This is a genomic window from Pseudomonas sp. NFR02 (genome assembly GCF_900119375.1).
In the GTDB taxonomy this organism is placed as follows: Bacteria; Pseudomonadota; Gammaproteobacteria; order Pseudomonadales; family Pseudomonadaceae; genus Aquipseudomonas; species Aquipseudomonas paracarnis.
On the sequence record NZ_FPJJ01000009.1, the window covers coordinates 1 to 56,585 of the forward strand.

A 56,585-nucleotide genomic window follows, 5' to 3' on the forward strand; every position below is an offset into this window, starting at 1 on the left:
GAGAACTGCGTAACTCATTGTTTACCAAGGAGTTTTCCGTTTCGACTGCGCCGGAAGTGGGGCGAATTATAGGCTTCCAGAATCTGCCGTCAACCCAATTATTCGGTTTTTCTATCAAAACCCTCAAAAACCCGATACTTCCACTATATAGATAGCTATGAGTCAGTATTTGAGCAATATATTGCTCATTCATTGACAGTTAAGCATCATAGCGCCACATATTTATCGATCATGACTTCGGAAGAACTCCCGCAATGACCACCCCTCCTCGCAGCCTGGCATCCGCATTGTTTCCGATCGGCCTGCTATTGATCGCCATGGCGTCCATCCAATCCGGTGCGTCATTGGCCAAAAGCATGTTTCCTATTGTTGGCGCACAAGGCACCACTGCTCTGCGTTTGATTTTCGCCAGTGTGATCATGCTGGTGCTATTACGCCCATGGCGCGCCACGCTGACGGCCAAGTCCTTGCGCACGGTGATCATTTACGGGATGGCGCTGGGCGGCATGAACTTCCTCTTCTATATGTCCCTTCGTACCGTACCGCTGGGGATTGCAGTAGCACTCGAATTCACAGGCCCGCTTGCCGTCGCTATCTATGCCTCGCGCAGAGCTGTCGACTTCCTGTGGATTGCCCTGGCGATCATCGGCCTGCTGCTGTTAGTTCCGATGGGCGAGGCCAGTAGCGGTATCGACTGGGTCGGCGCGGCTTACGCACTGGGCGCAGGCGGATGCTGGGCCCTCTATATTTTGTTCGGCCAAAAGGCTGGGAACGACAACGGTGTTCAGACCGCTGCACTCGGCGTGATGATTGCGGCCCTGTTCGTCGCACCGATCGGCATCGTGCATGCGGGCGCCGCGCTGCTGACGCCCGCCCTGATCCCTATCGCCATTGGCGTCGCAATTCTGTCCACCGCCTTGCCCTACACCTTGGAGATGGTCGCACTGACTCGCCTTCCCGCTCGCACATTCGGCACGTTGATGAGTATCGAACCGGCGTTCGGCGCCCTCTCCGGCCTGTTCTTTCTGCATGAGCATTTATCCCTGGCCCAATGGCTGGCCATCACCTGCATTATCCTGGCTAGCGTAGGCGCGACGTTGACGATGCGCAACGAATCCAAACCACTGGTGCCTGCCGACTGATCATCTTTAAAGCCAGCTCTGGTATTTGCCGCTCATTTAGGCCATGTTTAGGCCGTAACCGAATGTCATTCATGGAGAATTTCGACACGGACAGCATGAACGCTTCGCTCGAGAGCGAGTAAAGCGGCTCTGTTCTTTTGCAGGGCGGCTATTAAGGATGGGAATGAAACGAATTTTGATACTGTTGCTGGTTGTGGGCATCGCTGGCTGTGCTGCAACCACAAAAACAGAAGTGAAACGGGGTAAAAAAGGGCTGCATATCAACTGTTCAGGCCTGTCCTCCTCCTGGGACCAGTGCTACACCAGTGCAGCCAACTCATGCGGTGCCAAGGGCTACCGGGTGATAGCCAAATCCGGCGACAACTCCGAGGAGCCTGGGGACTATCCTTTCGGCCTCAACCCTGCCGGCTATACCAGCCGCAGTATGATCGTCATCTGCAAATAGCTGCCCGAGCAGTCTTTCCTGACTGCTCATCTTAAATTCAGGCCAGTTGCGGCACGAAGGCTAAACTCCTGCTCGACCATCGAGCCAATGGAGTTCCCATGCCGCACAACAAGAAAATCGTATTAGTAGTGGGTGCCGGTGACGCGACCGGCGGCGCCATAGCCAAACGCTTTGCCCGCGAAGGCTACATCGCCTGCGTCACCCGTCGCAGCGCCGACAAACTGCAGCCCCTGGTAGACAGCATTCAGTTGGCGGGCGGTGAAGCCCATGGTTTTGCCTGTGATGCACGTAAAGAAGAGGACGTGATCGCACTGGTCGAGCAAATCGAAACCGAGCTGGGACCTATTGAAGCGTTCGTCTTCAACATCGGCGCCAATGTGCCTTGCAGCATTCTGGAAGAAACCGCACGCAAGTACTTCAAGATATGGGAGATGGCGTGCTTCTCCGGCTTCCTGAACGCACGGGAAGTCGCCAAGCGCATGGTCACGCGTAACCGCGGCACTATCCTGTTCACCGGAGCCACCGCCGGCTTGCGCGGAAGCGCGGGGTTTGCCGCCTTCGCCGGCGCCAAGCATGGGATACGCGCCCTGGCACAAAGCATGGCGCGGGAGTTAGGCCCGATGAACATCCATGTCGCCCATGTGGTGGTGGACGGTGCCATCGATACCGACTTCATTCGCGAGAACTTCCCGCAAAAATACGCACTCAAGGATCAGGACGCCCTCCTCAACCCTGACCATATTGCCGACAACTACTGGTTCCTGCATCGCCAGCCACGGGACGCCTGGACGTTCGAACTGGACCTGCGCCCCTGGAATGAAACCTGGTGACTCCCTCTATAACAATAAGCAGTGAGTACAGACCATGAGTAAAACCCTGGAGTTCTTCTTTGATCTCGGCAGCCCCGCCACTTACCTGGCCTATACCCAGTTGCCGGCGCTGTGCGCTAAAACCGGCGCACAGGTGGTGTATCAACCGATGCTGTTGGGCGGTGTATTCAAGGCCACGGGCAATGCCTCGCCGATCATGGTGCCCGCCAAGGGGCGCTATATGCTCGATGACCTGGCGCGTTACGCCAAACGCTACAACGTGCCGCTCAGGTTCAACCCGCACTTTCCCATCAATACCTTGGTGCTGATGCGCGCCGTCACCGGCATTCAAATCCACCAGCCTGAGCGCTTCCTCGACTTCATCGACTGCCTGTTCCGCGCACTCTGGGTGGAAGGCCGTCACCTGGGCGACCCAGAGGTCGTGGCCAATGTGCTCACCGAACAGGGGTTCGATCCCGAGCAGGTACTGGCCCTGTCCAATGATGCAGCCGTCAAGGACGCTCTCAAAGACAAAACCGAACAAGCCATTAAGCGCGGCGTGTTCGGCGCTCCCAGTTTCTTTGTAGGAAACCAGCTGTTCTTCGGCCAGGACCGCCTGGACTTTGTGCGTGAAGCCCTCAGCTAGGTGTTGATTGCAGCCGGCAATGCCTTGGCTGCAACCGATCAAATCGCCGCAGTGCGCACCTGCAACCATTCAAGCGCTGCACCATTGAGCAGCGGGCTCAAACGCTCACGCACCTGGGCGTGATACGCGTTGAACCATTCACGCTCATCCGCCGTGAGCAACGACGGCACCAGGCAGCGGGTATCAATTGGGCACAGGGTCAGGGTTTCGAACTTGAGGAATTCGCCAAACTCGGTCTTGCCCGCTTCACGGTTCAACACCAGGTTCTCAATGCGCACGCCCCAACGGCCAGGGCGATAAGTACCCGGTTCAATTGAAGTAATCATCCCTGGCTGCATCGCCGTTTGTGGCGCCGCAGCAGCCTGATAGGCAATGACCTGCGGACCTTCATGTACGTTGAGGAAATAACCCACGCCGTGGCCTGTGCCGTGACCGTAGTCCACGCCTTCTGCCCATATCGGCGCACGGGCAATGGCATCCAGCAACGGTGAAAGAATGCCCTTGGGGAACTGCGCACGGGACAGAGCAATCACACCCTTGAGCACCCGCGTGCAATCGCGTTTCTGCTCCTCACTCGGTGTACCGATAGGCACCATCCGCGTGATGTCCGTGGTTCCGCCCAGGTATTGGCCGCCCGAGTCGATCAACAGCAAGCCATCACCTTCGATCAGCGCATGCTCTTCTTCGGTGGCGTGGTAATGCGGCATCGCGCCGTTGGCGTTGAAGGCGGCAATGGTGTTGAAACTCAGCGATACATAGCCTGGGCGGCGGGTACGTGCAGCGGTCAGGTGTTCGTCAATCGTCAGTTCGGTAATGCGCTCGCGACCCAGGGCGCTGTCGAGCCAGGCAAAGAATTCGCACAGCGCCGCACCATCCTGCTCCATGGCTTGGCGGATATGTTCCGCATCCGCCAGGCTCTTGCGGGATTTAGCCAGTGTGGTGGGGTTGAGGCCTTCAACCAGCTTGACGCCCGCGTCGAGGTTTTCCAGCAAGCCGGCGGTGACGCGGGCAGGGTCTACTTGCAAACTTGCGCCCGCCGGTACCGCTCGCAGCGCTTGCGCCACCTCGCTGTAATCACGCAGGGTCACGCCATCCTGCTCAAGCACCGCCCGCAGTTGCGCATCGACCTTGCCCAACGCCACAAACAAAGTGGCCTGTTGCTGATTGATCAAGGCAAAGGACACAAACACCGGATTGAACGACACATCAGCGCCGCGCAGGTTGAATAGCCAGGCGATGTCATCCAGCGTCGCGATGAAATGCCAATCGGCGCCCTTGTCTTTCAAACTGGCACGCAAGGCGGCCAGTTTCTCGCCACGACTGACGGTGGCTTGGGGCGGCAGATGCTGATAGATCGGCTGGTTCGGCAACGCTGGGCGGTCTTGCCAGACTTCATCGAGCACATCGATATCGGTACGCAGACGCGCGCCACGCTCGGCCAATTTGCCACCCAGGGTACGTGCCGAGGCCACGGCCATGACCGCACCGTCCACCGCCACCACGCCACCCTCAGGGGTTTGCTCGGCCAGCCACTCCAGCGGCCCGGGCTGACCCGGTTGCAGCTTCACCAGCTCGATACCGCTGCCCTTGAGCTCCTTGGTCGCCTGTTCCCAATAACGGCTATCCGCCCAGACCCCGGCGAACTCCGCCGTGACGATCAGAGTGCCCACCGAGCCATGAAAACCGGACAACCACTGGCGCCCTTGCCAGTAACCCGGCAAATATTCGGACAAATGCGGGTCCGCCGATGGCACCAGCAAGGCATGAATGCCTTCGCGGCGCATCAGTTCACGGGTGTGCGCCAGGCGCTGGGGAACCGTTCCATGGGTCAAAGGCTGCGTACTCATTGTGTCTCCTGCTAACCACTAATAATTGTTATGTATTGCGATGATAAATCAGACTGCCCAGAACGCTGGCGCACTCGCCAATGCGGCCTTGATCAACTGCGCGGCCTGGTCGATATCCTGTTCGGTGGTAAACCTGCCCAGGCTCAAGCGAATAGTGCGAGCGGCACTGCGAGCGTCATGCCCCAAGGCCAGAAGCACATGGGACGGCGCATTGCTGGCCGAATTGCACGCTGAAGTCGCGGAAAAGGCAATGCCTGAACTCAATGCGGCTGAATTGAATTCGCCTTCGCTGAAGGTAAGGCTCAATGTGTGTGGAATACGCTGGGTTGGGCTGCCATTAAGACGCAAGCCGGCAACCGACGCCAACTGATCCAGCAAGCGCTGGCGCAGCGCGACAATCGTGGCCTTCTCATCCTCGAAAGACGCCGCCGCCAGAGCAAACGCCGCGCCCATGCCGGCAATCTGATGAGTCGCCAGGGTGCCGGAGCGCAAACCGCCTTCGTGGCCCCCCCCGTGAATCTGCGCCAGTACCTTCTGCTGCGCCCGAGGCCCGACATATAACGCGCCAATACCCTTGGGCCCATACAGCTTGTGAGCAGAGAACGACATCAAGTCCACCGGCCACCGGGCCAGGTCGATAGCCACTTTGCCTGCCCCTTGCGCCGCGTCCACATGGAACAACGCGCCGTGCTCACGTACCCGCGCGCCAATGGCCGGGATATCGTTGAGGGTGCCCAGTTCGTTGTTGACCAGCATCAGCGAGACAAGAAAGGTATCCTCGCGCAAGGCTTCGCTGACCGCTTCGACGCTGATCAAGCCGTCTGCATCCGGTACCAGGTAAGTCACTGCCACTCCGGCTTCCTGCAATTGCCGCGCGGTGTCCAGCGTGGCCTTGTGTTCGATCTGGCTGGTGATGATATGCCCACCCGCCACACCACGGGCCTGGGCCACGCCCTTGAGCGCAAGGTTGTTGGATTCCGTGGCACCGGAGGTCCAGACTATCTGCTCGGGCTCGGCCACCACCAACTCGGCCACCTGGCGACGCGCCTGTTCAACCTTCTGCCGGGCCGCTTGGCCGAATGCATGGGAACTGGACGCAGGGTTGCCGAAGTGGGCGTTGAAACCCAGACACTCGACCATCACCTGGATAACTCGCTCATCCACCGGAGTGGTGGCGGCGTAGTCGAAATACAGCGGACGTTTATTCATGAGGTTAAAACTCGCAGAGCGTATTCCCAAGAACAGCGTCTCGGGGGGCATCGACCAGAACAGAGGTCGTCAGGTTTAACCGATCGAATGCCATTAAAGAAGGTAACTTTATTTAAATGTGCGTAGGAACGCTCCTGGAATTGAGCTTAACAGGCTGAAGTAGCCCCATGGCAAACAAAAAGCCCGAGGTTCCTTGTGGGAAACCTCGGGCTTTTTGCTGCATGAAGCGCGCTCAACTGGGCCGACCATGCAAAACCACGCTGCGCTCGGCGTTCATTTCACCCTGGTGATCAAAGCCGAAGGGCTTTGGCTGGCCAAGCAACGCGGCGCGTTGGCGTTGATAGTCGTCAAACGACAAGCCGCGACGGCCCAGGGCCTCCAAAGCCAACTGCTTGGTTTCCTCGGCCGTATAAGGGCGCATTTCCGGGGATGGCTGGGTCGCACACCCCGCAAGGACAGAGGTGACAAGTAAAAGGGAAACAGCGAGGAAACGGTTCATGGCGATGGCCCTGCGAAGATGGTTTCGAGTCAATGAACAGAGGCTACTCCCGCCCCTTCTCGCTGAAAAATCATCGTCCGTGATAGTCGCTATCACGCGTATCGGCGTCCACAGGGGGAACGCCTTTATATTCATTTAAGTTCTATAAATATATAAACACCTTCATTTACGAATTAAGACGATACCTCTATAAAGACCTTGCGCGCAGCCCACTGTCCACCCGGCAACAGCCCTTCAACAAAGCTTGAATTCCCATGAGAGGTCACCATGCAGCTGTTCACCCTGCCGCCCTCGCCTGCCCTCGCGACCTCGATCCGCGCCACAGCCCAGGTCTTCGAAGACCCAAAGTCCCAGGCCCTGCTCGACCATATCCAGCAAGTGGCCCCCAGCGAGGCCAGCGTGCTGATCATCGGCGAAACCGGCACCGGCAAAGAGCTTGTTGCGCGGCATATCCACCACCTCAGTACGCGGCGAAATCGGCCCTTCGTGGCAGTGAACTGCGGGGCTTTTTCGCAAGCACTAGTGGAAGCCGAGTTGTTCGGCCATGAGAAAGGCGCCTTTACCGGTGCCCTCAGCGCCAAGGCCGGCTGGTTCGAAGAGGCTGACGGCGGCACCTTGTTTCTGGATGAGATCGGCGATTTGCCGATGGCCATCCAGGTCAAACTGCTGCGGGTGCTACAGGAACGTGAGGTGGTGCGCCTGGGTTCGCGCAAAAGCATTGCAATCGATGTGCGAGTCCTGGCCGCCACCAATGTACAACTGGAACAGGCCATCAACGCCGGGCATTTCCGTGAAGACCTCTACTACCGCCTCAATGTAGTCAGCCTGGAACTGAGCCCGCTGCGCGAACGTACCGGCGATATCCTGCCGCTGACCCGGCACTTCATCCAAACCTACAGCCAGCGCCTGGGCTACGGTCCGATCAGCGTGAGCCACGAGGCCGAGCACAAGCTCAAGCGCTACAGCTGGCCGGGTAATATCCGTGAGCTGGAAAACGTGATTCATCACACCCTGCTGGTCTGCCGCAACGCTGTGATCGAACCCGACGACCTGCGCCTGTCGAACCTGCGCATCGAACGCCAGAACGACAGCGACACCGATACCTGTGCAGAAGCCCTGCTGGCGCGGGCGTTTCAAAGGCTCTTCGAGGAACAGTCCGGCGCCCTGCATGAAAAGGTCGAGGACGCCTTATTGCGCGCTGCTTATCACTTCAGCCACTACAACCAAGTACACACCGCCACCTTGCTGGGACTGAGCCGCAACGTCGCTCGCGCTCGCCTGATCAAGATCGGCGAACTGGCGGTCAACAAGCGCAGGCCCGGGAAAAATGCGCAAGGCGAACGGATGCTGCACCTATCCATTTAGTCGGCAGTGCAAGGCATCGTCCTGACTGCGCTCAAAACTGCGCAGTACCTGGAATGCGCCAAAGGTCACGGCCGTGGCCCGGTGGGCGCGGATCAGCGTCCAGAAATCTTCGCCGCCCTGCTCAAAACATTTGAAGGCCGCCTCACCCTCTTCCCGCGATTGCCATTGCAAGTAATTGAGCACCCTGCGTCCGTCATCGCTGACCTGTACGCTGGCACTCAAGAAGCCGCCATGGCGCACGGCCAGACGCTCGCTCTGGGTGGTCAAGGCGGCCACCAGGGCGGATTGCTGACGGGGTTCGATGTGAAATTCGATCAGCTGAGTGAAGCTGCGACTCTTCTCTGATACCTGCATGAAAACCCCCTCTCTCTGTAGGAAGAATCTTGCGATTCGATGCCACGCAGGGTAAAACCTCTAGTTAAGTCGAGGTCAAGCACTGTTTGGGAGCCTTACATGCTCAGCAACGAACTCAGCGTCGGTCAGTTGGCCGCTCGCAGCGGCGTGGCGGTCACCGCGCTGCACTTCTACGAATCCAAAGGGCTGATCAAGAGCAATCGCAATGCCGGCAATCAACGACGATATCCACGGGATGTACTGCGCCGGGTGGTGCTGATCAAAATCGCCCAACGTCTGGGCATTCCGCTGGCGACCATTGGCGAGGCCTTGCGGGCCCTGCCCGATGGGCGCACACCGAACGCTCACGACTGGGAACGGCTGTCGGCGTTGTGGCGTGAAGATCTGGATGAGCGCATCAACAAACTGATGCTGCTGCGCGACAAGCTCAATGGTTGCATCGGGTGCGGGTGCCTGTCGATGGAGGCGTGCCCGCTGCGCAATCACGATGACCAGCTGGGTGAGCGTGGCCCTGGTGCGCAGTTGCTGGAGCCCACGCCTGATGCTGATCGGTAAAGCCAGTTGCGCAATGCAACGTGACCTATAGTGAAAAGGCTGTAACCCCATAACCACAATCAAAGGAGAACGTTATGAGCGTTAAACCTATTCCCGAGGGTTATCACGGCATTACCCCCTATCTGGGCATCAACGAGGCCGCAAAGGCGATCGAGTTCTACAAGAAGGCCTTTGGCGCCTCAGTGTTCATGCGCCTGGACATGCCCGACGGCAGGGTCGGCCATGCGGAGCTGCGTATTGGCGAAGCGGTGATCATGCTGGGCACGCCCTGCGATGAAACGGCCCTGCGCAATCCGGACGCGCATCCCAGTGTCGGTTTGCACCTGTATGTGAATGATGTGGACGCACAATTCAAACAAGCGGTTGATGCCGGCGCCAGCGCAGTGTCCGAGCCGCAGGATCAGTTCTATGGGGATCGCTCGGCGAGTGTGACGGATCCGTTCGGGCACCTGTGGTTCCTGGCCACCCATAAGGAGGACCTGACCGAGGAGCAAATCCGCCAGCGTGCCATGGAGATGTTCAAGCAACATTAACCCTGTGGGCGTGAGCTTGCTCGCGCCTGCAACACGCCACGCCTTGCCCCAGGTTCCAACCGGCCTGCTCCGGCAAAGTAAAGGCCTGCGTGGCGTTTGGAACACTTCAAGGGTTTGTCGATCTGACACCCCGGTAGGCATTGCGCCCCAGCCATATCGTCATGACCAACAAGGCGGTCAATGGCAGCCCATGGAACAACACGATCACCTGGGCCGGCGTCCACGTCACATAGAACGGCCCGACCACCAGCATGCCCACGCCAAAACCGGCCATCTGGATCAGGGTCAAGAGGCTGAACAGCGGCAAGCGCAAGCTATCGGGCTCGCTTTGCGCACGGGAGATCAACGCCACCTCGGACAATCCATCGCCCAGCCCCGCCCACACCACCAGCAACAGCGCCAGCCACAGTTCGGTCTGCTGGAATGTCAGGATAAAGCCGCTGGACATCAACGCCACACCGAGCATGAACAAGCGCTCCATGCCTTGGGTGCCACGACCTTTCAACACTGCACTGGCGATGCGCGCGCCAACAAACTTGCCACAGGCCCACACGGCCAGCAGATAGCCCATGACCGTTTTGGTCGTGTCCGGTGAAATGTACTGCGACAGCACTGGCCAACCGACGTTATGGGCCGCGCTGCCGAGGGTGTCTAACATGCTGATCAGCAACATCGCAGCCAGCACCGGCGCACCGCGCAACCCCTTGGTCAGCTCATGCCATTCGGCGGCGAGTCCGCGATGCGCGGCAACAGCAACGCTAAACAACGCGCGCAAGGGCAAGACCAGGCAAGCGGCAATCACATAGGTGCCGATGTTGACCGCAAACACCGCTTCAAATCCGCCCGTGGCGATCAGCAAGCCGGAGAGCAAACTGCCGAAGACCGCGCCGGTGGCGGCCGCCGAGGTGATCCATGCGTTGGTATTCACCCGCTGCTCAAGCGCGACCCAAGTGGGCAACTGACTGTTGAGGCCAATGGCAAACAGCGAATTGCACAGGCCGATACCGAAGGCGATAAAGGGAAGAAGGGTAAGTTGATGGGCCGGTAACAACACCAGCAGCGGCATCAGCAACAGCGCCCGGGCCAGGTCCAACCCCGCCAACGTCCCACGCCCGGCAAACCGCCGGAAAAACGGAATGCCAAACAGGCTCGCGACAATCCCGCCGGTGACCCGGCACGCCAGGAAGATGCTGACAAACACCACGCTCTGGCTGAGCCAGTACACATAAGTGGACAACGCCACCATGTTAAGGAATGCGCCAAAATCCGACACACCGCGGGCAAAGATGATCAGGCGAGCGTTGCGGGTCGACAGATTCAGTTGTTGATCGTGACTCATGCAGGCTGTGCCCCCTCGACACTGCGCAGGCTTACCAAGAGCACATCGCGCCAGGCCGGTGCCGTCTCTACCCGCGGTCGCACCTCCCCGGCCCGATGGTAGAACCCACGGTCGTTGATCACGATAGTCTCCAGAAATTTCTCCATCGGCAGTTTCAGTAGCCGGCTGTGCTCCGTTTCGTCGGCAAACACCTCCGACACCACCGGCACCGTGTTGCATTCGCCAATAAAGTGCATGAACACCCAATCCAGGCCGTCCTGGTGAATCCCCGATGTGGTCGGGCTGCTCGATGACACGTCCGCCCGCACCCGGAACTGATGGATATCGATCGTATAGGTCTGTTCGCCCAGGTGCGGGGCAATCACCGCGAGGTCCGTCGCCAGCAGCTTGTGCATGAGGGGATGCTCGATAAAGCCCTCCTCGCTATAGCTCAGGTGATTCACGCCCTGGCGATAGTTCACCGCGTAGGTGACCGGCGATTTGAACGCCGTATTCCTGTCGATCTGCAATTGCCGTGACGGTAACAGACGATAGCGCAAGATGCGCCGTTCGCGGTGGGTGTAAGTCCTGAACGCCTCGTCGCGCACCAGGTTATCCCAATACGCGCGAAAGCTTTGTTCCTCACCGGGTTCAACGTTGACCAGTTCGCGAAAGTCCGGGCGATGACAGAAGTGATGTTCGCGCAAAAGCGCCGAGATCTGAGGGATGTCCATATCGCTATCCTGCAACCGGTGGATCGATGAGGATGCGCAGATGTTGCTGCAACGCATCGTGCAAGGCATGGGCGTCGGCGGCATTGCCAACCTGGGCCCAGCATTTGAGCAAATAATGCTCCTCGATATCCGCGTCAATGTAGTGGCCGGGGTCCTGCGGGGCGTATTCCAGCACCGAGCGGTGTTGGTGGAGGAACTGCAGGCCGTCAATGCCCCTGAAAAGGCCACTGTGCTGCGGATAAATCGCCAGCATCGCGTAGTGTTGCCCCGCATCGGCAACCTTATGTGCGCCAGCCTCCAACTGTGCATTGATGCCCTTCTCGCCCAACAACAATCCCATGTACAGCTGATAAGGATCGATACCGGCCAGGTCGCGGAACGCCGAGTTCACATACAGTCCGCCCAGACGCGGGTTGATCTCGATGGCCACCGGCCCTGCGTCCGTCATACGAAACTCGAAATGCACCACAGCGTTGGTCAGGCCCACCGCGTGCAGGCAGTCCACCGCGTACTGGCGGATCTGCTCGCACTGGGCCTGGCTGAACGACGTCGGCGGGGAAATCAGCAGGTTCTCCAGGACCGTGCCGCTGCGCTCGGTCAGCAGCAGTTTTTCATTGATCAGCAGCGGATGGACACGCTCGCCGACAATCACACATTCCACACTGCCTTCGATGCCAGGAATATAACCTTCCAGCAGAATGCTGTGGCCTGGCAAGTATTCACGCCGCAGCCCATCCTCAAGCGGCAGGGCGTGCGCACAGCCGTAGAAGTCCGCATAAGCGGCGGCGCCATGATCACTTACGAAATGCCAATAGTGGCTGCGTAGCTCCTCCCAGCTCGAGCATTTTTTGATAAACGCCGAAGCCCCGCCAAAGGGCGGTTTGGCGATCAGTGGATAACCCACGCGCTCGGCGCCGTGCTGGAGTTCCTGTTCGTTGTTGCACAGCACGAACGGTACCGAACGCAATTCACGCTGTTTCAACACGCGGCGCATCAAGAACTTGTTATTGCACGCGGCAATCGCCTCCGGGTGGCTGTAGACCAAGCCCAACCGCTGACACGCCTGCGCGACGATACAGCCCACCTCCCCTTGTGCGGACGGGTGCCCGGCCTGGCAGAAAATCCCACGCACCTGATAACGCCCGTCCAACTGTCCGACCAACTCCAGGACAGACTGCTCACTGAGCGTTTCGAGCAGGAACACTTCGTCACTGTCGTCCCTGAGACGTTGCAGGTGCTTGCGCCCCGCCACGGCGGCCGTCAAACACGCCAAACCGTGGGCGCGGGCCACCGTGAAATGCGGTTCCCGGTAGCGGTAGCGAGCGCAAGCACTGTCATCTACATCAATAAACAGAATCGCATCCTGTTTCATACCGCATCCTGCCAACTGCACCATTGGCCCTCCCAGTTGCGAAAACGGTAAGTCCGCTGCCCATCGCGGACTTCAAAATGCGGTAAGTCTTCAGGCTTTTCAAAGTCCAACAATGGCACGGTGAACTTGCCTTGTGCATGCGGCAGTACATACTCGGGCAGGGCAATATTCGATACACGGCGTTTGAGCCGATCCATGATGGCGATGGCTTGGCTGATCGACGCCTTATACTCTGAAGCACCGGGTGAAAACGGCATGAAGTGATATAAGTAATATGGCTTTACGCCCAAACGATAAAGATCAATGAATAATTTATGCAACGTCGCTTCATCATCATTCACGCCACGCAACAGCGGCATGTTAGAGAATACAATCGGGACCACACCCTGAATCCGTTTAACCGCGACGGCAAAATCAGCACTGAGCTCAAGCGGGTGGCAGACATGCACACCAAATGCATTGACCTTGTACTTCTCCAGCATCGCCACCAACTCATCGGTCACGCGAAACGGGTTGAAACTCAAGGCCCGCGAATGAATGCGTATCAGCAGATCATCACGAATGCCGCGCAATGCGGCCAGCATCTCCTCAAGCTTGCGGTCGGCCAGCATCAGTGGGTCACCGCCGCTGAGAATCACCTCTTCAATCGCTGGGTTACCGCGGATGTACTCCACCGAATCCTTGAACGAGTCAGTGTTGGCGTTAGCTTTGTCGGTGCCCACCTGCAGCGTGCGCAGCGCCTCGAAACAGAACTGGCAATAGGCATTGCACGTGTTGGTGGTGCGCAGGATCACGCGGTTGTCGTACTTGTGCTGGCAGATGGGCGTCTTCATCTCATGATTGAGTTCCCAGTTTTCGGAACTGCCGTCGTAGTCGCCCTGCACCTGTTCGCTCCAATACGGTACTACCTGGCGCCACAGAGGGTGGTCCATCACCTCTGCGCTGGTGAGTGAACGCTTGATCAAATCAATGTAATAAGGCGTGATCTGCATCTTGCGATCTTGCAAGTTGTGCTCGATATGCGCCGTTGTGGCCTCGTCCCATCCACCGCAGGCATTGCGCAGTGCAGGTTCATCGCGGATGGCATTCTTCTGCTGCCAACGCCAGTCTTGCCATTGAACTGAACGATGCATGGCTTGATCAAAAATCGACATGAGTTTGAACTCTCTGTTAAGGCATAGGGACGCGTACTTTTCCAGCACAGGAAAAATATGATTCGCAGCAATGACAATCGACGGGCAGGCGACAGACCACAATCAAGTAACTAACTTGATCACCGGCACCAGAGAGATATAACAGTTCACCACGTGATGGCGCGAATAAACGACTAGCACGGTCATGCGATTAACTTCCTTTTTATACTATTGCGACTTCCAAGTCCGCACTCACTAAAGCCGATGCCCGCCAATGTGTCAATACAATAACCTTGTCACTCCTCTGGAATTAACCTGCACCCGCGCCAACACCCCGTAATGACAAGGGGCGCTTTCGTTCAAGCCCAGCTATTTGAAAAACAAATAATACTAAAAGCAACGCGCTCAGTGAGTATAGAGAGCGTTATTTCTACTTATATAACTACGTAGCCGCACTTCAGCTGAGCCAAGGGTTGGCCGCGAAGATGCGTGGCTGCTGACGACATCACACAGCGGCATGATCACGTCCTTGGAGGTCTGCCCCGGCCTAACGCAAGCCGCTGAACGCCTGCGGGCTGGCGTACTGCGTGTTCGATCAGCGCATAAATGCGGCCTGAATGTGAACCTGAAACATTTTCTTTCATATCCACCTTAGGGATTTCTCATGCTCATCCGTCTTAACTTAGATACAGCCTGTCGCGTCAGCAAAAGCTACGACTGGCCTTTTCCGGGCCTCTATTGCCCCCTCCGATCAAGACCCTCATTCATATGTCGAAGAAGTCACGCTCCAAACTCTGGTTTCTCGTCCATAGCTGGCTGGCGTTGCCCATCTGGTTCTTTGTACTGATCGTCTGCGTCACCGGCACCCTGGCCGTGGTGAGCCAGGAAATCGTGTGGCTGGCCAACCCGGATATCCGCGCCAGCAAGCCGTCGGATGACGCTCAGCCGCTGAGCTTTGACCAGGTGATCGCGGCCATCAAGCACGATGAGCCCAAGGCCATCGTCCAGTCCATCATCCGCCCGGATGAATCGCACTTCGCGCTAAGCGTCGGCCTCAGCTACCCGGACGGGCGCTCCGTGGAGGTGTATGCCAGTCCCTACACCGGCGCGATCCAGGGCATCAGCCCCTCGTTCAACTTCCAGCAATTCACCCGCGCCCTGCATGGTTGGTGGCTGGTGCCGTTCACCAATGGGTACAGCTGGGGCTGGTACCTGGTGTCTGCGTTGGGCTTGCCGCTGCTGGCTTCACTGGTCACCGGGCTGGTGGTGTACAAGCGCTTCTGGAAAGGCTTCCTGCGCCCTACCCTGCGCATCCGCCACGGTGCGCGGATCTTCTGGGGCGACTTTCACCGCCTGAGTGGCATCTGGTCGATCTGGTTTATCGCGGTCATTTCTATCACCGGCACCTGGTTCCTGATCGAGGCTGTCCTGGGCGACAACCAGATATCCATTTCCAGTGAACCCATCGTGCCAGTGATCGCACGGGATAAGGTGCCGCTGTCGGCGCCGGGCGTGCCGGCACCGATGATCCCTATCGACAAGGCGATCGACATCGCCGCCGAGCGGATCCCCGGCCTGGACGCCAGCTTTGTGTTCATGCCAAGCAACGCCTACAGCCACCTGCAGATCGGCGGGCGTGGCTGGTACCCGTTGATGTTCCAGACCGCACAGCTGAACCCCTATGACGGTGAAGTCGCGGTCTCGAACCTGTTGTCCGACCGTACCCCGCTGGAATTCGTCACCGAGTCGATGCGCCCACTGCACACCGGGGACTTTGGCGGTTTGTGGATCAAGCTGATCTGGGCATTCTTCGGCCTGGTGCTGAGCATGATGGTATTGAGCGGCTTGCTGATCTGGACCAAGCGCACCGCTCTGGCCACCCTCAACGCCCTCAAGCGCGAGGCCAAGACACAACGTCAGCACGCGCCCATCCCGACCATGCACGCCGACACCTCGGAGGCCCAGCGATGAGCAAGGTTGCAACCGTACCGCCGTCCCCGCTGCGCGCCTTTTGGCTGAAATGGCGTTTCCATATCAACATCCTGCTGTTGCTGGTGCCGCTGGGGTTCATGCCCAAATACTTTGCCGACGCCGCGTTGTTTCGCGGGGATACCGGTATCGGCGAGCGCGTGGCCGGGCAGGTGCAAGTCGGTCCCTGGAGCCTGACGCTGGCTGAGTTTCGCAACGAAGGCCCGAGCCCGAACCCGGCTGGCCCGATGAAGTTCTTCAACGCTGCCCTGTGCGATACCTGTGCCGAGCAGGTCAAGGCCACTTACCTGCGTATCGGCAAACCCCGCAGCCTGCGCGCCGCCGGAGTGATCTTCTTCGGCACGCCGTACCGCATGGGCGCCGCCCTGCCGATCCCAGAACGCACCCCGGCGGATGCCGAAATATGGGTGACCATGGAAGGGTGGGACGGCAGCATGCACCAGGGTTCCATCCCGCTGAGCCAGGCCTCGCCTGCCACCATTGCCTGGCTGAACAAGCAAGGAGTCAAACCATGACGTTCAAGCGCTTCACCCGCGCCGCGCTGTTGCTGTGCGCCGGCCTGAGCACCACCGCCTTCGCCCACAACCCGATGTGCGAATGCAAGGAAATCCCCGGCGAGCAGATCCAGTGCAAAGGCGGCTTCTCCGACGGCAGTGGCGCCCCCGGCGTAACCCTGGATGTGATCGGCTACGACGAAACCATCCTGGTGCCGGGCAAGCTCGGCGAAGATTCGACCCTGACCTTCAAGAAGCCCGCCGCCGAGTTCTACGTGCTGTTCGATGCCGGCCCCGGCCACGTGGTGGAAATCGACCAAGCGGATATCCCGTCGCAATGAGTACCACACAGGTTGTACGCCCCGCGGGCGCGGGCCATGAAACCCTTTATGTGTTGCTGTTGTGCCTGATCATCCTCGCGGTGGCGGGCACGGTCGTGGCGCTGCACGGGGAAACCCAGGAAGTCGCGGCAGTGCCCAGCCACCAGCTGGACGCCCGCCGCGACCTGAGCGCCGCCGAGCAAGGCATCTACGCCGACCTGCGGGTGACCCTGGATGAAATCCACCTGTTGCAGCAGGAACACAGCGCCCTGCCGACGCCTGAGCAACTGGCCGAAGAAGGCTTCGCGCCCTTTGCCCAGGATGCCAGTTCGGTCCGCCGTGGCGGCCATCGCTGGCAGCTGCTGGCACCCGCCGCCTACCTGGGCTTGAGCCAGGCGGCGGCTACCAGCGGTTCGCTGCTGATGCGCGTGCAAGGCAGTGAGCCGGATATCTGGCTCAACCGCAGCGCCAACCTTGCCGCCCCTTCCGACCTCACTGACCAGGCGCTGATCGCGGCCGGCTGGCAGCAGGTGGTCGCGCAATTCGATGCTGGCGTCACCCGCCAGCACCGTCACTGAACGAGAAGACCGATTGCCCATGTCCATGTCATCGCCCCTGTTGCGCCTTTTACTGGTTGGCCTGTTCAGCCTGATGCTCACCCCCCTTGCCAATGCCGAGGCGGCCAAGCGCCTGCGTATCGGCATTACCTTGCACCCCTATTACAGCTACGTGGCCAATATCGTGGGCGACAAGGCCGAGGTGGTGCCGCTGATTCCCGCCGGTTTCAACCCGCACGCCTACGAGCCGCGCGCCGAAGACATCAAGCGCATCGGCACCCTGGATGTGATCGTGCTCAACGGCGTCGGCCATGACGACTTCGCCGACCGCATGATCGCCACCAGCGAGCGCCCGGACATCCCGGTGATCGAAGCCAATGCCAACGTGCCGCTGCTCGCCGCTACAGGTAACGCGGCACGCGGTGCGGGCAAGGTGGTCAACCCGCACACCTTCCTGTCGATCAGCGCGTCGATTGCCCAGGTCAATAACATTGCCCGTGAGTTGGGCAAGCTCGACCCGGACAACGCCAAAACCTACACCCAGAACGCTCGCGCCTACGGCAAGCGCTTGCGCCAGATGCGCGCCGACGCCCTGGCCAAGCTGACCAGCGCGCCCAACCCCGACCTGCGTGTCGCCACCGTACACGCGGCCTACGACTACCTGTTGCGCGAGTTTGGCCTGGAAGTCACCGCCGTGGTCGAGCCGGCCCACGGTATCGAGCCAAGCCCCAGCCAGCTGAAAAAGACCATCGATGAACTGCGTGCTCTGGATGTGAAAGTGATCTTCTCGGAGATGGATTTCCCGTCCACCTACGTCGATACCATCCAGCGTGAATCCGGGGTCAAGCTGTACCCGCTGTCGCATATTTCCTACGGCGAATACAGCGCGGAGAAGTACGAAGTGGAGATGACCGGCAACCTCAACACCGTGGTACGGGCGATTCAGGAGTCGGGAGCATGACCGCCGCGCAGCAACTGAACGCCGTCAACGTCGGCCCCACCCTGAACTTCGACCAGGTCGCGCTGACCCTGGGGCGCACCGTAATCCTCGATGGCGTGAGTTTCCAGGTACAGCCGGGCAGCATCCATGCGCTGGTAGGTCCCAACGGCGGCGGTAAAAGCTCGCTGATCAAGACCCTGCTGGGGCAGACGCCGCACCAGGGGCGTTTGAGCCTGGAATGGCCAACCACACCCGGCACCATCGGTTACGTGCCCCAGGCGCTGGAATTTGACCGCGGCTTGCCGATGACCGTGGACGATTTCATGGCCGCCATGTGCCAGCGTCGCCCGGCGTTTCTGGGCCTTTCCAGGCATTACGCAGCGGCGATTGGCGATGCCCTTGAGCGCGTTGGCATGCAAGACAAGCGCAAGCGCCGCATGGGCGCGTTGTCCGGCGGTGAGCGCCAGCGCGTACTGCTGGCCCAGGGGCTGATTCCGGCGCCGCAGTTGCTGGTGCTGGATGAGCCGATGTCGGCCCTCGACGAGGCGGGTATCCAGGTGTTCGAACGGCTGTTGAACGACTGGCGCCTGGCCGGGATTACCGTGCTGTGGATCGAGCACGACCTGGAGGCCGTGGGCCGCCTGGCCGACCGCGTCACCGGTCTTAACCGCCGCGTGCTGTTCGACGCCACACCGAAAGAGGCGCTGACCCCGGACCGCCTGCTCACTCTGTTCTCCACCCACCCTCGGAGCCCGGCCCCATGAGTTATGAAGCCTTTCGCTTGATGGTCCAAGGCTGGGCCTCTGCCGGTTACCTGCCCGAAGCCCTGGCCTACGGGTTTGTGGTCAACGCCCTGCTCGCCGGCTTGTTGATCGGCCCGGTACTAGGCGGCCTGGGCACGCTGGTGGTGGTCAAGCGCTTTGCGTTTTTCTCCGAAGCGGTCGGCCATGCCGCGCTGACCGGCGTGGCCGTGGGCATCCTGCTGGGCGAACCCTATACCGGGCCTTATGGCAGCCTGTTTGGCTACTGCCTGCTGTTCGGCATCCTGCTCAATTACCTGCGTAACCGCACCGGCCTGGCGCCCGATACCTTGATCGGCGTGTTCCTGTCCGTGTCCCTGGCACTGGGGGCAAGCCTGCTGCTGATCCTGGCCGGCAAGATCAACGTGCACATTCTCGAGAACGTGCTGTTTGGCTCGGTGCTGACGGTCAACGGCAACGACCTGCTGGTACTGGCCATTGTCGGCTCGCTGGTGATGGCCCTGGCATTGCCGCTGTACAACCGCATCATGCTGGCCAGTTTCAACCCGCAATTGGCAGCAGTGCGCGGGGTGGCGGTGAAAAGCCTGGACTACCTGTTCGTGATCCTGGTGACCCTGATCACCGTGGCCGCGGTCAAGGTCATCGGCGCAATCCTGGTCGGTGCCTTGCTGGTGATTCCTGCCGCTGCGGCGCGCCTGTTGAGCCAGTCACTCAAAGGGTTTTTCTGGATCTCGGTGCTGATCGCCACCGTCAGCACCCTGTGCGGCATCCTGCTGCCGATCATCTTCGACCTGCCCATCCCATCCGGCGCCGCGATCATTCTGGTTGCCGGTATCGCCTTCGCCTTCGCGGCCATCGCCCGTGGCGTTGTGCCCAGCCTCAAAGGGAATCTTGGATAATGCGCCCTGTCTTTCGCCCACTGGCCCTGGCCATCGCTTGCTTGATGAGTACGTCGGCACTGGCCGTCGACGGTTTCGACGCCAAGGACTTCAAAGTCAACCAGGGCCTCGGTCACGCAGCCCTGACCAAGACCAAGCCGCCGGTCAAGGTGCTGGCGTCGCTGCCGATTACCTACGGCTTGGCCGAGGCGCTGCTCACAGGCACCAACGTAGCGCTTGAACGCGCCGCGCCGGCCAACCTACCGGGTTCGCGGCAGGTGTCCTACTTCACCGGCCGCGGTGCTGCGGCATTGAACAAGTTGGCGCTGGACGCCGACGCGGCCATCGGCCTGCGCTCGCTGTGGGCCGATGACCCGCTGTACCCCGTGGCGCGACGCAGCAATATCCGCATCGTCGAAGTCGATGCCGCACGCCCGGTGGACGGCGGCTTGCCGGGTATCGCAGTACAACCGGGGGTCACCGATGGCTTGAACAGCCAACCCTGGCAATCGAGCAACAATATGGGGCGCATGGCCGACGTGATGGCCGCCGACCTGAGCCGCCTGGCGCCGGCTGCCAAACCCAGGATCGACGCTAACCTGGCCGCGCTCAAACAGCGTTTACTCAAGCTCACCGCCGACAGCGAGGCGCGATTGGCCAAGGCCGACAACCTGAGTGTGCTCAGCTTGAGCGATCACTTCGCGTATCTGGTCAGCAGCCTGAACCTGGAAGTGCTCAGCACCGATGCACGGCCCGACGCCGAGTGGACGCCCGAGGCGCTGCAAAAACTTAGCAGCGCGTTGAAGGACAACGCTGTGGCGGTGGTGCTGCATCACCGTCAACCCAGCGATGCAGTCAAAACCGCCGTCACTGCCGGCGGCTCCAGACTGTTGGTGTTGAATGTGGACGGCGCCGACCCGGTGACGGAGTTGGAAACCAATGTAGACCAAGTGATCAAGGCACTTACACCCTAGGCAAGCCACCGATCCGTCAGAGATAAACTCGGTTCAATGTGGGAGCTGGCTTGCCTGCGATGCGGACGCCTCGGTTTATCAGGCGCACCGAGTCGATGCCATCGCAGGCAAGCCAGCTCCCACATGGGCTCGCGGTGCACCAGCCGCTACACCACATCCACACCCACATGAATCGCATCATGCCGCCAGAACTCCAGGTCGCAGTCGATCAGGCGTTGATGCTGGTCGTAATTGACCCGGGCGATGCGCAAGCCCGGGCTGCCTGCCGAGACGCGTAGCGCAGCGGCCGCTTCCACCGGTAGCGAGGTGGGCACAATCTCGAAACGCACCCGCCCGTAGTGCAAGTCATATTTGCTGGCATACAGCTCAGTCATCGACTGATTCAAATCACACGCCAGGATCCCCGGAAAATACTGCGGGTTCAGATAGTGCTCGACATACAACACCAGGCGCCCGTCAATCCTGCGCCCCCGGCAAATCTGGATCACGCTCGACAACGCCGGCAACTGCAACCACGCGCACACCGCCGCCGACGCCGGTTGCAAGCGTGCTGAGATGACCTGCGTGGAAGCCTCGCGCCCCTGGTCGCTGACCATGGCGTGAAAGTGGCTGCGCTGCATCAGGTTATAGGCCAGCCGTGGCGGCGAAACGAACCAGCCCCGACGCTCTTCGCGGTAAATCTGCCCTTGGGCCTCAAGCTGTAACAAGGCTTCCCGCACGGTAATCCGAGTGGTACCAAACAACTCGCTGAGCTTGCGTTCGGCGGGCAGTTTGCTGGCAGGCGGCAACAGGCCGTGGTCGATCTGCTCCTGCAGCGCCAGGCCGATGGAAGTTACCGCCTTGATTGCCTCATCACGCATCAACGTTACCTATCTGGACTAGACCAGCACCGTTCAGGTGCACAAAACGCGCTCTATCTGGGCTTTTGCTGCTGGGTGCCAGCCTAGGCACTCCAGATGACCGACAGATGACAAAGGCTGTCGACTGCGTCTTCCAAACCCTGCAATACATCGGCCAAGTCCAAGGCCTGCGGCCACTTGGGCATGGTCTACGCTAAGTCGGAGCTGAACGACATCAGCGCTTCAAAAACGACATCGACATGAAACTGTCATCCAGGGGGCCTAGATTGGCTCAGGTATTGCTGACCTAGACCAAACCACCGCTAACGTTCAGATAAAACGCCGCGTTGAAAACGCCCAAAGGAGCTTCGGATGAAACAGCTTTTCCTGGCATCACTGTTAGGCTCGACCATTGCCATGTGCACCGCTGCCATGGCTGCTGATACCGATCTAAAAACCTTGGAAGCCGCCGCCAAAGCGGAGGGCGCCGTCAACAGCGTCGGCATGCCCGATGACTGGGCCAACTGGAAAGGCACCTGGGAAGACCTGGCCAAAACCTACGGCCTCAAGCACATCGACACCGACATGAGCTCGGCCCAGGAAATCGCCAAGTTCAAAGCCGAAAAGGACAACGCCAGCGCCGATATCGGTGACGTGGGCGCGGCCTTCGGCCCGATCGCGGTAAAGCAAGAAGTGACCCAGCCGTACAAACCATCCACCTGGGCACAGGTGCCGGATTGGGCGAAAGACAAGGACGGTCACTGGGCCCTGGCTTACACCGGTACCATTGCCTTTATCGTCAACAAGAAGCTGCTGCACGGCTCCGAAGTGCCCACCACCTGGGCTGACCTGCAAACCGGTAAATACAAGGTATCGGTGGGTGACGTGAGCACCGCCGCCCAGGCTTCGAACGCAGTACTCGCCGCGGCCATCGCCAACAAAGGCGACGAGAAAAACATCGCGCCGGGCCTGCAATTTTTCACCAAGATCGCCCAGCAAGGTCGCCTCTCGCTGTCCAACCCGACCATCGCTACCATGGAAAAAGGCGAAGTCGAAGTGGGCCTCGTCTGGGACTTCAACGGCCTGAGCTATAAGGCCAAGATGGCCAACCCCGATGACTACGTGGTGCTGATCCCCTCGGATGGCTCGGTGAAATCCGGCTACACCACCCTCATCAACAAATACGCCAAGCACCCGAACGCCGCCAAGCTCACCCGCGAATACATCTTCAGCGATGCCGGCCAGCTCAACCTGGCGCGCGGCAATGCGCGTCCGATCCGGGCTGAAACCGACTTGAAACTGCCGGCAGACGTTGCCAAAAACCTGATCCCGGGCGAGCAGTACACCAAGGCCAACCCGCAGCCGATCAAGGATGCCGATGCCTGGGAAGCGACGTCCAAGAAGCTGCCACAGATGTGGAACGAGCAAGTCATCGTAGAAATGAAGTAATCGGTCTCTCTGATCCAAAGGCGGTCAGTGTGGGAGCTGGCTTGCCTGCGATAGCGGTCTGACATTCAACATTTGTGTCCACTGATACACCGCCATCGCAGGCAAGCCAGCTCCCACATTTGATCCCATTCCACGTTGATACTGAGCCATACCCTCTGTTGCGGAGCCCCAGCCCCCATGAAGCACACTGTCATCCTTGTGGTGCTCGACGGCCTCAACTTCGAGGTTGCCCGGCACGCCATGGGGCATTTGCAGGCCTATGTCGGCGCAGGACGCGCAGCTCTCTACACACTGGAATGTGAACTGCCTGCCCTGTCCCGCCCGTTGTACGAGTGCATCCTCACCGGCGTGCCGCCGATCCAAAGCGGTGTCGTGCACAACAACGTCTCGCGCCTGTCCACCCAGCGCAGCATTTTCCATTACGCCACCGACGCCGGCTTGAGCACCGCTGCGGCGGCTTACCACTGGGTCAGCGAGTTGTATAACCGCACGCCCTTTCTCGCCGCCCGCGATCGTCATACCGACGACAAGGCGCTGGCGATCCAGCATGGGCATTTCTACTGGAATGACCACTACCCCGATTCCCACCTGTTCGCCGACGCCGAAAGCCTGCGGCTCAAGCACGCGCCAAACTTTTTGCTGGTGCACCCGATGAACATCGACGACGCCGGTCACAAGCATGGCCTCGACACCGCGCAATACCGCAACAGCGCACGCTCGGCTGACATTATCCTGGCCGACTACCTGCAAGACTGGCTCGATGCCGGCTACCAGGTACTGGTCACCGCCGACCACGGCATGAACAACGACCGCTCCCACAACGGCCTGTTGCGCGAAGAACGGGAAGTGCCACTGTTTGTCATCGGTGACGCCTTCAGCCTGGACACCGACGCTGCGCCGAAACAAACCGACCTGTGCGGCACCATCTGCGAACTGCTGGGCGTGCCCCACAACAAGCCTGTGTGCCGGGAGCTGCTCAAGTGAATGCATTGACCCGCGGCAAATGGCTGGCCCTGCTATGCCTGCTGCCCTTCGCACTGTTCTTTATCGTGTTCGAGATCGCGCCGCTGGTGTGGGTGCTGATCAGCAGCCTGCAAACCGAAGAGGCCGGCTGGAGCCTGGAAAACTTCACCCGCATCTTCACCTCGAAGTTCTACCGGCAGGCCATCCAGTTCAGCCTGGAGATCAGTTTCTACTCCAGCATCTTCGGCATCATCATCGCCACCCTGGGCAGCTACTCACTGCGCCGAGTGGATTCGCCGCTGCGCAACTTCGTCACCGCATTCGCCAACATGACCAGCAACTTCGCCGGCGTACCCCTGGCCTTCGCGTTCATCATCCTGCTGGGGTTCAACGGCAGTATCACCCTCATGCTCAAGCAGGCCGGGATCATTGAGGACTTCAACCTGTACTCGAAAACCGGCTTGATCATCCTCTATACCTACTTCCAGATTCCCCTCGGCGTACTGCTGCTCTACCCGGCCTTCGACGCATTGCGCGAAGACTGGCGCGAGTCGGCCGCCCTGCTCGGTGCGAATGGCTGGCAGTTCTGGCGGCATATCGGCCTGCCGGTGCTCACCCCGGCGCTGCTCGGTACCTTTGTGATCCTGTTGGCCAACGCCCTCGGCGCCTATGCCACGGTCTATGCACTGACCACCGGCAACTTCAACGTACTGCCGATTCGCATTGCCGGCCTGGTCTCCGGCGATGTGTCGCTGGACCCGAACATGGCCAGCGCCCTGGCCGTGGTGCTGGTGGCGCTGATGACCGTGGTCACGGTGGTGCATCAACTGCTGCTCAAGAGGAGCTACCATGTCTCGCGCTGAAGCCGGCTCGGCCTCCCTCTACCATCAGGTGGTGGTGTACCTGTTGTTCCTGATCCTGGTGCTGCCTTTGGTAGGCACCTTTGTCTACTCGATTTCCAGCAGTTGGTCGGCAACCATCCTGCCCGCCGGCTTCAGCGTGAAATGGTATGTACAGCTGTGGAGCGACCCGCGCTTTCTGATGGCCTTCGGGCAATCGTTGCTGGTGTGCGTGGGCGCACTGATCCTTTCGGTGGTGTTGATTTTGCCGCTGCTGTTCGTGGTGCACTACCACTTTCCCAAGCTCGACGCGTTGATGAACATCCTGATCCTGCTGCCCTTTGCGGTGCCGCCAGTGGTGTCCTCGGTGGGTCTGCTGCAACTGTACGGGTCCGGGCCGCTGGCGATGGTGGGCACGCCGTGGATTTTGATCGGCTGCTACTTCACCGTCGCGCTGCCGTTCATGTACCGCGCGATCACCAACAACCTGCAAGCCATCAACCTGCGCGACCTGATGGACGCTTCGCAACTGCTCGGCGCCAGCACCTGGCAGGCCGCGATCCTGGTGGTGCTGCCCAACCTGCGCAAGGGCCTGATGGTGGCGCTGCTGCTGTCGTTCTCGTTCCTGTTCGGCGAGTTCGTGTTCGCCAACATCCTCGTCGGCACCCGGTACGAAACCCTGCAGGTGTACCTCAACAACATGCGCAACAGCAGTGGCCATTTCACCAGCGCCGTGGTGATCTCTTATTTCTTCTTTGTGCTGGTACTGACCTGGGCCGCCACTCTCTTGAACAAGGACAAAAGCCAATGAGCTTCGTCAGCGTCCAACACCTGCAAAAAAGCTACGCCGGCACCCCGGTGTTCAGCGATATCAATTGCGAGGTCGCCAAAGGCGAGTTCGTCACCCTGCTCGGCCCGTCCGGTTGCGGCAAATCCACTTTGCTGCGCTGCATCGCCGGGCTTACGCCGGTAGACAGTGGCCAGATCCTCCTGGATGGCCAGGACATCGTGCCCCTGAGCCCACAGAAACGCCAGATCGGCATGGTGTTCCAGAGCTACGCGCTGTTCCCCAACATGACCGTGGAACAGAACGTCGCCTTCGGCCTGCGCATGCAAAAGGTCAACGCCGACGAAAGCAACAAGCGCGTGCAAGAAGTGCTGCAACTGGTGGAGCTCAAGGACCTGGCCGGCCGTTATCCGCACCAGATGTCCGGTGGCCAGTGTCAGCGCGTCGCTCTTGCCCGCTCCCTGGTGACCCGCCCGCGCCTGCTGTTGCTGGATGAACCGCTGTCGGCATTGGATGCACGTATTCGCAAGCACTTGCGCGAGCAGATCCGCCAGATCCAGCGCGAGCTGGGGCTGACCACGATCTTCGTGACCCATGACCAGGAAGAAGCGCTGACCATGTCCGACCGCATCTTCTTGATGAACCAGGGCAAGATCGTGCAGAGCGGTGATGCCGAAACCCTCTATACCGCGCCGGTGGATGTGTTCGCTGCCGGGTTTATCGGCAACTACAACCTGCTCGATGCCGACAAGGCCAGCCAACTGCTGCAGCGGCCGATCAGCGGGCGCATCGCGATTCGCCCCGAGGCCATCGAGTTGAGCCGCAGCGGCGAGCTTGATGCGTTGGTGCGTAGCCACAGCCTGCTGGGTAACGTGATTCGCTACCGTATCGAAGCCCGTGGCGTCGAGCTGGTGGTGGACGTGCTCAATCGTTCGGCCGACGACCTGCACCCGGACGGCCAGCGCCTGGCACTTTCCATCGACCCCAGCGCACTGTGTGAAGTAGCCTGACAGGCAGCGACCTATTGAGAGAGAGCATCACCGATGGCATTGGTAATTTTTGATCTGGACGACACCCTGATCCACGGCGACTGCGCCACGCTGTGGAGCGAACAGATGGGCCGCCTTGGCTGGGTGGACCCTGAGTCGTTCATGCGCAGGAACAACGAGCTGATGGATGCCTACAGCCAGGGCAAGCTGCGGATGGAAGATTTCATGGATTTCAGCCTGGAGCCGATGATCGGCCGTACCCCGGAAGAAATCGAGCACTTGGTGGAGCCGTGGGTCGAGGACGTCATCGAGCCGCTGATCTACAGCGACGCCACCAAGACCATCGCCCGCCACCGCGCGAATGGCGACCGGATCCTGGTGATTTCCGCTTCGGGCACTCACCTGGTCACGCCGATTGCTGCGCGTATCGGTATCGAGGAAGTGCTGGGGATTAACCTGGAGGTCAGCCACGGCGTGTACAGCGGCCGTACCGTCGATGTACTGACTTACCGTGAGGGCAAGATCACGCGCTTGCTGGAATGGCTGGAGCAGGAAGGCGAAACCCTTGAAGGTGCCTATTTCTATTCGGACTCGCGCAATGATTTACCGCTGCTGCTCAAGGTGGATCACCCGCAGGTGGTGAACCCGGACCCGGTGTTGCGCGCCCATGCCGAACAGGCCGGCTGGCCGATCCACCACTGGACCTGAATCAATAGACATCAACCTGTGGGAGCTGGCTTGCCTGCGATAGCGGTGCGCCAGATGAAGAATTCTTCACTGTTGCACCGCTATCGCAGGCAAGCCAGCTCCCACACTGACTGCATTTCAATCTAGGATTCGGTCAGGCTATTGGCAATATGGACTACACCGGACGTAGGACGAGGTTGTTCTAGCCCCCCACATCACCGTCAACGCCTTGCAATGCTTTCACAGTGCCTCCATAGTGAGTCTGGACTGAGCCCGGTGCTGTAGCGCCGGGCTTTTTGCATTATGCGACCGGACCATATGGAACCGGCTCCCTCAAAGACGGCCTAATATGCGTTATCAATTGCCCCCGCGTCGAATCAGCATGAAGCATCTGTTCCCCAGCACCGCCCTCGCATTTTTCATTGGTCTCGGCTTCGCGTCGATGTCGACCAATACGTTCGCAGCCAATAGCTGGGACAACCTTCAGCCTGATCGCGATGAGGTGATTGCCAGCCTTAACGTCGTCGAGTTGCTCAAGCGCCATCACTACAGCAAGCCGCCGCTGGACGACGCTCGCTCAGTGATCATCTACGACAGCTACCTCAAGCTGCTGGACCCCTCGCGTAGCTACTTCCTGGCCAGCGATATCGCTGAGTTCGACAAGTGGAAGACCCAATTCGACGACTTCCTCAAGAGCGGCGACCTGCAGCCCGGCTTCATCATCTACAAGCGTTACCTGGACCGCGTCAAAGCGCGTCTGGATTTCGCGTTGGGTGAGCTGAACAAAGGTATCGACAAGCTCGATTTCACACAGAAAGAAACCCTTCTGGTGGACCGCAAGGACGCTCCTTGGCTGACCAGTACCGCGGCGCTGGACGACCTGTGGCGCAAACGCGTCAAGGACGAAGTGCTGCGCTTGAAGATCGCCGGCAAAGAGCCCAAGGCCATTCAAGAACTGCTGACCAAGCGCTACAAGAACCAGCTGGCACGCCTGGACCAGACTCGTGCCGAGGATATCTTCCAGGCCTACATCAACACCTTTGCGATGTCCTACGACCCGCACACCAATTATCTGTCGCCAGATAACGCGGAAAATTTCGATATCAATATGAGTCTGTCCCTGGAAGGCATCGGTGCCGTCCTGCAAAGCGACAATGACCAGGTGAAGATCGTACGTTTGGTGCCGGCAGGCCCTGCTGACAAAACCAAGCAAGTGGCACCGGCCGACAAGATCATCGGCGTGGCCCAGGCCGACAAAGAGATGGTCGATGTGGTCGGCTGGCGCCTGGACGAAGTGGTCAAGCTGATCCGTGGGCCTAAAGGCAGCGTGGTGCGCCTGGAAGTGATTCCGCACACCAATGCACCGAACGACCAGACCAGCAAGATCGTGTCCATCACCCGTGAAGCGGTGAAGCTCGAAGACCAGGCCGTGCAGAAGAAAGTCCTCAACCTCAAGCAGGATGGCAAGGACTACAAGTTGGGCGTGATTGAAATTCCGGCCTTCTACCTGGACTTCAAGGCGTTTCGTGCCGGGGATCCGGACTACAAGTCCACCACCCGCGACGTGAAGAAAATCCTGACAGAACTGCAGAAAGAGAAAGTCGACGGCGTGGTCATCGACCTGCGCAACAACGGCGGCGGCTCCCTGCAGGAAGCCACCGAGCTGACCAGCCTGTTTATCGACAAGGGGCCGACCGTGCTGGTACGCAACGCTGACGGCCGTGTCGACGTGCTCGAAGACGAGAACCCGGGGGCCTTCTACAAAGGGCCGATGGCGCTGCTGGTCAACCGCCTCTCGGCCTCGGCCTCGGAGATTTTCGCCGGCGCCATGCAGGACTACCACCGTGCATTGATCATCGGCGGCCAGACCTTCGGCAAGGGCACCGTGCAGACCATCCAGCCGCTGAATCATGGCGAGCTTAAACTGACACTGGCCAAGTTCTACCGGGTATCCGGGCAGAGCACCCAGCATCAAGGCGTACTGCCGGATATCGATTTCCCGTCGATCATCGACACCAAGGAAATCGGCGAAAGCGCCCTGCCTGAAGCCATGCCGTGGGACACCATCCGCCCTGCGATCAAGCCGGCGTCGGATCCGTTCAAGCCCTTCCTGGCGCAGTTGAAGGCTGATCATGACACCCGCTCCGCCAAGGATGCCGAGTTCGTGTTTATCCGCGACAAGCTGGCCCTGGCCAAGAAGCTGATGGAAGAGAAGACCGTCAGCCTCAACGAAGCGGATCGCCGTGCACAGCATTCCAGCATCGAGAATCAGCAACTGGTACTGGAAAACACCCGCCGCAAGGCCAAGGGTGAAGACCCGCTCAAAGAGCTGAAGAAAGAAGATGAAGACGCGCTGCCGACCGAGGCGGATAAAACCAAGCCGGAAGACGACGCTTACTTGGCCGAGACTGGCCGGATCCTGCTGGATTACCTGAAAATCACCAAGCAGGTGGCCAAGCAGTAAATGATGGCGATTTAATGTGATCGCTCCTCGGAGTGTCATCATATAGACATCATTCTGTCGTGAAATAAAAGGACCGCAGGTTTACGCCTGCGGTCCTTTTTTTTGATCGAGACCGCCATGACCATGACCGAACAGCTGAATGCATTGGGCTCAATCCTGGCTCAAGGCAGTTTGCACAGCCTGTTCCAACCGATCATCTGCCTGTCGGAGCGGCGCATCCTCGGTTATGAAGCCCTCAGTCGTGGCCCGTCCAACAGCCCGCTGCACTCCCCCGTTGCGCTGTTTTCGGTGGCCAGCCATGCCGGGCGCCTGAGCGAACTGGACATGGCGTGTCGAGAGAGTGCGTGCCGGCGCTTCAGCGAGCAGAAACTGCCCGGCAAGCTGTTCCTCAATATCTCGCCGGAATCCTTGATGGAGCACGCGCATCAGCCAGGGCGCACCCTGCAACTGTTGCGCGACTTCGGTATTTCTCCCAGCCAAGTGGTGATCGAGCTCACCGAGCAAGCGCCCACCGACGATTTCGCGCTGTTGCAAACTGCCTTGCACCACTACCGCGACATGGGTTTTGCCATCGCACTGGATGACTTAGGCGCTGGTTATTCCAGCTTGCGGTTGTGGTCGGAACTGCGCCCGGACTACGTGAAGATCGACCGGCACTTTATCGACGGCATTCACCAGGATGCCCTCAAGCGCGAGTTTGTCGGCTCGATCCTGCAGATCGCCAGGGCATCCCGCGCCCAAGTGATTGCCGAGGGCATCGAACTGCCAGAAGAACTGGCGGTGTTGACCGAGATGGGCGTCGACCTGGTCCAGGGCTACCTGCTCTGCCGCCCTCAGGAAAAGCCGCCGCAGGAAGCGCGCCTGATGCTGCCCAAGCCGGATAACGCCACGCTGGCCCTCAATGACGAAGGCAGTGACCTGAGCGCACTGCTCAATGAGCAACCCGCCGTGGATCAAGACACCGCCACCGCCCAAGTGCTGGAATCGTTCCGCCGCCAGGCCAACCTCAACTCGCTGGCGGTGTTAGACGGCCGTGGTTGCCCGGTCGGCATTGTGCACCGGCACTCGTTGTCGGACGCGTTGCTCAAGCCGTTCGCGACCGATCTGTTTGCACGTAAACCCATCAGTCGCTTGATGAGCGATGATTTTTTGGCGGTGGAACTGAGCCAGTCCTTGCAACAGGTCAGCCGCTTATTGACCAGCCGCGCGCGGCAACGCATCGAAGAGGATTTCATCATCACCCTGAACGGTGATTACCTGGGGCTGGGTCGGGTCATTGACGTGCTCAAGTTGATCACGGAGCTGAAAATCCAGCAGGCCCGCTACGCCAACCCGTTGACCTTGTTGCCTGGCAATGTGCCGATCCAGCAATGCCTCACCCGGCTGCTGCAGCAACAGCGCGAGTCGGTGATCTGCTATGTGGATATCGACAGTTTCAAACCGTTCAACGACATCTACGGCTACGGGCGCGGGGATGAAGTGCTGCTGTGCCTGGCGCAGTGCCTCAACGACCGGGTAGACCCCAGCCGTGACTTTGTCGGGCACATTGGCGGCGATGACTTTCTGCTGGTGCTGGGCCCGCAGGACTGGCGCAAGCGGCTCAACCAACTGCTGGACGATTTCCACACCCAATGCCGACGCTTCTACCGCGCTGAACACCTTGAGGCTGGGTGTTTCGTGGCCCTCAATCGCCAGGGCGCGCGCCAGGAGTTTGCGTTGCTGTCGCTGTCCATCGGTGTAGTGCATTTGTATCCTCAGGCCTGCGCACAACTCGATGCCAGCCAGTTGGCAGAGCTGGCTTCACAAGCCAAGCACCATGCCAAGGATGTTGCGGGCTACAGCATCCACGTGATCGACAGCATGGACACCTGCGCCCAGGCGCTTTAGGCCTCGGCGGATTCCGGGTACTCGTACTCGAACACCCGCACCACTTCGGATGCATGCCAGGACGCGGCGGCCACACCATCGGAAGGCCCGCTGAACCGCCCCAGGCGCTCAACACACTCAAAAAAACCGGTGCGCGGCAGGCGGCTGGCACCCTGGCTGATCACCAGGGAACTGCGCAGCGGTTGCTCCGCCTTGGCATCCAGTGCCGCCAGGTGCTCCAGGGCCGCAGCCAGGGTCTGCATGGCCGGCGTCGGGAATTGCAGGCGCTCAAGCAGCGCACGGTAGGTGAGCAAATGGCGCTGGCGCCGCGCCTGATCCAGTTCGTTGAGCAACCCATCCCAGTGTTGACGACTAATACGTAAGCTCAAGACTCATCCCTCCAACCTGCAACGCCCAATTCCCAGGCCAGGCTGCGGCGAATGGCGGCATCCGGCTGGCGTTCACCACTTTCTATCAATCCAAGATACGAAGGGCTGATGCCCACGGTACGCGCCAGGGCCTCGATTGCCAGGCCCTTGGCCTCACGCAGGCCGCGCAGGGCTGCAAGCGGACGCAGGTCCTGCTCGATAGCGGTGGGTGCAACAGAAGGAGAAGCGCGTGTTGGTTGCAATTGACCGGCAGCTTTTAGCAGCGCCTGGTACTGGTCCCATGGCAACACCGCGTATTCGGGTGCGCCATCGCGTGAAATGATCTGGATATCCATGACTGCCCCGTAGGATAAAAACACTTACTAAGTAAGTTATTTCCTTAGGAGTGTAATCCTAACAGCCACAAAGGTCGCAGGGGATACCGGGCAACATTAGTTTTTTTGCGGGTTTTCCCGGGCCAGCAGCTCAGGCGTCGCTGGCAGGCGCTCAACCACCGCAAGTTTTTCCGGGCGCTGCCCATCGCGCCAGGCACGAAACGCGCTCAGTTCGCCGCTCAGGGTCTTCATGACCCATGCCAGCACGGCGATGTCATCGAGCATGCCGAACATAGGGAGGAAGTCCGGAATGGCATCAATCGGGCTGAGAAAGTACATCAGCCCCGCTACCACCGAAATCAGCGCCTTGGGGCTGATAGCACGGTATTCGCCACGCCAGTAAGCCAGGCAAAGGGCCTGAAGCAATTTGAGATCGTCCTTGAGCTGGCCGAGCCGATTGCCTTGGCTTGAGCCTTTGGCTGCAACGGCAAACAACAAGGTTGGCAAACGCCCCCGACCGAGCAAGCGTGCGGCCATAGGCAGGAAACGGGTGAAATTGAACGGTGGTTTCATAGGGCACTCCAGTTCCAGGCGACATAAAAGGTTATCCACACAAATTGTGGATAACCTTGTGAACAGAGCCTGTTTTATCGGCTGAAAGCCACGGACTACAAGGCCTACAGTCAGATCGGGCGTTTTTTGCGCACATAAAAAAAACCCAAGAATTCATTGACTTGGCATGTATGTGCGGCTACCCGTGCTCGAGTCTTATATCAGACTGTGTCCGGTTGCGGACGTTCGTTTGGATTTGCAGAGGCTTCAACGTAGGGGCTGGCTGGCGTGCGATAGCCATAGACATCTACACGACCCGGTACGACGTGGCAGCCTGCCAGCCGATGCCTATCTCCCAGACACCCCCGGCTCCAAATGTGGGAGCTGGCTTGCCTGCGATTGCCTTAGGCATCAACACAACTTTACAGGCTGTAGCAGCCAACGCTAACCACGATGCGAAGCGAGCCGCTCTTGATCTTGATCTGCTTTTGATCTTAGGCGCCCCGTTAAACCACGCTGGCCGGAATTCGACAGGGATTTGGGGGGTAAACCGGCAGGGATGCCGGTTTAGCCGCCCCGCGCCATGGATGGCGCGTGGCGGCGGCCCCCCAAATCACTGGCGGATTACGGGCACACCGAGCCCAAGCGAGGTGCCGAGTGGTGGGGCAAGAGCGTTTTGCTTACTTTGCCGCTCTTGCAAAGTGAGCCGCCGTCAGGGCGGAACCCTATGTGGCCGTTACCGCAGCAATGGATATGTACACAATCCAACTGTGTTGACTGTCAGTCCGCCTTCGCGAGCAAGCCCGCTCCCACAGGTTGATCGTGGTGTGTCAGTTAGTAGGTGTAGGCTGGCAGGCCGTCATCGCAGGCAAGCCAGCTCCCACATTTGGAGTGCTGAGCGTCTGGCGGTCATCACAGCGATGCGGCAACCCGACAAGCCAGCGCCCACAGAAGATTTTTGCATCCTTTGATACAGACCCGAAAACAACAACGCCCCGTCGAGACGGGGCGTTGTGTGTTCAGGCGCCGATTACTTCTTGGCGGCTGGTGCAGCAGGTGCGTCAGCCGCTTCTGCCTTGGCTGGATCCTTGATGGCCAGCAGTTCCAGGTCGAATACCAGCACCGAGTTGGCCGGGATCGCCGGGCTCGGGCTCTGGGCGCCGTAGGCCAGGTCGGACGGGATGTACAGCTCGACCTTCTCGCCAACGTGCATCAGTTGCAGGCCTTCGACCCAACCCGGGATCACGCCGCTGACCGGCAGGTCGATCGGGCTACCGCGATCTACGGAGCTGTCAAAGGTAGTGCCGTTGGTGAGCTTGCCGGTGTAGTGAACAGTCACCACGTCGGTCGGCTTAGGCTGGGCGCCGTCGGCCTTCTTCACGATCTTGTACTGCAGGCCGGAAGCGGTGGTGACAACACCGTCTTTCTTGGCGTTGTCTTCGAGGAATTTCTTGCCAGCGGCTGCCGACTCTTCGCTCATTTTGGTCATGCGCTCTTCAGCACGCTTTTGCAGTGCGGCAAACGCTTCAACCAGCTCATCGTCTTTGAGCTTCTGCTCTTTCTTGCCGACGGCATCTTCGATGCCTTGGGCAACAGCTTTGGAGTCCAGGTCGTCCATGCCTTCTTGGGCAAGGCTCTTGCCCATGTTCAGGCCGATGCCGTAGGAAGCTTTCTGCGCCGGGGTTTTCAGCTCTACGCTGGTCTGCGAATCACAACCCGCAAGTACCAGGCTAACCAGGGCCACCGCCGCCGCCAACCGATGCTGTTTCATGCTATTTCCTTGTTCATGCGCCATAAGGGCATTTGAATAAAGTCGCGAGCTTATCAGGCGGCCACGACCAATGGCTACCGGCATGTGAGCAGGAAACTTCTGATAAGTTCACGTGTTTAAAAGCATTTCCATTTATCATGGGGGCCCGCGACGGATCGCGGAACCGCCTGATAGCAGGCTAATCGTCACTTGCCGCACCTGTGGCGCAGTGGCATAACAACGCGACAATTCGACAAGGATAGTTATCTTGCGCATTTTTTCCCGAGTTTTACTCCTGATACTGATCGCACTGGGCCTGATCCTGGCCGTGGTGTTCTATTACACCCTCAACCCCAAGCTGCCGGATTACGTGCCCGTGAAACAGGTGCACTATCAGGAGCAATGGAGTGCCGCCGACCGCCAGACCTACTACTTCACGCCCCAGGGCACTCAAGTAAAAGGCCTGCACTACGACTGGTTTACCGCCCTGGAGCTGCCGTTCTCCGAGCAACGCTTTGCCGCGCCGCAGTACCTGGCGCGCTTTGGCTTCCTGGTCGATCCCAAACAGGTGCCCACCGCGCAAAACCCTGGCAACCTGCCGGTAGGGTTCGCCCGGCACCAGAACGCCGACAGCAGGGCTCAGTACCTGGATATCACCTGTGCGGCCTGCCACACCGGCGAATTGCACTACAAGGGCCAGGCCCTGCGCATCGACGGTGGCTCGGCGCAACACGTACTGCCCTCCAGCGTTCCCACGTTGCGCGGTGGCAGTTTCGGCCAGGCCCTGGTCGCGAGCCTGGCCGCTACCTATTACAACCCATGGAAGTTTGAGCGTTTTGCTCACAAGGTGCTGGGGGATCAGTACGATGCCCGGCGCGATCAACTGCGCAAGGACTTCAAGCAATCGCTGAACCAGTTCCTCAAAGTCGCCTGGAATGACACCCACCGTGGCCTTTACCCCACCGAAGAAGGCCCGGGCCGTACTGACGCCTTTGGACGCATCGCCAACGCCAGTTTTGGCGACGCCATTTCCCCCGACAATTATCGCGTCGCCAATGCGCCGGTGGACTACCCGCAGTTGTGGGATATCTGGACCTTCGACTGGGTGCAGTGGAATGGCTCGGCACAGCAGCCCATGGCGCGCAACATCGGCGAAGCCCTTGGCGTAGGCGCGACTCTGGCGTTCTTCGACGCAGCCGGGCAACCGCTCAAGGGCGATGCCCGCTACCCATCCAGCGTACGGGTGCGCGACCTGCACCTGATCGAAGAAACCCTGCAACGGCTCAAGCCGCCGACCTGGCCGCAAGACTTGTTCGGTGCCATCGACAAACCCCTCGCCGCCCAGGGCCGCGCACTCTTTGCCGAGAACTGCGCCGGCTGCCACCTGCCCACCGTTACCGAAGAAAACGGCCGACCGGTGCAGCAGTTGAAAATGCTGCCGGTGGACTACATCGGCACCGACCCCGGCACAGCCAACAACATTGCCGACCAACGCTATGACCTCAGCGCGCTGCAATGGGACCCGGCCGAACTGGCCCGGCTCAATGTCGAACTGCACCCCACCCCCACCGCGCCGCTGGACCTGAAAAAAATGTCGGTGGCCCAAGGCCTGGCCTATGTCACCGCCTTCGTCGAAGAGCATGCCTACCGTGCGGCGGGCGTGACCCCGGCCGAGCGCCCGGGCCTGGACGGGTTCGGCCTGCCCATCGGCGTACGCGAGTTGCGTGCCTACAAGGCGCGGCCACTGGCAGGCGTATGGGCCACCCCACCGTTCCTGCACAACGGTTCGGTGCCGACGATCTACCAACTGCTCTCGCCCCAGGACGAACGCAGCACCACTTTCTATAAAGGCACCTTCAACTACGACCCGCGTCACCTGGGGTTTGAGACCACCGCCTTCAAGAACGCCTTCCTGTTCGATACCAGAGTCACCGGCAACCACAACAGCGGCCACGAATTCCGTGCCGGCGAACGTGGCAATGGCGTTATCGGCCGTGGCCTGCTGCCGCAGGAACGCTGGGCGCTGCTCGAATACCTCAAAGTGCTGGGCGGCCCGCTGGAGCAACAACTGCCATGATTATCCGATCGCAAAACAAGGACCGCTCCATGCTTGCTCGTCTCTGGCTGCGCCTTGGCGCCTTTGTGGGCAAAACCCTGCTGTGGCTGCTGGGCCTGGGCCTGCTGGGCTGGGTGTTGGCCACGGCCTGGTTCGCCTGGCAGCACAGGGGCCCGGTGTCGGTGAAGGAACAGATCCCGCCGGGTGAGGCGGCGATGACCCAAGGCATCATCCAGACCGCCGTGCGCATCGTTGACCAGCATCGCGAAGGCACTCGCTACCTGCGCGATGCCCATGCCAAGGCCCATGGGTGCGTGAAAGCCGAGGTCAGCGTTCTGGCGGATCTCGACCCGGCCTTGCGCCAGGGTGTGTTCGCCGAGCCGGGCAAGACCTGGCAGGCGACGATGCGCCTGTCCAACGGCAACGCCTACCCGCAATTCGACAGCATCCGCGATGCCCGCGGCTTGGCGATCAAGCTGTTGGATGTGCCGGGCAAGCAACTGATGGCCGACCAGCAAGCGCGCACCGAGCAGGATTTCGTGATGTTCAGCCATCCGAACTTCTTTGTCAGCGATGTCGCGGAATACGCGCAGAACATCGGTGCGCAAGCGGATGGCAAGAAGGTCCTGGCGTTCTTTCCCAAGCTCGACCCGCGCAGCTGGCAAGTGCGTCACTTGTTTATCGCCCTGGCAACCCTGGCGCCCGCCCCGGCCAGCCCGACGCAGACGACTTACTTTTCAGTGTCGCCTTATAAGTTTGGCGCGGCCAACGCCAAGTTTCGCGTGGCGCCCGACCCGCAAAGCTGCCCGGATTATGTGCTGCCCAAACAGAACCAGGACCTGCCCAACTTCCTGCGCAGCGCGCTCAACCAGCAACTGTCCACCGACCGCGTAGACGCGTGTTTTGTGCTGCAGATCCAGCGGCAAAACCCGCAGGCCTTCATGCCCATCGAAGACACCAGCATCGAGTGGAAGGAAAGCGACGCGCCGTATGAAACGGTGGCCAAGGTCAGGATTCCCGCCCAGGACTTCGACACGCCGGCGCAGAACCTGGCGTGCGATAACCAGTCGTTCAACCCCTGGTTCGGTTTGGAAGCGCACCGCCCCATCGGCGGGATCAACCGACTACGCAAAGCGGTGTACGAAGCCGTCAGCGATTACCGCCACAGCCGCAACGCGCCGTAAGGTGCGTTAAATCGCAGGCGAAAAAAAACCCGCTCAATGAGCGGGTTTCTTATGGCTACCTGGCGTTCAGCGTTCCAGGTGACCGAATATGGCGCAGCGGACGGGACTCGAACCCGCGACCCCCGGCGTGACAGGCCGGTATTCTAACCGACTGAACTACCGCTGCGCGTAACACTGAAGCGAATGGTGGGTGATGACGGGATCGAACCGCCGACCCTCTGCTTGTAAGGCAGATGCTCTCCCAGCTGAGCTAATCACCCTTCGTTTCGGTGTGGGCGCATCATACACCAAAAAATCGTAATGTCTTGATTTAAATGCAATTTATTTAAAAAAAGTTTAGCGCACGATTTTTTGCCATATTTCGGACAGAAAAAAGCCCGCTCGATGAGCGGGCTTTCTTTGGCTACCTGGCGTTCAGCGTTCCAGGTGACCGAATATGGCGCAGCGGACGGGACTCGAACCCGCGACCCCCGGCGTGACAGGCCGGTATTCTAACCGACTGAACTACCGCTGCGCGTAACACTGAAGCGAATGGTGGGTGATGACGGGATCGAACCGCCGACCCTCTGCTTGTAAGGCAGATGCTCTCCCAGCTGAGCTAATCACCCTTCGTTTCGGTGTGGCGCGCATTCTACGGAGCGACCCTAAGTCTGGCAAGCACTTTCTTAAATCTTTTTTTTCAGCCCTTCCAATGGCTTAGGCAGGGTTGGCCTGCGGCGTGATCAAGAGAATAATGCCCCCCTTTGTATAGAGGAGAGACTCACCCCATGTGGTTCAAGAACCTGCTTATCTATCGCCTGACCCAAGATCTGCCTGTTGATGCCGAGGCGTTGGAAGCGGCCATGGCCACCAAGCTGGCGCGCCCTTGTGCAAGCCAGGAGTTGACCACTTACGGTTTCGTCGCACCTTTCGGTAAAGGTGAAGATGCTCCCCTGGTTCACGTCAGTGGAGATTTCCTGCTGATCGCCGCCCGCAAGGAAGAACGCATCCTGCCGGGCAGCGTGGTGCGTGATGCACTTAAAGAGAAAGTCGAAGAGATCGAAGCCGAGCAGATGCGCAAGGTCTACAAGAAGGAGCGCGACCAGATAAAGGATGAAATCATCCAGGCCTTCCTGCCGCGTGCCTTTATTCGTCGCTCGTCGACCTTTGCTGCGATCGCGCCGAAACAGGGCCTGATCCTTGTCAATTCGGCCAGCCCAAAGCGCGCCGAAGACCTGCTGTCGACCTTGCGCGAGGTGATCGGCACCCTGCCCGTCCGTCCGCTGACGGTGAAGACTGCACCAACTGCCATCATGACCGACTGGGTCACCACCCAGAAACCGGCCGATGACTTCTTCGTCCTCGACGAATGCGAACTGCGCGACACCCACGAAGACGGCGGCATCGTGCGCTGCAAGCGCCAAGACCTGACCAGCGAAGAGATCCAACTGCACCTGACCACCGGCAAGGTCGTGACCCAACTGTCCCTGGCGTGGCAGGACAAGTTGTCTTTCATGCTCGACGACAAGATGACCGTCAAGCGTCTGAAGTTCGAAGACCTGCTGCAAGACCAGGCGGAACAGGACGGCGGCGATGAAGCCCTGGGCCAACTGGATGCCAGCTTTACCTTGATGATGCTGACTTTCGGCGATTTCCTGCCAGCGTTGGTTGAGGCACTGGGCGGCGAAGAGACACCACAGGGCATCTAAGCAACACCGATCCAATGTGGGCACGGTCAGTGTGGGAGCTGGCTTGCCTGCGATAGCAGAGTGTCAGCCAGAGTAGTGCCGACTCATACACCGCTATCGCAGGCAAGCCAGCTCCCACATTTGATTGCATCGACAACTCAGAAATCGAATAAAAAAGGACATCCCCATGCGCGCACTCGCCGCCTTGAGCCGCTTCGTCGGCAACACCTTTGCCTACTGGGTGTTGATCTTTGCCGTTGTCGCCTTTCTCCAACCCAGCTGGTTCATCGGCCTGAAAAACGCCATCGTCCCACTGCTGGGCCTGGTGATGTTCGGCATGGGGTTGACCTTGAAACTGGAAGACTTCGCCGAAGTCGCTCGCCACCCCTGGCGCGTGGCGTTGGGCGTGGTCGCGCATTTCGTGATCATGCCGGGCGTGGCATGGTTGCTGTGCCAGGCGTTCCATTTGCCGGCGGAAATTGCCGTTGGCGTGATCCTGGTCGGCTGTTGCCCAAGTGGCACGTCGTCCAACGTGATGACCTGGCTGGCCCGGGGTGACCTGGCGTTATCGGTGGCGATTGCCGCGGTCACCACCCTCCTCGCTCCGCTGCTCACACCGGCATTGATCTGGCTGCTGGCCTCGGCCTGGCTACCGGTGTCGTTCATGGAGCTGTTCTGGTCGATCCTGCAAGTGGTGCTGCTACCCATCGTATTGGGCGTGGTCGCGCAGCGCTTGCTCGGTGATCGGGTAAGGCATGCGGTGGACGTGCTGCCACTGGTGTCGGTGGTCAGCATTGTGATCATCGTCGCGGCCGTGGTTGCCGCAAGCCAAGGCAAGATTGCCGAGTCGGGCCTGCTGATCATGGCCGTGGTGATGCTGCATAACAGCTTCGGTTACCTGCTGGGCTACTTCACCGGGCGCCTGTTCAAGTTGCCCTTGGCGCAACGCAAGTCGTTGGCGCTGGAAGTCGGTATGCAGAACTCCGGGCTGGGTGCCGCGCTGGCCAGTGCACACTTTTCGCCGCTGGCGGCAGTACCCAGCGCGTTGTTCAGCGTCTGGCACAATATTTCCGGCGCATTGCTTTCTACCTACTTCCGTCGCATGAGCGAGAAGGAAGACCGCCGCGCATCAGACGCCGCGTAATTTCAGCTCTCCAGAGAACTTCGCGGGGATGACCTCGCGACGCACCAAGCGATTGCCCTACCTATAACGAACGTGGCGCAAGCAAGTGCAGGGCCTTGCTTGCACCTATGCTTCAACACCGCTGAGCGATGTATTAATGCCTTAGTCGAAGTATCTTTGACGTAGAGGCAAATTCAACTCCGCCAGCAGAGCGTTTTCGTTATACGGCCACGGGTTGTAGGTGGAGGCCGAAAAGTTACGACCGAGGAACTGAAAAGGCTGATGACTGGTAGGAAGTCCAACGGCCTGGCGTTCCAGGTTTCTCTCCCAGGCAAAATTCGGATCAGGATGGCCTACAAACGTATAGCCTGGTAGAAAGGTACCCTGACCGCCGTTGACCGCATGACTAAGCTCATGGTAGAGAATCACGGCAGGGGGGCGCCCGTGTCCGGGAGTGATGAAACTTCGCTCATGAATCAGCACGGGATTAGTCGCAGGCGCCCCTCGGACACCGTTTGATATAAAGCCGTACGCGGGGTCATTTTCGAGACGATTGGCGTCTTGAGGCGAGGGAGGGCTATCTGGATCGCGGTGATGGTATGAGCTTCCATCCAATCCCTCTCGAAGGGTTATCGGCGCGGCAAGGGAATCGATTTCTGCCAGCATCCCCTGCCCTGTGGGTGAGCTGCGCAGAAACTCCAGGTTGTCTTCCATGTTTTGGATGAAGTCTTCGCTCCCCTTGATCTTGATGCTGCTACCGTTACTCGAAGCGCCTAAATGACGAACGCTTGCAGGTGAACGCACACCATTAAAATTATCCACCCCGCGTTGCCCATATACGATATCGGATGGGTTATAAGTCGTGACGGTGTCCTGCCCTCGTCCCGTGTATATAACATTGCGGTCACCACCATAAATGATGTCGTCACCGCCCCCGCCATGCAATATATTGCGCCCTCTGCCGCCATAAATTAAATCGTTACCCTGTCCTCCGTCCAAGTAGCTGATTTTTGCATCCGGACCACCGCCCGCACGCAGCTCATCACTCCCCTTGCCACCATATATCACCGTATTGCCAGTACCGCCGGTGATGAAGTCATTGCCATCATTTCCCTCTGCATAGCTATCACCGCTGCCCAGGTTGATGATGTCAGAACCGTCTCCACCAAATACATTCGTCCGGCCTGCCCCGCCATAAAAGATATCGTTACCCGCGCCGAGATTGACAAAGGTTTGCTCACGCCCTCCATAGTCGAGACTGACGCCATCGCGCCCTTCCCCGGTATCAATGTAAAGACGCTGTTGATCAGCAGAGTTATTTTGGAAAGGCAGGTGGTACGACTGTCCATTAACGTGTGCAACAAGCCCTCCATCTCTGCCTCTTTCAACATGGACTCTGTCGTCGCCATCACCGGTAGATAACAGAACATGCTCACTTTGCTTTGAAGGGTCATCAGCGTCATTGGCGGAGCCGCGCTCAATGGTGACATTGTCATCTTTATAACGGTTAGTACTGATGCGAACAGGCTCTTGCCCGGCAAAATTTATTTGTCCTTGCTGACCACGGGCAGCAGCCTTGACTTCCTCTCGACTAGGACCAGACCGGTAGTACGGTTCGCCCTGCGGCGCAGCAGCTTGCCTCGCCTGCCGCTGAGACTCATTATCGCCGCTGGTGTTTTCACTATAGGTAATCGGTCCCGCCCGGGAAGAATTGAACTCTACCGGGGGAGCATCATTTGTGTTGTTAAACATCAGCTGCACATTCGCCGTGTTTGGAGCAGCGCGTGCTTCCTGCCTGGCAGGATCAGCCGCCTGGCGATGACTTTCGTTGTTATTTTCATTTTCGTAAGATCGTGAACCGGGTGATGCTGCAACAGAAGAAGTTTCCATTGTGTACCTCCAATTAACACTCGGGCTTACGAACCTTATGTGGTGTTACGGGTGGAGGCCGTTCCTTGCCATTGGGCGAAAACTTCCTGACTCCTGCGCTAAAACATAGAACTCAACCTGCACACCGACGATTTCTCCCAAACCCCTCGATTTAAAAATGGGCAGCCATTGACGTCGCATGAGCGAGCACAAAACAGCCGTGCGCTGGAAGCCGCGCCGTAAACTTGATCACCTGATTTAATTTCGGCACTCTAGCGAACTACGTGAGGACGACCTCGCGACGCTATCAAGCGCTTACCCGGGGACGACCCCACTTTGATAGAAGCGAGGTCATCATGTCCTGGATCATTCTGTTTTTTGCCGGGTTGTTTGAAGTGGGCTGGGCCGTTGGCCTGAAGTACACCGACGGTTTCAGCAAGCCACTGCCCACCGCCCTGACGATTGCCGCCATGGCTGTCAGCCTGGGGTTGCTGGGGCTGGCCATGAAGGAGTTGCCGCTGGGCACCGCCTATGCCATCTGGACCGGCGTGGGCGCCGTGGGCACCGTAATCGCCGGGATTATCCTGTTTGGGGAGTCCATGGCGTTGTTTCGGTTGGCAAGTGTGGCGTTGATTATTTGTGGGTTGATAGGCCTCAAGATCAGCGCCTGAGTCATTGGTCGCTCCCGGCATTGGGAGCGACTTCCTTTAATCAGCGAGCAAAGTACCGCTCACGCAACGAAGTTCCCAGCTCGTCAGCAAGGCCATTCTCAGTGGCCCATGCCGGGTTTGTATTCGTAGGTGGCGTTGAAGGATCGTTGTCGAAGTCGAAAGGTGGCGCATTAGTCGGCTGGCCTACTGCCTGCCGCTCCCTGTTTGACTCAAATTGCGGCCGGTCAGGATCAGCTTGATCAGCCCCTACAAAAGTTTCACCAGCCAATGCGGTGCCATTGACACCGTTATAGGCATGCCCCATCTCGTGAAACAGCGGAATAATGGGCGGCCGCTTATGCTCTTCCACCACAAATGAAGGGTCGAATAGAATCGTTGCGTCATCTGCCGGAGCGCCCGGGATACCGTCATTGATATAACCATGAGCCCAATCATTCGGTGGTTCTTGACGAGGGTCACCCGCGTCGACCCCTTTACGCCCATAGTTATAAAAAGCGCCCTCCCCTTCGGGCTGTTGCACAACCTTGATTCGCTCAGGCGTTTTATCCAATGCACCCAACATTTTCTGTCCCGTTGGAGAACTTTGCAAAAATTCAAGGTCGTCGTTAAAACGCTGCTTGAATTCCTCAGTCCCCTCGACATTAAAGGCCTTACTGCCGACTTCTGTTGGAGACACTATCTTCAACTGCGAACCGAACGTTCGCTTGATACCGTCGCCGTCTTTCGCATAGATAGAATCGACATCCGATACTGAGTTGATCGTGTCAAGCCCTCTACCGCTGTAAAAGATGTTACGCCCCTTCCCACCAATGAGAACATCATCATCCCTGCCACCGTGCATGACGTTATGTCCGGAGCCGCCCTCTAATAGATCATTTCCGCGCCCCCCATCCATGTAACTGCCGCCGCTCCCGCCACGTAGTTTGTCGTTGCCGTTACCCCCATACATGACGCTGTAACCTAGGCCTGCAGTAATGGAGTCATCACCGTCATCACCTTCGGCATAAGCAACCCCTGCGCCCAGCGTCAGCGTATCGTTACCTGCGCCGCCATATACATTGGTCCTGCCCCCGCCGGCTTTGAATCTGTCATTACCATCGCCCAGCTTGACGCTCACCGGCAGCTCAAGATCATCGGCAACAGACACGTCATCGTCTCCGCCATTGGTGTGGATTTCAATCTTTTGACGACTTCTTTCATCCTGATAAAGTGGAATCTCATAGGACTTACCGTTAATGTCAGCAATCAGCCCTCCATCGTTAGATTTTTTTATATGGACTTTATCGGCTGCATTTCCCGTCGTGATGACCAAATTCTCTTCTTTTGGTGGCCCGAAAAATCCTTTGCCACCTCTAACATTCAGCTCTATCTGTATTCCATCCTCACTGAAAGGCATATTTGGAATGATCTTCACGGGTGCCGACGTCACGCCAGATTTACTTTGAGATTTATCAATACCCGTCAAATAATTTAGCTGGCCCGTAACGGTCCCTTGGGCTGGAGAGTGGTGAAGAGACGGAGAACCAACAGGCATATTCATAGAAAGTCATCCTTAGCATTAATTAGCTGCGATGACTATGTGGCGGGCCTGACGAAACCGTTCCGTCAGCTGAATGACTTTTTACCCTATGCAGTAAGTTTCGAGAATTTTCCGACAGCAACACTCACATTTCTCAGGGCCTTACTTGAAGCATTACAACAGGCCCTGAGCTTGCAGATCATGCGCAATGGTACTGATGACTATTCGAAATACCTAGGCCGTATCGGCAAACCGAATTCCGCCAGCAGCGCATTTTCATTCCTGCGACGCATCGGATTGCCTTGGCTGCCTCTGAAGCTCGTTATCGCCACCATAGGTCACCGGCCCCACCCGGGCAGAGCTGGTCTCTACCCGGGAAGCATCATGCTCATTGCTGTACATAAAGGGCACACTGGCCGTGTTCGGAGCAGCCTGAGCACCCTGCGCTGCAGGATCAGCCGCCTGTCGATAGCCGGCGTCGTTTTTTTCATCTTCGCTGGAGCGTGAAGCAGTCGATGGTGCAACAGGCGACGTTTCCATCACTAACCTCCGAACATGCATTTGGGATTACGACGGTTAGGTGGTGCTACGGACCGAAAACGTTCCTGAAACCGAGTGGAAACTTACCGACGCCTGTGCAGAAGATACTCATCAAGCACCAGACCAGCGCACAATCCGGATCGTTGATGAGCCTCCATTACCGACGAAAAACTACCTTAAACTTCCGCGTAATTTTCCAACCAATGCGTGCAAAGCATTCGGTGTCACCGTCTCACTTTCCACCGGCTCACCCGCCACCAACACCACCCGCGACCAGATCCGATGGAAAAAGCCCTTGTTCGGATCGCGGCTGAAGAAACTCCCCCACAACCCCTGCAACGCCATGGGGATCACCGGCACCGGCGTCTCCTCCAGGATGCGTGTCACCCCGCCACGAAACTCATTCATCTCGCCATCGGCTGTCAGCTTGCCTTCCGGGAAGATGCACACCAACTCGCCATCCTTGAGGTACTGGGCAATGCGCGCGAACGCCTGTTCGTAGATCTGAATGTCTTCATGGCGCCCCGCAATCGGAATCGCACCAGCGGTGCGGAAGATAAAATTGAGCACCGGCAAGCGGTAGATCTTGTAGTACATGACAAAGCGAATCGGCCGACGTACTGCACCGCCAATCAACAGCGCATCGACAAACGACACATGGTTACACACCAGCAACGCCGCGCCTTCATCCGGGATGGCTTGCAGGTTGCGATGCTCCACGCGGTACATGGAATGGCTGAGCAGCCAGATCATGAAGCGCATGGTGAACTCGGGGACGATTTTGAAGATGTAAGTGTTAACCGCGATGTTGAGCAGCGACACCACCAGGAACAACTCGGGGATCGACAGCTTGGCCACGCTCAACAGCAGGATGGACACGATGGCCGAGACCACCATGAACAGTGCATTGAGAATGTTGTTGGCCGCGATCACCCGTGCCCGTTCGTTCTCGGCGGTACGCGACTGGATCAGCGCATACAGCGGCACGATGTAAAAGCCGCCGAACACACCCAGGCCGAGGATATCGAACAGCACCCACCACGCCTGGCCGTAGCTGAGCACCGCGAGCCAATCGTTGGCTTGCAAGTTCTGCGGGAAGCCGCCGGAGTGCCACCACAGCAGCAGGCCGAATACGGTCAGGCCAAACGAACCAAACGGCACCAGGCCGATTTCCACCTTACGCCCGGAGAGTTTTTCGCACAGCATCGAGCCCAGGGCGATGCCCACCGAGAACACCGTGAGGATCAAGGTCACCACGGTTTCGTCGCCGTACAGCCATTCCTTGGCATAGGCCGGGATTTGCGTGAGGTAGATCGCGCCGACAAACCAGAACCATGAGTTGCCGACAATCGAGCGCGACACCGCCGGCGTCTGCCCCAGGCCCATGCGCAACGTCGCCCACGACTGAGTGAAGATATTCCAGTCCAGGCGCAGCTGCGGTGTCGACGCCGCTGCGCGCGGGATGCTGCGGCTGGCCAGGTAGCCCAGCACCGCCACGGCCACAATCGCCACCGCCACCACCGGCGCGTAATGGGTGGAAGACATCATGATCCCGGCACCGATGGTGCCCGCCAAAATTGCCAGGAACGTGCCCATCTCCACCAGGCCGTTGCCGCCCACCAACTCATCGTCGTGCAAGGCCTGGGGCATGATCGAGTACTTCACCGGGCCGAACAGCGCCGAGTGAGTGCCCATGGCAAACAGCGCCAGCAGCATCAGTTCAAGATGATTGGTCAGAAAACCCGTCGCGCCCACCGCCATGATCACGATCTCGCCGATCTTGATCGCGCGGATCAACGCGTCCTTGTTGAATTTCTCGCCAAACTGCCCGGCCAACGCCGAGAACAGGAAGAACGGCAGGATAAACAACAAAGCACACAGGTTGACCCAGATGGAGCGGTCACCCTCGATGGTGAGCTTGTAAAGGATGGCCAGAATCAGCGACTGCTTGAAGATGTTGTCGTTGAACGCGCCCAGCAACTGGGTAATGAAAAACGGCAAGAAGCGCCGCGTGCGCAGCAAGGTAAATTGGGAAGGATGGCTCATCGTCGTCCGTGTTCCTGCGTGGCCTTTATTTATCAGGCCACGACTTTACCTAATCCTGCTTACTTATTCGCTAGCCCGGCAATACAAGGCGAAACAAAAAGCTCGCCTTTATAAGCGCCCTGCACGGTGCGCTTGGCCACGATCAGCCACATCAGCGCCAGCGCAACCACCAGCACACTGCCAAACACGCTGAAAAACGCCAGCTGTAACAGGCTCGCCAATTTAAGCGTGGCCAAGGCGTAAACCCCCAATGGGAAGGTAAAACCCCACCAGCCCAGGTTGAACGGGATACCGGCGCGCAGGTAACGCAGGGTGATCAACACCGCAATCAACATCCACCACAAACCGAAGCCCCACAGGGTAATGCCCGCAATCAGGCCCAGGCCGTGGGCCATTTCACCGACACTGGCCAGGCCATTGGCGGCGAAGATCCCAGGGGCATCCGTACCGAGCAGCAACATGCCCAAGGCACCGGTACCGATCGGGCCCAGGGCCAACCAGCTCGACGCTGCCATATTGGCGTGAGGCAACTTATGCAAGGCCATGCGCAGCATCAGGATGGTCAGAATGCTGAACGCTACCGGCAGGGAAAACGCCCACAGCACGTAGCTGGTCACCAACATCACCAGTTGCGAATGGGCACCGGCCAAGTGCGGCGCGAGCAAGCCACCGCTGGCCGCTGCCACTTCGGCCGCCACCACGGGCAACAGCCAGACGGCGGTCATCTGGTCGATGCTGTGCTCCTGGCGGGTGAACATCATGAACGGGATCAGCACGCCGCAGGCCAGGGACATGGCCACGTCCAGCCACCACAAGGCTTCGGCTAACGGGATCACATCACCGCCCCAGCGCGGCAGGCCGAACAGCAGCAAGCCGTTGAGAATAGTCGCCAGCCCCATGGGGATGGTGCCGAAAAACATCGAGACCGTTGAGTGCCCGAAGATGCGCCGCGCCTCGTGGAAAAACATCACCCAGCGGGCGGCATACAGCACGCTGAACAGCACAAACAGGCCAATGGTGAACAGCCACAGGCCCTCGGCGACGGCATGCAGGCCTGGCAGGCTGACTGGCAGCTGGGCCAAGGCCAGCGCCAGCACACCGGTGCCCATGGTCGCGGCAAACCAGTTCGGGGTGAACTGGCGAATCACTTCCCGGGGACGGGCCAAGTGACTGAAGGGTTTGTAGCGGTGAGTGGTCGAGCAGCTCATGGGTTAATCCTCTTCCTCATTTGAGGTTGGGGCCATGATAGAACCTGATCGAATATCTATATAACGGGTAATATCTCTAACTGTTATCTATTTCACCTATACTAATCGTAATCATGCGCTGGCCCTTGCCTGCGCCGTGTCCTGCCACAACAACCCAACAAGCGCGCCGAGAGACAGCAAGATAAGCACCGCACCGTAGCCGTCCGTGGTCGCGATCAGGCCAAAGACGCGGCTCAGGTTACCCGCCAACAGCGCCGGCACGCAGAACGCCAGGTAGCTCAATACATAGAACGCCGACATCAGGCCCGCCCGCTCATGGGGCAACGCCAGGCCCACGATACTGCGCACACTGCCCATGAAACCGCCGCCGAAGCCCAGGCCTGCGATCACACTGGCGACAAAGAACAGCCACAGGCTGGCGGTGTTTACGGCAACCAGCAGCAACCCCACGCCCACGGCCAGCAGTGCAGCCGACAAGCGCATCACCCTGTCAGCCGCGTGATTGCGCAGGCTGTAGATCATCACCGCGCCGCTCAAGGTCACCACCGCCACCAGCCCGCCGCCGATCAAGTGCGAGGTCGACCCGGTGGCGACGCGCACCAACGACGGCGCCAACGAGGAAAAGAACCCACCCAGCGCCCACACGGCCACATTCAATGGCATCGCCAGCCACAAGGCGCGGCGCGCCTGCGGCGGCACATGCAGGGTTGGCGCCAGGGACTGCAAGGCGCCGGGTATACGACTGACCGTTTCAGGCAGGCGCCACACATACAGAGCCTGCAACACCATCAAGCCCAGCAGGGTGTAATAGATCAATTGGGTTGGCCATGGCGCGTACTCCACCAGTAACCCGCTGCCCAGGCCACCACTGGCCATGCCGAGCATCGGTGCAAGGCTGTTGAGCATCGGGCCGCGGACGCGGTCGGTATCGAGCAGCGTCGCACTCAATACCGCTGTGGCAGTGCCAGTCGCGAAGCCCTGTAACGCGCGGGCGGCCAGCAGGCAGGCGGTGCTGTCAGCGTGGATAAACAGCAGCATCGCCACACTATTGAGCAGCAGCGCGGCGAAGATCACCGGCTTGCGCCCCAGGTAATCCGAGAGCGACCCCACCGTCAGCAGGGCCGCCAGCAGGCTCACGGCATAGACACCAAAGATGGCCGTGAGCATGGCCGCCGAAAAATGCAGGTGGTCTTGATACACCTGGTACAAGGGCGTCGGCGCGCTGGAGGCGGCGAGAAAGGTCAGCACCATGATCACTAGAAACGCCAGGCTGGACCGCTGAGAGATGACACTGGACATGGGCACGCTCCGCTAAAGCTAATATTTTGCTTTTGTGCAGTGTGCTATTCGCTGGCGCTTAAAGCAAATTCTTTGTGTTAAGGTCTTGCCCATGGCGATCAAAGAAGGCCTCCGCCCGGGGGGCCGCAGTGCCCGGGTACAAGAATCCGTCCACAGAGCGGTGCGCGAATTGCTGGAAGCCCATGAGCGTTCCAGTGTCACCGTGCCGATGATTGCGGCATGTGCAGGCGTCACGCCGTCGACCATTTACCGGCGCTGGGGCGATCTGTCAGTACTGCTCGCCGACGTCGCCCTGGCCCGAATGCGCCCCGATACCGAACCGGCCAACACCGGCAGCCTGCGTGGCGACCTGCAAGCCTGGGCCGAGCAATACCTGGATGAGATGAGTTCGGACGTAGGCCGCAACATGATGCGCGACGTGCAAAGCAGCCCGACGCCGGGGTATTGCGTGAGCATCCTGAGTGGGCAGTTGCAGGTGATTGTTGACCGCTACCCGCAGGAACAGCCACCGAGCGTTGACCATCTGATCAACCTGCTCGCCGCACCTACGGTGTTTCGTATTCTGTTTTCGGCAGAGCCTTTGGCGGTAGAAGAACTGCATGCCCTGATCGAGCTGGCACTGAAGGCTTAAAGCCCTGCACAGAGCAAATGTGGGAGCGGGCTTGCTCGCGAAGGCGTCGTGTCAGTCAATGCATCAGCAACTGATCTACCGCATTCGCGAGCAAGCCCGCTCCCACATTTTTTACCACGTGCCGTCAGCGGCTAGGTACGCATCCCACGTCCGCTCACCAGCAACCGCGCGCAGCCGATATACAAGACGATGGTGGCGACGATCATAAAGGTGATCGCCACACTGATCTTGATATCCGACACGCCCAGAATGCCGTAGCGGAAGGCGTTGACCATGTGCAGCACCGGGTTGGCCAGGGACACCGTCTGCCAGAACGGCGGCAGCAAGGTGATGGAGTAAAACACCCCGCCCAGGTAGGTCAGCGGCGTCAGCACGAAGGTCGGGATAATGGAAATATCATCGAAGTTGCGTGCGAACACGGCGTTGATAAAGCCCAGCAGCGAGAAGATCGTCGCCGTCAGCACGACCACCAGAATGGTGACCCCCAGGTGATGCACCTGCAGGTGGGTAAAGAACAGCGACAGCAGCGTCACGATCACCCCCACCATCAGGCCACGCAACACGCCGCCCAGGGTGTAGCCGATGAGGATGGTGTGCGGTGACACCGGCGAGACCATCAGCTCTTCGATGGAGCGCTGGAACTTGCTGCCAAAGAAACTCGACACCACGTTGCCGTAGGAGTTGGTGATCACCGACATCATGATCAGGCCCGGCACGATGTACTCCATGTAGGTGAAACCACCCATGTCGCCGATTTGCCGGCCGATCAGGTTACCGAAGATCACAAAGTACAGGACCATGGTGATCGCCGGCGGCAGCAGGGTCTGCGGCCAGATCCGGGTAAAGCGCTTCACTTCGCGATAGACAATGGTTTGCAGCGCGACAAGGTTGGGTTGCAGTTCGGAACTCATACCGCCACCTTCGCCAGATTTTTCTCCACCAGGGACACGAACAACTCCTCAAGGCGATTGGTTTTGTTACGCAGGCTCAACACTTCGATGTTCTGAGTCGCCAGCTGGGTGAACAGCGCGGTGATGCCCATGGCCTTATCCACCTGCACCTCCAGGGTGTGGCTGTCCACCAGCCGGCTTGGGTAGCCGAGCAACTGCGGCGCCACCGAGAGATTGTTTTTCAAGTCGAGCAGGAAGGTTTCCACATGCAACTGGCCCAGCAGGTTGCGCATGCTGGTGTTCTCGACAATGGTGCCGTGGTCGATGATGCCGATGTTGCGGCACAACTGCTCAGCCTCCTCCAGGTAGTGGGTGGTGAGGATGATGGTGATGCCCTTCTCGTTCAGTTCGGTGAGGAAGGTCCACATCGAGCGGCGCAGTTCGATGTCCACGCCGGCGGTAGGTTCGTCGAGGATCAACAGGCGCGGCTCATGCACCAGGGCACGGGCGATCATCAGGCGTCGCTTCATGCCACCGGACAGCGAGCGCGAAGGCACGTCACGCTTGTCCCACAGGCCCAGTTGGGTCAGGTACTGCTCGGCGCGTTCCTTGGCGACTTTCGCCGGAATGCCGTAGTAGCCAGCCTGGGTCACGACAATGTCGAAGGTCTTTTCGAACTGGTTGAAATTGAATTCCTGGGGCACCACGCCAATGGAGCGCTTGAGCGCCGCCGGGGATTTGTCCAGGTCATGCCCGAAGATATTCACCGTGCCGCTGGTCTTGTTGACCAGGGTGGAGAGAATACCGATGGTGGTGGATTTGCCGGCACCGTTGGGGCCCAGCAAGGCGAAGAAGTCACCTTCGGCAACGTCCAGATCGATACCACTCAGGGCCTGGAAACCGTTGCCGTAGGTTTTGGTTAGCTGCCGGATGGACAGAGCGGAACTCATATCGGAATACGCACCAAAGAAGGGAATAGAAAGAATAGATGAGGGCACACCGCAGGTAGTTCAACCGGCGATGCAATGCGGGCATGGTGCTTGCCCATGCCGCACAAGTACAGTCACCCGTATTAATAGTGTGTATTAAGTCAACGCGGTCATCACCGCCTTGCGGTAGGCCGGGCGCTGTTGCAAGCGCTGGTACCAGGCCTCCAGATTCGGCATTGCCGGGCGTTCGATGGGCATCTCGAACCAGGCGTAGATGAAGCAGCCCAAGGGAATATCGCCCATGCCGAACGCCTGGCCGGACAGGTAGGGTTGCTCGGCGAGGGCTTGTTCGACGGTTTTGAGCGCGTCGATACAGGCTTGGCGCCCGGCATTGATGCTGTCCCAGTTTTGCTGGTCAGCCGGGGTGCGCACGATGCCCCAGAACACCGCCTTGAACGGGTCGGCGAGCGTGGAAGTGGTCCAGTCCATCCACTTTTCGGCGTTGGCCCGGGCTTGCAAGTCGCTGGGGTAAAAGTCCGATGCCTGCTTGGCGCACAGGTAACGCACGATGGTGTTGGACTCCCACAGCACAAAGTCGCCATCTTCGATCACCGGCACCCGGCCATTGGGGTTCATGGCCCGGTATTGGGGGGTATCGACCACACCAAAAGCCCCGCCCGCATCAATTGCTTCATAGTCCAGGCCGAGTTCCTCGGCGCACCACAGTGCTTTCCTGACGTTTGATGAATTTTTACGACCCCAGATCTTCAGCATGACCGCGCCTTATTGTGGATGAACTTGGCTGGATGAAGGCAGCAGCATACGCCGGTTCAGCCGCGGCTTAAATCGCTCTGCATATCGCCGAGCAGGGTGGGCGCATCGTCGGCAAACAGGTGCGGGTAGCACTGACGGATATGCCCGAAGAAAAATGCTTCAGGCACGTCAGCAAATTGCCCGTGGTCCACCACGTACTCCATCGAACGCTGACCCTGGCGATTGAACGCGTGGAACACGCTGTCGTGCAGGCCATCGAATTCCAGCGGCGGCACGTCGAACACCTCGCACAGTTGCTGGTTGAACGCCGGAGTGGCCTTGACCCAGCGGACGTTCAGGTAAAGCTCGGTATAACCGTGCGTGGCGAACACGTCACTCTTGAGCAGCGCGAGCAGCCGCGGTGTGGACAAGTGGTTGCGCACGTCCGCCAGGCCAATGCGTGCGGGAATGCCGCAGTGGCGCGCGCAAGCGGCGAGCAACGTAGCTTTGGGCACACAGTAGCTTTCGCCGGCCGCCAGGGCGAAGCTGGCACTCAAGGTGTTGGGGTCACGGCTGAAGGTATAGGGGTTGTAGCGAATGGCCTCACGCACCCCGTAGTAAAGACTGACTGCCTGGTCACTTAAATCCGGGCGGGTTCCGCGATGTTTCTCGGCGAACTCCACCACCACAGGGTGGTCACTATCGATGAAGCGGCTGGGACTCAAGTACGTATTCATGAGCTTGATCTCCGAGGGGAGCCTGGAGTTTAACCACCAGGCCTGCCAGAGAGATAACGACGATTCGGCCAAATGCCGGCGCCGGCTGATGGGTTGCCCAGTACACCTTGTTACACCCTGATCACCCGGCTTGTTCGGATGCCGACTAAGCTCCCTGGTGGTTTCGCCCCTGGTTCACGGAGGATTGAATATGCTGTTGTTGTGGATACTGGTGCTGGTGGTCGGCATTGCCTACCTGGCACACCGCCGTACTGCCCCCCTGCCCGCCCTGGGCGTGGTCGCCGTCTACCTGCTGGCGATGGGCGCCTGGAGCCACGCACCGGGTTGGCTGCTGCTGATCTTCTGGGTGCTCCTGGCCGTGGTGGCCGCGCCTTTGTTGCTGCCCGACCTGCGCCGCCAATACTTCACCAAGCCGCTGTTCAGCTGGTTCCAGAAAGTGCTGCCGCCGATGTCCGAGACCGAGCGCGATGCGATCGATGCCGGTACCGTATGGTGGGATGGCGAACTGTTCAGTGGCCGCCCCGACTGGGACAAATTGCTGGCCTACCCCAAGGCGCAATTGACCGAGGAAGAGCAGGCGTTCATCGACGGCCCCACCGAAGAACTCTGCGCCATGGTCAGCGACTGGGAAATCGGCCAGGCCATGGACCTGCCGCCGCAAGCCTGGGAACACATCAAGACCCATGGTTTCTTCGCCCTGATCATTCCCAAGGAGTACGGTGGCAAGGGCTTCTCCGCCTATGCCCACTCCCAGGTTGCCATGAAGCTCGCGACCCGCAGCGGTGACCTGGCCTCCACCGTGATGGTCCCCAACTCCCTCGGCCCCGCCGAACTGCTGCTGCACTACGGCACCGACGAACAACGTAACCACTACCTGCCGCGCCTGGCCCGCGGCGACGACATTCCGTGCTTCGCCCTCACCGGCCCGCTGGCCGGCTCCGATGCGGGCGCCATGCCCGACACCGGGGTGATCTGCAAAGGGGAATGGGAAGGCAAGGAAACCCTCGGCCTGCGCCTGAACTGGGAAAAGCGCTACATCACCCTCGGCCCGGTCGCGACCTTGCTCGGTCTGGCCTTCAAGGCTTATGACCCAGACCACCTGCTGGGTGAGGAAGAGGACCTGGGCATCAGCCTCGCGTTGATTCCTACCGACACCCCTGGCGTGGAAATCGGCCGTCGTCACCTGCCGCTTGGCGCCGCCTTCATGAACGGCCCCAACTCCGGCAAGGATGTGTTTATCCCTCTGGAATACCTGATCGGTGGCCAGGAGATGCTCGGCAAGGGCTGGATGATGTTGATGAACTGCCTGTCGGTCGGCCGTTCGATCTCGCTGCCCGCCGTCGGCGCTGGCGCTGCCAAGTTCACCAGCCTGGTGACCGGCCAATACGCCCAGGTGCGCGAACAGTTCAACGTACCGCTGTCGGCCTTCGAAGGGATCCAGGAAGCCCTGGCACGCATCGGTGGCAACGCCTGGCTGATGGACAGTGCGCGCATGCTCACCGCCAACGCCGTGGACCTGGGCGAGAAGCCGTCGGTGTTGTCGGCGATCCTCAAGTACCACCTGACCGAGCGTGGCCGTGAGTGCATCAGCCACGCCATGGACGTGCACGGCGGCAAGGGCATCATCATGGGCCCCAACAACTACCTGGGCCGCAACTGGCAAGGCGCACCGATCTTCATCACCGTGGAAGGCGCCAATATCCTCTCGCGTAACCTGATGATCTTCGGCCAGGGCGCCATTCGCTGCCACCCCTTTGTGCTCAAGGAAATGGCCCTGGCCGGCCGCGAAGACCATGACCAGGCGTTGAAGGAATTCGACGGCCTGCTGATGCAACACATCGGCTTTGCCGTCAGCAACGCCGCCAGCACCCTGGTGCTGAACCTGGGCTTCGGGCACTTCGAAAAAGCCCCGGGCAACCGGTTGAGCCAGGGCTACTTCCGTGCCCTGAACCGCCAGGCGGCTGCGTTTGCCCTGCTGGCCGACCTGAGCATGATGTTGCTGGGTGGCGAACTCAAGCGCCGCGAACGCCTGTCCGCCCGCCTGGGTGATGTGCTGAGCCACATGTACCTGGCCTCGGCGGCGCTCAAGCGTTATCACGACCTGGACTCGCCGGACCATCTGGAGCCGCTATTTGCGTGGGCCATGGAAGAAAGCCTGGGCGAATCGGAACGCGCACTGGATGAGCTGCTGAGCAACTTCCCGAACAAGGTGCTGGGCTGCCTGCTGCGGGTGATCGTGTTCCCATTCGGGCGTCGTCATACCGGCCCGTCCGATGCGCTGGATGCCGAAGTGGCAGCCGTGATCGGCCGCGCCAAGGGCGACCCGACCCTGGAAGAATTGCTGGCCGGCTGTTATCGCCCGCAATCAGCAGAAGATCCCGTGGGCGCCCTGCAACATGCCTACGACCTGCTCGGTGCCAGCCACCCCTTGCAGAAAAAACTCCACAGCGCGCTCAAAAGCGGCCAGGTCAAGCCGGCTGCCGGCGAGCATGCCATCGACGCGGCCCTGCAGGCCGGCGTGCTGCAACCGGCCGAGGCGCAAACCCTGCGCGATGCCGAGGCGGCGCGACGCAAGGTGATCGACGTGGATGATTTCAGCAAGGAAGAGCTGATGCAGGCAGAAGGTAAAGTCCGCTGAGTCGAGCGGTCATATAAAAACGGGCGCGAGAGGCTTATACTCTCGCGCCCGTTTTTGCTTTAG

53 protein-coding genes and 4 tRNA genes are annotated in these 56,585 nt (G+C 59.4%); 31 read left to right on the forward strand and 26 right to left on the reverse strand.

Annotated elements, in window-relative coordinates; all coding sequences use genetic code 11:
• The first annotated feature begins 254 nt into the window (after positions 1-254).
• The 4 genes from rhtA (at position 255) to BT199_RS23310 (ending at position 3,042) form a co-directional block, all read left to right on the forward strand.
• Entirely contained in the window at positions 255-1,142 is an 888-nt protein-coding gene (gene rhtA / locus BT199_RS23295; protein WP_072435537.1) for a threonine/homoserine exporter RhtA, read from the forward strand.
• A gap of 163 nt (positions 1,143-1,305) precedes the next feature.
• On the forward strand, positions 1,306-1,587 hold the full coding sequence (locus BT199_RS23300) for a hypothetical protein (RefSeq protein WP_003190182.1): 282 nt from the start codon (positions 1,306-1,308) through the stop codon (positions 1,585-1,587).
• Positions 1,588-1,685: 98 nt separating this feature from the next.
• Positions 1,686-2,417: an SDR family oxidoreductase gene (locus BT199_RS23305; RefSeq protein WP_014717823.1), complete on the forward strand. Its 732-nt coding sequence runs from the start codon at positions 1,686-1,688 to the stop codon at positions 2,415-2,417.
• A gap of 34 nt (positions 2,418-2,451) precedes the next feature.
• Positions 2,452-3,042 carry a 2-hydroxychromene-2-carboxylate isomerase gene (locus BT199_RS23310; RefSeq protein WP_032901924.1) on the forward strand — a complete coding sequence of 197 codons (591 nt, stop codon included), beginning with the start codon at positions 2,452-2,454 and terminating at the stop codon, positions 3,040-3,042.
• A 38-nt stretch (positions 3,043-3,080) separates the two neighbouring features.
• Here BT199_RS23310 and BT199_RS23315 read toward each other — a convergent pair whose 3' ends face one another.
• The 3 genes from BT199_RS23315 to BT199_RS23325 all read right to left on the reverse strand — a co-directional run bounded on the left by BT199_RS23315 (position 3,081) and on the right by BT199_RS23325 (position 6,597).
• A complete protein-coding gene (locus tag BT199_RS23315; RefSeq protein WP_020301054.1) occupies positions 3,081-4,889 on the reverse strand; it encodes an aminopeptidase P family protein in 1,809 nt (602 codons plus the stop codon).
• A gap of 48 nt (positions 4,890-4,937) precedes the next feature.
• Positions 4,938-6,098 carry a cysteine desulfurase family protein gene (locus BT199_RS23320; RefSeq protein WP_020301055.1) on the reverse strand — a complete coding sequence of 387 codons (1,161 nt, stop codon included), beginning with the start codon at positions 6,096-6,098 and terminating at the stop codon, positions 4,938-4,940.
• 232 nt (positions 6,099-6,330) lie between these two features.
• On the reverse strand, positions 6,331-6,597 hold the full coding sequence (locus tag BT199_RS23325) for a lipoprotein (protein ID WP_032904559.1): 267 nt from the start codon (positions 6,595-6,597) through the stop codon (positions 6,331-6,333).
• Positions 6,598-6,864: 267 nt separating this feature from the next.
• On the opposite strand from BT199_RS23325, the gene BT199_RS23330 reads away from it, so the two are divergent.
• The gene (locus tag BT199_RS23330) at positions 6,865-7,962 is read left to right on the forward strand and encodes a sigma-54 interaction domain-containing protein (RefSeq protein WP_019817255.1); all 1,098 of its coding nucleotides are present in this window, start codon (positions 6,865-6,867) and stop codon (positions 7,960-7,962) included.
• Here the strand turns inward: BT199_RS23330 and BT199_RS23335 are convergent.
• Complete coding sequence (locus tag BT199_RS23335) at positions 7,951-8,316, reverse strand: antibiotic biosynthesis monooxygenase (RefSeq protein WP_019817256.1); 366 nt, start codon at positions 8,314-8,316, stop codon at positions 7,951-7,953. The two genes, BT199_RS23330 and BT199_RS23335, sit on opposite strands and share 12 nt — an antisense overlap.
• A gap of 99 nt (positions 8,317-8,415) precedes the next feature.
• Here BT199_RS23335 and soxR point away from each other — a divergent pair, with 99 nt between their 5' ends.
• Positions 8,416-8,871 carry a redox-sensitive transcriptional activator SoxR gene (soxR, locus tag BT199_RS23340; protein WP_014717816.1) on the forward strand — a complete coding sequence of 152 codons (456 nt, stop codon included), beginning with the start codon at positions 8,416-8,418 and terminating at the stop codon, positions 8,869-8,871.
• Positions 8,872-8,945: 74 nt separating this feature from the next.
• Positions 8,946-9,404, forward strand: a complete 459-nt coding sequence (locus BT199_RS23345; RefSeq protein ID WP_014717815.1) for a VOC family protein — start codon at positions 8,946-8,948, stop codon at positions 9,402-9,404.
• Between the two features lie 106 nt (positions 9,405-9,510).
• Here the strand turns inward: BT199_RS23345 and BT199_RS23350 are convergent, their stop codons facing one another.
• The 4 genes from BT199_RS23350 to BT199_RS23365 are packed head-to-tail and all read right to left on the reverse strand — an operon-like array spanning position 9,511 to position 13,982.
• Positions 9,511-10,743, reverse strand: a complete 1,233-nt coding sequence (locus BT199_RS23350; protein ID WP_072435538.1) for an MFS transporter — start codon at positions 10,741-10,743, stop codon at positions 9,511-9,513.
• Positions 10,740-11,456, reverse strand: coding sequence for a 2OG-Fe dioxygenase family protein (locus BT199_RS23355; RefSeq protein ID WP_072435539.1), 717 nt, complete (start codon positions 11,454-11,456; stop codon positions 10,740-10,742). The genes BT199_RS23350 and BT199_RS23355 overlap by 4 nt, the downstream gene beginning before the upstream one ends.
• A 4-nt stretch (positions 11,457-11,460) precedes the next feature.
• Positions 11,461-12,828, reverse strand: coding sequence for an ATP-grasp domain-containing protein (locus BT199_RS23360; RefSeq protein ID WP_072435540.1), 1,368 nt, complete (start codon positions 12,826-12,828; stop codon positions 11,461-11,463).
• On the reverse strand, positions 12,825-13,982 hold the full coding sequence (locus BT199_RS23365; RefSeq protein ID WP_014717811.1) for a KamA family radical SAM protein: 1,158 nt from the start codon (positions 13,980-13,982) through the stop codon (positions 12,825-12,827). The genes BT199_RS23360 and BT199_RS23365 overlap by 4 nt, the downstream gene beginning before the upstream one ends.
• Before the next feature lie 747 nt (positions 13,983-14,729).
• Between BT199_RS23365 and BT199_RS23370 the strand changes: the two genes are divergently transcribed.
• Genes BT199_RS23370 through BT199_RS23405 form a run of 8 tightly spaced genes read left to right on the forward strand, consistent with a single transcriptional unit; the run spans position 14,730 to position 20,874 of the window.
• Positions 14,730-15,932, forward strand: coding sequence for a PepSY-associated TM helix domain-containing protein (locus tag BT199_RS23370; RefSeq protein WP_072435541.1), 1,203 nt, complete (start codon positions 14,730-14,732; stop codon positions 15,930-15,932).
• On the forward strand, positions 15,929-16,465 hold the full coding sequence (locus BT199_RS23375) for a hypothetical protein (protein ID WP_019817260.1): 537 nt from the start codon (positions 15,929-15,931) through the stop codon (positions 16,463-16,465). Before BT199_RS23370 ends, BT199_RS23375 begins: the two co-directional genes overlap by 4 nt.
• On the forward strand, positions 16,462-16,785 hold the full coding sequence (locus BT199_RS23380) for a hypothetical protein (protein WP_020301064.1): 324 nt from the start codon (positions 16,462-16,464) through the stop codon (positions 16,783-16,785). Before BT199_RS23375 ends, BT199_RS23380 begins: the two co-directional genes overlap by 4 nt.
• The gene (locus tag BT199_RS23385) at positions 16,782-17,342 is read left to right on the forward strand and encodes a DUF6162 family protein (RefSeq protein WP_072435542.1); all 561 of its coding nucleotides are present in this window, start codon (positions 16,782-16,784) and stop codon (positions 17,340-17,342) included. The genes BT199_RS23380 and BT199_RS23385 overlap by 4 nt, the downstream gene beginning before the upstream one ends.
• Before the next feature lie 19 nt (positions 17,343-17,361).
• Entirely contained in the window at positions 17,362-18,282 is a 921-nt protein-coding gene (locus BT199_RS23390) for a metal ABC transporter substrate-binding protein (RefSeq protein WP_032901958.1), read from the forward strand.
• The gene (locus BT199_RS23395) at positions 18,279-19,025 is read left to right on the forward strand and encodes a metal ABC transporter ATP-binding protein (protein ID WP_072435543.1); all 747 of its coding nucleotides are present in this window, start codon (positions 18,279-18,281) and stop codon (positions 19,023-19,025) included. Before BT199_RS23390 ends, BT199_RS23395 begins: the two co-directional genes overlap by 4 nt.
• The gene (locus BT199_RS23400; RefSeq protein ID WP_032901932.1) at positions 19,022-19,921 is read left to right on the forward strand and encodes a metal ABC transporter permease; all 900 of its coding nucleotides are present in this window, start codon (positions 19,022-19,024) and stop codon (positions 19,919-19,921) included. The genes BT199_RS23395 and BT199_RS23400 overlap by 4 nt, the downstream gene beginning before the upstream one ends.
• Complete coding sequence (locus tag BT199_RS23405) at positions 19,921-20,874, forward strand: metal ABC transporter solute-binding protein, Zn/Mn family (RefSeq protein WP_020301068.1); 954 nt, start codon at positions 19,921-19,923, stop codon at positions 20,872-20,874. Before BT199_RS23400 ends, BT199_RS23405 begins: the two co-directional genes overlap by 1 nt.
• Positions 20,875-21,020: 146 nt before the next feature.
• Here BT199_RS23405 and BT199_RS23410 read toward each other — a convergent pair whose 3' ends face one another.
• Complete coding sequence (locus BT199_RS23410) at positions 21,021-21,734, reverse strand: UTRA domain-containing protein (protein WP_020301069.1); 714 nt, start codon at positions 21,732-21,734, stop codon at positions 21,021-21,023.
• 351 nt (positions 21,735-22,085) lie between these two features.
• Between BT199_RS23410 and BT199_RS23415 the strand changes: the two genes are divergently transcribed.
• From BT199_RS23415 to BT199_RS23450, 8 genes are all read left to right on the forward strand, one after another.
• A complete protein-coding gene (locus BT199_RS23415; protein ID WP_014717801.1) occupies positions 22,086-23,162 on the forward strand; it encodes an ABC transporter substrate-binding protein in 1,077 nt (358 codons plus the stop codon).
• Positions 23,163-23,339: 177 nt separating this feature from the next.
• Complete coding sequence (locus BT199_RS23420; RefSeq protein ID WP_014717800.1) at positions 23,340-24,146, forward strand: alkaline phosphatase family protein; 807 nt, start codon at positions 23,340-23,342, stop codon at positions 24,144-24,146.
• Positions 24,143-24,988: an ABC transporter permease gene (locus BT199_RS23425; protein ID WP_003190145.1), complete on the forward strand. Its 846-nt coding sequence runs from the start codon at positions 24,143-24,145 to the stop codon at positions 24,986-24,988. The genes BT199_RS23420 and BT199_RS23425 overlap by 4 nt, the downstream gene beginning before the upstream one ends.
• Complete coding sequence (locus BT199_RS23430; RefSeq protein WP_072435544.1) at positions 24,975-25,775, forward strand: ABC transporter permease; 801 nt, start codon at positions 24,975-24,977, stop codon at positions 25,773-25,775. The genes BT199_RS23425 and BT199_RS23430 overlap by 14 nt, the downstream gene beginning before the upstream one ends.
• On the forward strand, positions 25,772-26,761 hold the full coding sequence (locus BT199_RS23435; protein ID WP_072435545.1) for an ABC transporter ATP-binding protein: 990 nt from the start codon (positions 25,772-25,774) through the stop codon (positions 26,759-26,761). The genes BT199_RS23430 and BT199_RS23435 overlap by 4 nt, the downstream gene beginning before the upstream one ends.
• 33 nt (positions 26,762-26,794) lie before the next feature.
• On the forward strand, positions 26,795-27,448 hold the full coding sequence (locus tag BT199_RS23440) for an HAD family hydrolase (protein WP_072435546.1): 654 nt from the start codon (positions 26,795-26,797) through the stop codon (positions 27,446-27,448).
• Between the two features lie 361 nt (positions 27,449-27,809).
• Positions 27,810-29,891, forward strand: a complete 2,082-nt coding sequence (locus BT199_RS23445; protein ID WP_256575825.1) for a carboxy terminal-processing peptidase — start codon at positions 27,810-27,812, stop codon at positions 29,889-29,891.
• 117 nt (positions 29,892-30,008) lie between these two features.
• Entirely contained in the window at positions 30,009-31,778 is a 1,770-nt protein-coding gene (locus tag BT199_RS23450) for a bifunctional diguanylate cyclase/phosphodiesterase (RefSeq protein WP_014717796.1), read from the forward strand.
• On the opposite strand, the gene BT199_RS23455 is transcribed toward BT199_RS23450, so the two are convergent.
• The 4 genes from BT199_RS23455 to BT199_RS23475 form a co-directional block, all read right to left on the reverse strand.
• Positions 31,775-32,146 carry a hypothetical protein gene (locus tag BT199_RS23455; protein WP_005786715.1) on the reverse strand — a complete coding sequence of 124 codons (372 nt, stop codon included), beginning with the start codon at positions 32,144-32,146 and terminating at the stop codon, positions 31,775-31,777. The genes BT199_RS23450 and BT199_RS23455 overlap by 4 nt on opposite strands.
• Complete coding sequence (locus tag BT199_RS23460; RefSeq protein WP_014717794.1) at positions 32,143-32,481, reverse strand: helix-turn-helix domain-containing protein; 339 nt, start codon at positions 32,479-32,481, stop codon at positions 32,143-32,145. The genes BT199_RS23455 and BT199_RS23460 overlap by 4 nt, the downstream gene beginning before the upstream one ends.
• Positions 32,482-32,577: 96 nt before the next feature.
• Positions 32,578-33,033, reverse strand: a complete 456-nt coding sequence (locus BT199_RS23465) for a YkvA family protein (RefSeq protein WP_020301075.1) — start codon at positions 33,031-33,033, stop codon at positions 32,578-32,580.
• Between the two features lie 1,009 nt (positions 33,034-34,042).
• On the reverse strand, positions 34,043-34,783 hold the full coding sequence (locus BT199_RS23475) for a BamJ family beta-barrel-assembly machinery protein (protein WP_003190133.1): 741 nt from the start codon (positions 34,781-34,783) through the stop codon (positions 34,043-34,045).
• 247 nt (positions 34,784-35,030) lie between these two features.
• Between BT199_RS23475 and BT199_RS23480 the strand changes: the two genes are divergently transcribed.
• Both BT199_RS23480 and BT199_RS23485 read left to right on the forward strand, forming a co-directional pair.
• A complete protein-coding gene (locus tag BT199_RS23480; RefSeq protein WP_072435549.1) occupies positions 35,031-36,839 on the forward strand; it encodes a di-heme-cytochrome C peroxidase in 1,809 nt (602 codons plus the stop codon).
• A 29-nt stretch (positions 36,840-36,868) separates the two neighbouring features.
• Positions 36,869-38,002, forward strand: a complete 1,134-nt coding sequence (locus BT199_RS23485; RefSeq protein WP_014717791.1) for a catalase family protein — start codon at positions 36,869-36,871, stop codon at positions 38,000-38,002.
• An 89-nt stretch (positions 38,003-38,091) separates the two neighbouring features.
• Here BT199_RS23485 and BT199_RS23490 read toward each other — a convergent pair.
• The 4 genes from BT199_RS23490 to BT199_RS23505 all read right to left on the reverse strand — a co-directional run bounded on the left by BT199_RS23490 (position 38,092) and on the right by BT199_RS23505 (position 38,610).
• Positions 38,092-38,168, reverse strand: a tRNA-Asp gene (locus BT199_RS23490).
• Positions 38,169-38,186: 18 nt separating this feature from the next.
• Positions 38,187-38,262 (reverse strand) — tRNA-Val (locus BT199_RS23495).
• Positions 38,263-38,439: 177 nt separating this feature from the next.
• A tRNA-Asp gene (locus BT199_RS23500) sits at positions 38,440-38,516 on the reverse strand.
• Between the two features lie 18 nt (positions 38,517-38,534).
• Positions 38,535-38,610 (reverse strand) — tRNA-Val (locus BT199_RS23505).
• A gap of 159 nt (positions 38,611-38,769) precedes the next feature.
• Here BT199_RS23505 and rdgC point away from each other — a divergent pair.
• Together rdgC and BT199_RS23515 are read left to right on the forward strand one after the other, a co-directional pair.
• Positions 38,770-39,690, forward strand: a complete 921-nt coding sequence (gene rdgC, locus BT199_RS23510; protein ID WP_020301078.1) for a recombination-associated protein RdgC — start codon at positions 38,770-38,772, stop codon at positions 39,688-39,690.
• A gap of 166 nt (positions 39,691-39,856) precedes the next feature.
• Complete coding sequence (locus BT199_RS23515; RefSeq protein ID WP_072435550.1) at positions 39,857-40,813, forward strand: bile acid:sodium symporter family protein; 957 nt, start codon at positions 39,857-39,859, stop codon at positions 40,811-40,813.
• A gap of 141 nt (positions 40,814-40,954) precedes the next feature.
• Here the strand turns inward: BT199_RS23515 and BT199_RS23520 are convergent, their stop codons facing one another.
• Positions 40,955-42,682 carry a M91 family zinc metallopeptidase gene (locus tag BT199_RS23520; protein WP_072435551.1) on the reverse strand — a complete coding sequence of 576 codons (1,728 nt, stop codon included), beginning with the start codon at positions 42,680-42,682 and terminating at the stop codon, positions 40,955-40,957.
• Positions 42,683-43,017: 335 nt separating this feature from the next.
• On the opposite strand from BT199_RS23520, the gene sugE reads away from it, so the two are divergent.
• Positions 43,018-43,332 carry a quaternary ammonium compound efflux SMR transporter SugE gene (gene sugE / locus BT199_RS23525; protein ID WP_003190128.1) on the forward strand — a complete coding sequence of 105 codons (315 nt, stop codon included), beginning with the start codon at positions 43,018-43,020 and terminating at the stop codon, positions 43,330-43,332.
• A gap of 40 nt (positions 43,333-43,372) precedes the next feature.
• Here the strand turns inward: sugE and BT199_RS23530 are convergent, their stop codons facing one another.
• A complete protein-coding gene (locus BT199_RS23530; RefSeq protein WP_020301081.1) occupies positions 43,373-44,872 on the reverse strand; it encodes a M91 family zinc metallopeptidase in 1,500 nt (499 codons plus the stop codon).
• Positions 44,873-44,911: 39 nt separating this feature from the next.
• Here BT199_RS23530 and BT199_RS27280 point away from each other — a divergent pair, with 39 nt between their 5' ends.
• Positions 44,912-45,358 (forward strand): hypothetical protein, encoded by a 447-nt coding sequence (locus BT199_RS27280; protein WP_175556222.1) that lies wholly within the window; start codon positions 44,912-44,914, stop codon positions 45,356-45,358.
• Positions 45,359-45,562: 204 nt separating this feature from the next.
• On the opposite strand, the gene BT199_RS23535 is transcribed toward BT199_RS27280, so the two are convergent.
• The 3 genes from BT199_RS23535 to BT199_RS23545 all read right to left on the reverse strand — a co-directional run bounded on the left by BT199_RS23535 (position 45,563) and on the right by BT199_RS23545 (position 49,944).
• Positions 45,563-47,437, reverse strand: coding sequence for an MFS transporter (locus BT199_RS23535; RefSeq protein ID WP_072435552.1), 1,875 nt, complete (start codon positions 47,435-47,437; stop codon positions 45,563-45,565).
• 59 nt (positions 47,438-47,496) lie between these two features.
• A complete protein-coding gene (locus BT199_RS23540; protein WP_014717784.1) occupies positions 47,497-48,645 on the reverse strand; it encodes a TDT family transporter in 1,149 nt (382 codons plus the stop codon).
• Positions 48,646-48,756: 111 nt separating this feature from the next.
• The gene (locus tag BT199_RS23545; RefSeq protein ID WP_072435553.1) at positions 48,757-49,944 is read right to left on the reverse strand and encodes an MFS transporter; all 1,188 of its coding nucleotides are present in this window, start codon (positions 49,942-49,944) and stop codon (positions 48,757-48,759) included.
• Positions 49,945-50,035: 91 nt separating this feature from the next.
• Between BT199_RS23545 and BT199_RS23550 the strand changes: the two genes are divergently transcribed.
• Positions 50,036-50,575: a TetR/AcrR family transcriptional regulator gene (locus BT199_RS23550; RefSeq protein ID WP_072435554.1), complete on the forward strand. Its 540-nt coding sequence runs from the start codon at positions 50,036-50,038 to the stop codon at positions 50,573-50,575.
• Between the two features lie 131 nt (positions 50,576-50,706).
• On the opposite strand, the gene BT199_RS23555 is transcribed toward BT199_RS23550, so the two are convergent.
• The 4 genes from BT199_RS23555 to BT199_RS23570 form a co-directional block, all read right to left on the reverse strand.
• Complete coding sequence (locus tag BT199_RS23555) at positions 50,707-51,486, reverse strand: ABC transporter permease (protein ID WP_003190115.1); 780 nt, start codon at positions 51,484-51,486, stop codon at positions 50,707-50,709.
• Positions 51,483-52,415 (reverse strand): ABC transporter ATP-binding protein, encoded by a 933-nt coding sequence (locus BT199_RS23560; RefSeq protein WP_014717781.1) that lies wholly within the window; start codon positions 52,413-52,415, stop codon positions 51,483-51,485. Before BT199_RS23560 ends, BT199_RS23555 begins: the two co-directional genes overlap by 4 nt.
• 135 nt (positions 52,416-52,550) lie before the next feature.
• Positions 52,551-53,168, reverse strand: a complete 618-nt coding sequence (locus BT199_RS23565; RefSeq protein WP_003190113.1) for a glutathione S-transferase family protein — start codon at positions 53,166-53,168, stop codon at positions 52,551-52,553.
• Positions 53,169-53,224: 56 nt separating this feature from the next.
• Positions 53,225-53,884, reverse strand: coding sequence for a transglutaminase-like domain-containing protein (locus BT199_RS23570; protein WP_072435555.1), 660 nt, complete (start codon positions 53,882-53,884; stop codon positions 53,225-53,227).
• A 190-nt stretch (positions 53,885-54,074) separates the two neighbouring features.
• Between BT199_RS23570 and BT199_RS23575 the strand changes: the two genes are divergently transcribed.
• The gene (locus BT199_RS23575) at positions 54,075-56,522 is read left to right on the forward strand and encodes an acyl-CoA dehydrogenase (RefSeq protein WP_072435556.1); all 2,448 of its coding nucleotides are present in this window, start codon (positions 54,075-54,077) and stop codon (positions 56,520-56,522) included.
• Positions 56,523-56,585 lie beyond the last annotated feature (63 nt).

Excerpts from the sequence above, each read along its gene's own strand:
- rhtA (WP_072435537.1), top strand. The coding sequence starts at position 255 with ATGACCACCCCTCCTCGCAGCCTGGCATCCGCATTGTTTCCGATCGGC.
- BT199_RS23300 (WP_003190182.1), top strand. The coding sequence starts at position 1,306 with ATGAAACGAATTTTGATACTGTTGCTGGTTGTGGGCATCGCTGGCTGT.
- BT199_RS23305 (WP_014717823.1), top strand. The coding sequence starts at position 1,686 with ATGCCGCACAACAAGAAAATCGTATTAGTAGTGGGTGCCGGTGACGCG.
- BT199_RS23310 (WP_032901924.1), top strand. The coding sequence starts at position 2,452 with ATGAGTAAAACCCTGGAGTTCTTCTTTGATCTCGGCAGCCCCGCCACT.
- BT199_RS23315 (WP_020301054.1), bottom strand. The coding sequence starts at position 4,889 with ATGAGTACGCAGCCTTTGACCCATGGAACGGTTCCCCAGCGCCTGGCG.
- BT199_RS23320 (WP_020301055.1), bottom strand. The coding sequence starts at position 6,098 with ATGAATAAACGTCCGCTGTATTTCGACTACGCCGCCACCACTCCGGTG.
- BT199_RS23325 (WP_032904559.1), bottom strand. The coding sequence starts at position 6,597 with ATGAACCGTTTCCTCGCTGTTTCCCTTTTACTTGTCACCTCTGTCCTT.
- BT199_RS23330 (WP_019817255.1), top strand. The coding sequence starts at position 6,865 with ATGCAGCTGTTCACCCTGCCGCCCTCGCCTGCCCTCGCGACCTCGATC.
- BT199_RS23335 (WP_019817256.1), bottom strand. The coding sequence starts at position 8,316 with ATGCAGGTATCAGAGAAGAGTCGCAGCTTCACTCAGCTGATCGAATTT.
- soxR (WP_014717816.1), top strand. The coding sequence starts at position 8,416 with ATGCTCAGCAACGAACTCAGCGTCGGTCAGTTGGCCGCTCGCAGCGGC.
- BT199_RS23345 (WP_014717815.1), top strand. The coding sequence starts at position 8,946 with ATGAGCGTTAAACCTATTCCCGAGGGTTATCACGGCATTACCCCCTAT.
- BT199_RS23350 (WP_072435538.1), bottom strand. The coding sequence starts at position 10,743 with ATGAGTCACGATCAACAACTGAATCTGTCGACCCGCAACGCTCGCCTG.
- BT199_RS23355 (WP_072435539.1), bottom strand. The coding sequence starts at position 11,456 with ATGGACATCCCTCAGATCTCGGCGCTTTTGCGCGAACATCACTTCTGT.
- BT199_RS23360 (WP_072435540.1), bottom strand. The coding sequence starts at position 12,828 with ATGAAACAGGATGCGATTCTGTTTATTGATGTAGATGACAGTGCTTGC.
- BT199_RS23365 (WP_014717811.1), bottom strand. The coding sequence starts at position 13,982 with ATGTCGATTTTTGATCAAGCCATGCATCGTTCAGTTCAATGGCAAGAC.
- BT199_RS23370 (WP_072435541.1), top strand. The coding sequence starts at position 14,730 with ATGTCGAAGAAGTCACGCTCCAAACTCTGGTTTCTCGTCCATAGCTGG.
- BT199_RS23375 (WP_019817260.1), top strand. The coding sequence starts at position 15,929 with ATGAGCAAGGTTGCAACCGTACCGCCGTCCCCGCTGCGCGCCTTTTGG.
- BT199_RS23380 (WP_020301064.1), top strand. The coding sequence starts at position 16,462 with ATGACGTTCAAGCGCTTCACCCGCGCCGCGCTGTTGCTGTGCGCCGGC.
- BT199_RS23385 (WP_072435542.1), top strand. The coding sequence starts at position 16,782 with ATGAGTACCACACAGGTTGTACGCCCCGCGGGCGCGGGCCATGAAACC.
- BT199_RS23390 (WP_032901958.1), top strand. The coding sequence starts at position 17,362 with ATGTCCATGTCATCGCCCCTGTTGCGCCTTTTACTGGTTGGCCTGTTC.
- BT199_RS23395 (WP_072435543.1), top strand. The coding sequence starts at position 18,279 with ATGACCGCCGCGCAGCAACTGAACGCCGTCAACGTCGGCCCCACCCTG.
- BT199_RS23400 (WP_032901932.1), top strand. The coding sequence starts at position 19,022 with ATGAGTTATGAAGCCTTTCGCTTGATGGTCCAAGGCTGGGCCTCTGCC.
- BT199_RS23405 (WP_020301068.1), top strand. The coding sequence starts at position 19,921 with ATGCGCCCTGTCTTTCGCCCACTGGCCCTGGCCATCGCTTGCTTGATG.
- BT199_RS23410 (WP_020301069.1), bottom strand. The coding sequence starts at position 21,734 with ATGCGTGATGAGGCAATCAAGGCGGTAACTTCCATCGGCCTGGCGCTG.
- BT199_RS23415 (WP_014717801.1), top strand. The coding sequence starts at position 22,086 with ATGAAACAGCTTTTCCTGGCATCACTGTTAGGCTCGACCATTGCCATG.
- BT199_RS23420 (WP_014717800.1), top strand. The coding sequence starts at position 23,340 with ATGAAGCACACTGTCATCCTTGTGGTGCTCGACGGCCTCAACTTCGAG.
- BT199_RS23430 (WP_072435544.1), top strand. The coding sequence starts at position 24,975 with ATGTCTCGCGCTGAAGCCGGCTCGGCCTCCCTCTACCATCAGGTGGTG.
- BT199_RS23435 (WP_072435545.1), top strand. The coding sequence starts at position 25,772 with ATGAGCTTCGTCAGCGTCCAACACCTGCAAAAAAGCTACGCCGGCACC.
- BT199_RS23440 (WP_072435546.1), top strand. The coding sequence starts at position 26,795 with ATGGCATTGGTAATTTTTGATCTGGACGACACCCTGATCCACGGCGAC.
- BT199_RS23445 (WP_256575825.1), top strand. The coding sequence starts at position 27,810 with ATGAAGCATCTGTTCCCCAGCACCGCCCTCGCATTTTTCATTGGTCTC.
- BT199_RS23450 (WP_014717796.1), top strand. The coding sequence starts at position 30,009 with ATGACCATGACCGAACAGCTGAATGCATTGGGCTCAATCCTGGCTCAA.
- BT199_RS23460 (WP_014717794.1), bottom strand. The coding sequence starts at position 32,481 with ATGGATATCCAGATCATTTCACGCGATGGCGCACCCGAATACGCGGTG.
- BT199_RS23465 (WP_020301075.1), bottom strand. The coding sequence starts at position 33,033 with ATGAAACCACCGTTCAATTTCACCCGTTTCCTGCCTATGGCCGCACGC.
- BT199_RS23475 (WP_003190133.1), bottom strand. The coding sequence starts at position 34,783 with ATGAAACAGCATCGGTTGGCGGCGGCGGTGGCCCTGGTTAGCCTGGTA.
- BT199_RS23485 (WP_014717791.1), top strand. The coding sequence starts at position 36,869 with ATGCTTGCTCGTCTCTGGCTGCGCCTTGGCGCCTTTGTGGGCAAAACC.
- rdgC (WP_020301078.1), top strand. The coding sequence starts at position 38,770 with ATGTGGTTCAAGAACCTGCTTATCTATCGCCTGACCCAAGATCTGCCT.
- BT199_RS23515 (WP_072435550.1), top strand. The coding sequence starts at position 39,857 with ATGCGCGCACTCGCCGCCTTGAGCCGCTTCGTCGGCAACACCTTTGCC.
- BT199_RS23520 (WP_072435551.1), bottom strand. The coding sequence starts at position 42,682 with ATGGAAACTTCTTCTGTTGCAGCATCACCCGGTTCACGATCTTACGAA.
- sugE (WP_003190128.1), top strand. The coding sequence starts at position 43,018 with ATGTCCTGGATCATTCTGTTTTTTGCCGGGTTGTTTGAAGTGGGCTGG.
- BT199_RS23530 (WP_020301081.1), bottom strand. The coding sequence starts at position 44,872 with ATGAATATGCCTGTTGGTTCTCCGTCTCTTCACCACTCTCCAGCCCAA.
- BT199_RS23535 (WP_072435552.1), bottom strand. The coding sequence starts at position 47,437 with ATGAGCCATCCTTCCCAATTTACCTTGCTGCGCACGCGGCGCTTCTTG.
- BT199_RS23540 (WP_014717784.1), bottom strand. The coding sequence starts at position 48,645 with ATGAGCTGCTCGACCACTCACCGCTACAAACCCTTCAGTCACTTGGCC.
- BT199_RS23545 (WP_072435553.1), bottom strand. The coding sequence starts at position 49,944 with ATGTCCAGTGTCATCTCTCAGCGGTCCAGCCTGGCGTTTCTAGTGATC.
- BT199_RS23550 (WP_072435554.1), top strand. The coding sequence starts at position 50,036 with ATGGCGATCAAAGAAGGCCTCCGCCCGGGGGGCCGCAGTGCCCGGGTA.
- BT199_RS23555 (WP_003190115.1), bottom strand. The coding sequence starts at position 51,486 with ATGAGTTCCGAACTGCAACCCAACCTTGTCGCGCTGCAAACCATTGTC.
- BT199_RS23560 (WP_014717781.1), bottom strand. The coding sequence starts at position 52,415 with ATGAGTTCCGCTCTGTCCATCCGGCAGCTAACCAAAACCTACGGCAAC.
- BT199_RS23565 (WP_003190113.1), bottom strand. The coding sequence starts at position 53,168 with ATGCTGAAGATCTGGGGTCGTAAAAATTCATCAAACGTCAGGAAAGCA.
- BT199_RS23570 (WP_072435555.1), bottom strand. The coding sequence starts at position 53,884 with ATGAATACGTACTTGAGTCCCAGCCGCTTCATCGATAGTGACCACCCT.
- BT199_RS23575 (WP_072435556.1), top strand. The coding sequence starts at position 54,075 with ATGCTGTTGTTGTGGATACTGGTGCTGGTGGTCGGCATTGCCTACCTG.